This window comes from Bacteroidota bacterium, assembly GCA_037133915.1.
Taxonomy (GTDB): Bacteria; Bacteroidota; Bacteroidia; order Bacteroidales; family CAIWKO01; genus JBAXND01.
The window spans coordinates 1-47,599 of the sequence record JBAXND010000033.1 but is presented as its reverse complement, the minus strand read 5'-3'; the positions used below and the strand labels follow the sequence as shown (position 1 = coordinate 47,599).

Here is a 47,599-nt window from a genome sequence, read left to right as displayed (position 1 = left end):
ACCCCTGTTACCAGGATGAAAACCTGGCGTCCTAACCCCTAGACGAACGGACCAAAATGCTTTTTCCCTTAAAATTGGGAGTGCAAAAATAGGAATAATTTTTTATCCGGCAAATTTTCCTGAAAAAAAATTCGGTACGTTCGTAACGCAGCTGTTGTAATATACGTTAATAAACATTAATTATCGTTACATAGTTTCATCCGGATCGGCCTGAAAGCGAAAGCCCAAACGCTTGCCGGTGCGCAAATTCACATTGGATGTATATTCCTGCATCTCGCTCACCGACACCTCTTTAACGGCATCGTAGGGTGGCAGGAGCAAATCGAAATCAACACAATAAATTACCGATGTCTCCAGTATTTTACGTATAATATTTTTATCAATAATTTGTTCGGTAAAACTATTGTTCAGGAATTCTACCTGACGCTTTCCTTCCACAATAAACCGAAATTCTTTATTTACGAAAATACGTGCCACCAGATAGCCAACATCATTCTGCCGGTTGTATTTAAAGGAGTCGGCCAGAAAATTATACACATATATTATCCCGCAATACGACCTCATAACGTCCTTTTTCACGTAAGAACTTTTCATGATAGTATGGTCAATCGGGAATTCAAAAATATTGGTGTGCATCATGAAAACCAGCATGTCGGCAGCTACCTTCAGGTCGGCCTCAAACTCACCCTTGTCTCTGAAATCAACAGTAATTTTCGGATGGGTTTTGGATATTTCGCGGTTGGTCTCCATGGCAAATTCTTTTGCCACTTCTTTCAGGTCGTTGAAGACTTTGCGGGTATTATCAAAAATCTGCAGCTTCACCGCCGATTTGCTCTTCAGCCTTTCGATAACTTCATTACTTTTTGCCATGGCTTTGGTTGTTTACTGATACAAATGTAAAATTGTTTTCGATTCAGTTTACGGCATGCAATAATTTGACCATTTTGACCTGTGAAAAAATATTCAACGGAATGAATGAGCCTTCTCTACTTATGATTCGCTATAGGCGGGTTCCTCCTTCGCCTCACCTTTTAACTCGACACAGACCTTTCGGCGTTTCGACAGGCTCAACGACCGAATCTCAACAACCGACATTTTCACTTTGTGACTTACCGCCTAATCGAAGCGAATCGCTTTCAAAGGTGTGATGCGGGTGATGATGTATGACGGAATGATGAGAATAATCAGACACACCACAATGGTACCTGAATTTATAAGCACAATATTGACCAGGCTTAGATTTATCGGGACCTGTGAAACATAATAAGAGGCGGCATCGAGTTTCAAAACGCCCGTGTATAGCTGCAAAAAGCACAAACCAAGAGCAATTACGTTGCCCCAGAACAATCCGCGGACTACCAGCCATGCCGCATTGTACAGAAATATTTTCCGTACACTCCAGTTGCGCAGGCCAAGCGCCTTTAAAATCCCGATCATGGTGGTTTTTTCAATAATCAGAATGAGCAGTGCGCTGATCATATTCACGACAGCCACAAACGCCATCATGATAAGTATAATGGCAACATTTACATCCTGAAAACCGAGCCAGTCAAATATCTGCGGATAAAGCTGTTTAATACTTTTTGAATCGAGGTCATAGCCTATGGAAGCATATACATCAGCGGCAATGCGGTCGAGATCATCAAAATCATTGATAAGTACTTCGAACCCTCCGACCTGAGTGCTGTCCCATTGATTGAGCCGCTGAATGTGTTTGATATCGCCAATTACAAAAAGCTTATCAAATTCCTCCAGACCTGTTTCATAAATTCCATGAATCTTGAACTTGCGAACGCTTGGTCCTGACTGCCCTTCATTGATAAAGTACATTATCAGAGAGCTGTCAACGCCCAGCCTCAACTGCCCGGCGAGTATTTTTGAAATCAGCACTTCGTTGGTTTTGCCTGTATCACTGATATTCAAAGCGCTGCCACTTATTATTTTATTTTTGAAAAACGACCAGTCGTAGTCGCTGCCAACGCCTTTGAGCACCACGCCCTGGATCTCGTCGCTGGTTCGAATAATGCCTGCTTTGGTTGCATACACCTGAATATGCCGTATGCCCGGCTGCTTGTCGAGCGCCGGATAAAAGGTCTGGATTTTGCTGACAGGAGTTGATTCCAGTGAATTGTTTGAATCAAAATTACTGATCTGAATGTGGGCACCGAAACCTATCACTTTATCGCGAATTTCCTTCTGAAAACCTGTAACAATGGCAACGGAAATAATCATCACCGCAATGCCCAGAGCAATGCTGATAACGGCTATCCTGACAATAGGCTTTGAGAAATTTGCCTTGTTGCCCGATACTATATGGCTGGCTATGAAAAATTCCAGGTTCAATTGCTCATTTTTTTATTACTTTGCGAAGGTATTAAATATATTTTTCCAATTCCTAATAAAGCTGATGAACTCAAATCCTATAAAGAAATCGCTGGCAGCTCTTGCATCTATAATTCTGATTGCCTTCTGCGCCTCAGGACAGAGTGTATTGCAACTAACGTTCAAGGATATTGGTCCGCAGGATATCATGACCGGAGCACAGCGAACCACGCTTTATTATCCTTGGCTTCAAGACAAGAAAATAGCTGTTGTTGCTAACCAGACCTCAATGATTGGCAATGTTCATCTGGTTGACAGCCTTGTGAACGCCCGGTTTGATGTGGTAAAAGTATTCTGCCCGGAGCATGGTTTCAGGGGAGATGCCGAAGCAGGCGAAAAAGTGCTGAGCTATACGGATACCAAAACAGGTCTGCCCGTTGTTTCCCTTTACGGAAGCAAAAAAAAGCCTTCGGCCGACGACCTCAAAGGCATTGATGTGGTGGTTTTCGATATTCAGGATGTGGGGGTGCGATTCTATACATATATTTCAACGATGTCGTACGTGATGGAAGCCTGCGCCGAAAATAACATTCAGTTCATTGTACTCGACCGGCCCAATCCTAACGGTCATTACGTTGACGGACCGGTGCTTGAAAAAGAATTTTCTTCCTTTATCGGACTGCATTGCGTTCCACTCGTACACGGCATGACCGTTGCCGAATATGCATGCATGGTAAACGGCGAAGGCTGGCTCAAAGGCGGCATCAAATGTGATCTTAAGTACGTGCCCGTTTACAACTATAATCACACGCTTTTTTATCAGCTCCCGATAAAACCATCGCCCAATCTGCCCAATATGGAAGCGGTGTACCTCTACCCTACCCTCGGACTTTTTGAAGGCACTTTTATAAGTGTTGGACGCGGCACCGATAAACCATTTCAGGTAATCGGACATCCGGATTTGCCGAAAACCGATTTTTCGTTTACGCCTAAAAGTATTCCGGGAATGGCGCTGCATCCGCCCTTCGAAGGCAAAGAATGCAACGGTTATGACCTGGGAAATTTTGCTGATGAGTATATTAAAAACACAGGCAAAATTTATTTGTACTGGATTAAAGAACTGTACCGCTCACTGGGAAGCAATGCTGATTTCTTTAATTCGGGATTTGACCGCGTTGCAGGAAACTCTAAGCTGAAATACCAGATTATTATGGATGTGAGCGAAGATGATATCCGCGCAAGCTGGCAACAGGGTATTTCGGATTTCAAAAAAATCAGAAAAAAATATTTACTGTATACGGATTTTGAGTAATGCCTATTCAGAATGACGAAAAACAAAAAATCAAGCAGGACGGCCTTTGTATCAGCGAAACCACCTGCACCGCCTGAAAAAAAACGATGGCGCCCCAACGCTTATCAATTGCAATTATTAATACTGCTTGCGCTGAGCGCACTGCTTTATTTAAATACCATACCGGGCGATTATGCGCTTGACGACGGGCTGTTTATTACTGACAATGCGGTTACCAAAAATGGTATTTCAGGAATAAAAGACATCATTACCAAAGACGCCTTCTACGGAGTGTTTGGCGACAGCGCCAAAGACCTGCTTCCTGGAGGCCGCTACAGACCGCTCTCACAGGTGATGTTCGCACTGGAATACGAAGCCTTCGGATTAAATCCGCATATCGGGCATTTCATCAATATTCTGTTCTACGTGTTACTTATCTTCATCGTTTTTAAAACGCTGAGACTGCTTTTCCGCGATGATGGTGAAAAACCCTGGTACTTAAGTATTCCGTTTCTCGCAACGGTACTGTTCGCGGCACATCCGTTGCATACAGAAGTAGTGGCAAACATCAAAGGCCGCGATGAACTGCTGAGCATGGGCGGCGCTATGACAGCGCTGTTCATGAGTTTGAAATACACTGAATTAAAAAAATGGAAGTACCTGCTGTTTTCATTTATGGCCTTTTTCATTGCCATGATATCAAAGGAAAACAGCGTAACATTTATCGCCGTCATACCTCTCACACTTTTTGTTTTTACGAAGAGCAAACTCAAAGATTATGTGTTTACGACAGCGCCGCTGCTTCTGGGGTTCATATTTTATTTTCTTCTCAGATACAATGCGCTTGGCTTCATTACCAATAATGTGCAGGACACCGAATTGCTGAACAATCCGTTCATCGGCGTTGATTTCGCACATAAACTTGCCACCTTATTTTATACCTGGGGCAAGTACATTATGCTAATCGTATTCCCGCATCCGCTCACACACGATTATTATCCGTTTCAAATTCCCATCATCGGATTCGGAGATATCCGCGCTATTCTGCCCTTAATTACCTACATGGTTCTGGGTGGCTACGCTCTTTTCATGATTTTTAAAAAAGCTGTTCCTGCTTACGGAATTTTGTTTTTTCTGTTCACCTTCTCCATCTCATCAAATCTGGTATTCAACATTGGAACGTTCATGAATGAACGCTTCATGTTCGCGCCATTGCTGGGATTCACGATTATTGCGGCATGGTTTATCAGTATAAAACTTCCGACTTTCATCAAGAAAAAAGACACTTACACCACCCTTGTCAAAGCAATTCTGATTATTATATTGCTTGGCTATTCCGTGAAAACGTTTACACGAAATTTTGCATGGAAGGACACGCTGACGCTTTACACCACCGACGTAAAAACGTCTGTAAACAGCGCCAAATGCAATGTTGCAGCAGGTGAAATGATTATTAAAAGTATTGATGAGAAGGCTCCTGCCGATGTAAAAAAACAGAAGTACAACGAAGCAATGGCCTACCTCGATAAAGGGCTGAAGATGTATCCGCAGTTTAAATCGGGATGGGTGTATATGGGATATGCGCAGCGTGCCATGAACGATTATAAAAGCAGCCGCGAATCGTTTGAAAAAGTACTGAAACTTATGCCTACCGATGCCGATGCCATCAAGGCGCTTGATTTTGATTCACACGAGTGTTTTAAAAATGGTAATACCAAACAGGCAATTTTAAACGTCGAAACACTGATAAAATATGTTCCGGATAATCTCCAGTACTATTATCTGAAAGCCGAGATTTATGAAAACCTGGCAATGCCCGATAGTTGTGTCAGCATATTGAACCATATCCTTGTTATAAATCCCAAGTACGATAAGGCATTGAACAAGTTAGGCGAAATTTATGGCCGCGATTATAATGACCTTGCAAAATCAATGGAATATCTCAATAAAGCCTACGCTGTCAACCCACAAAATCCGGATGTTCTGAAAAATCTGGGGACGGCATCGGGCTTGAAAGGCAAGTATGATGAAGCGTTGAAATACCTGCTGGAAGCGGAAAAAGGATTGTCCGACAGCAAAGAAGTACTGAGTAAGATAGCTATTTCGTACCAAAACCTGGGCGATACGAAAAAAGCATCGGAATACATTCAAAAAGCAAACAACGCCAAGGGAAAGTAAGTGTTTTGTATATTTGTGCCATGATAGGGCAGCAGATACTGAATTACCGGATTGAAAAACTTATCGGCGAAGGCGGAATGGGAAACGTGTATCTCGCCGTTCACACGCATATTGGCCGTAAAGTGGCCATCAAAGCATTGAATCCAACGCTTGCACGAAATCCCGAAATCAGGGAGCGCTTTAAGAACGAGGCTTCCATGCTTTCGCAACTGCATCATCCCGGCATCGTTTCATTGTACGATTATGTTGAACTCGACAGCGGTGTATTTCTCGTAATGGAACTCGCCGAAGGCAAACCCATCGACGAATACATTCAAACCGTTACCGGTCCCATTCCCGAAGAAAAAGCCATTCCGCTGTTCGCGCAGATACTCGATGGTGTGGCGTATGCACATCACCGTAACGTGGTGCACCGCGATATCAAACCATCGAATATCATCATCACACCTGAAGGAAAAGCAAAAATACTTGACTTCGGCATCGCAAAAATCATCAGCGAATCGAGTCATAAACTTACCAAAACAGGCACCAAGCTCGGAACTGTGTTGTACATGAGCCCGGAGCAGGTGAAAGGACAGGAAGTGGACAAGCGCAGCGATATTTATTCACTCGGCATCACGCTATTTCAGATGCTCACAGGCAAATGTCCTTTCGACGAGAATCAGAGCGAATACGAAGTTTATAAAAAAATTGTTGAAGAACCGCTTCCTGAAGCCCGGAATTATTATCCCGGCGTTACCGACCGTATGCAGCAGATACTCGTAAAAGCGACGGCAAAAGATGTGAACGACCGCTTCCAGACCTGCGAAGAATTTCGTGAAGCCGTGATGGGTAAACAAACTCCGGTGAATAAACCTGCGCAGAGCACCGTACAAACCCAAATCAAAACAAAGAACCTAAAACCTGCCAAGACAAAAAGAAAATCGGGCGCCCTGCTGTTCTGGAATATTTTTATGGCGGCACTGTTATCGCTCGCAGTAGTGATTGCAATTATTCAGCTTGCATCGGGCGGTAAAGAGATGTATGTTCTGTCGCACGCGCTGTGGCTGCGATCAACACAAAACAATACGAGCAACGAGAATCTTGTTCAAAAATGCACCTTCGGCGAAAAAGTGGTGATTCTCGAAGACACAAAATATACAGATGACAAAGGTCAGAAATGGGTGAAGATAAAAACCGCAAACGGTAAAGAAGGTTACGTTGCGGTAAATTATTTGGGTACGCTTGAAGAATATGATCAGATATCATCCATCTTCGACGATGATGCACAAAAGCAAACGCCCGTGCTTTATAAAAAAGCAGTGCGCGAATATCTGGACTCCCATCGTTTTTTTGATAAAACAGGCAGTCCCGAATGGAAGGTATATCCGGAATCAAACGGATCGGAATACAACACATACTGCTCAGCCGATTTCAACAGCGACAGCATCAGCGATTATGCCTGCCTGTTGGAAAATACCGGAAGAAACAACTACCGTCTGTTAGCTTACATCAGCACCGACAACAACTACACCATCCTGAAAATGGACGAAGCATTTTCATCACCTGTTTTGATAAAATTCATCAGTAAAGGAACAAAGTTATTTACGGGAAAGTACACGGTTGACTACCGTTACGGCTTGTTCGGAGGTGTTACAGAAGTCAAAAAGAAAGTGTATGATGTTCTCGAAAACGACGGCATTATGCTCTGGTACAAAGATACAGGGTACAAATACCTTTACACCTTCGATATCCGTAACGAAAGTTTCAACAAACCCATCGACTGCACCCAATGATAAGCATCGCCATAGGTCGTAATTCCGATAATGATGTGGTCATCCATGATACGCACGTATCGGGCTATCATGTAAGGATTACGCTCGACGACAGTGGCAGATATTTCCTGCAGGATCTGGGTTCGAGCAACGGAAGCTATGTAAATGGTAAAAGGATTACGCAGGCCTACCTTCAGTCAAATGATATTGTAAAACTTGCAGATACCATCATTCCCTGGCAGGAATATTTTTCGGCAGGTCACAGCAGTGGTGTTTCGGGAAGCATCATCAGGCAGCTTACCATTGGCCGTTCGCAGGAAAATAATATTGTACTGAATTACGAAACTGTTTCGGGCAAACACGCCGTGCTTCATCTCACCGATAGTAACGAAGTATTGATTGAAGACCTCGGCTCTACAAACGGTACTTATGTAAACGATGTTCGGGTGAACACGGCCATGCTTCATCCGGGCGACAGGCTCCGGCTGGCAAACACTAGCCTGAACTGGATGGAATATTTATCGCCCGTACAAACATCAGCGAATAAAAAGCGTAAGGTCAACGGATGGTTTATCGCAACTATTGTTATTGCGGGCGTTGTATTGCTTTCCATTACGGGATGGGGCATTGCAAGTCTTGTAAATTCAACTTCCCAAGAAACGGATCAGGAGCAACTCACGGATACAATGCCGTCGCAACCATCGTCATTTACCGAGATGGTAAAATACATTGAAAAGGCGGTATTCAAGGTAGAAACAATGGATAAGCGCGGAAACGCGATTGCATTTGGAACCGGATTTTTTGTATCGTCGGCAGGCATTGGCGTAACCAACAGTCATGTGCTGAAAGGCGGAACCAAATGGGCAATCAAGACAGTTGATAACCGCGAAATTGCCATTACCGATGTGATGGAAAATAATACGACCTACGATTACGCAATCTTTAAAGCTGGCAACGGAGGCGAACAATTTAATTTCCTGAAAATAGCTCAGGCAAAACCCGACAAGGGAGAACGAATCATCGTACTCGGCAATCCTCAGGGCATTGAAAGTGTATTATCGGAAGGCAACGTATCAGGATTTACAGGCGGAACGGAGAATGATCTGGTGCAGGGCCAGTTTGGACAAGGCAGTTCATGGATTATGATTAATGTGGCCATCTCGCACGGCAACAGCGGCAGTCCGGTAATGAACTACCGCGGCGAAGTAATAGGTATTGCCACCCTCACCTTCGAAGAAGCCGACTGCAAACAATGTAATTTTGCCGTGAACATTGATATGCTCCGGGATAAGCTCAACAAATACGTGGTGGAATAATTGTGATTGAGAAAGGCAGGCAGCCGAAGGCTTTTGTCTTATGTCTTTTGTCTAACCTCTTTTATCTATATCAGAACATCGGGCAGGGAATACGTCTTCTGCCTTTTTTCTTGTCCTAAGATTGCAAATTACTTTTCTTAACAGTAAATAAACTGAATTTCCATCATCAGAAAAATTAACTATTATTTCCAATTTTAGTATTAATATTAAATAAAGTACTTATACTAATTTGCTATTTATTAACTTTTTACATATTTTGGCACTAATTTATTTTTTGTTAATTTTTTCATTTACAACAATACTTGACTTAATTTTGTGTTTGAGTAAAGGTTATATTCCTGTTACCTGAAAAACGGGAACAAATTAATACAAATAATAAAATGAATACAAAATTGAGTTTAAGCAAACTGAGCCAAGATGCCATCTGCAAAGAAGCACAAAGTGAAGTTAAAGGGGCGGCGGCTAACGCCAACTGCTGGAATGCATGGGTAGCCAAAGGAAAAACCGGCGGTTACGCAAACGAGCAATATTTGAATAGCAATAATGGCTATGACGTAAATGCGGCAATGACAAACATAATAAATGGTTGGTATTAGAAGCTTATATTCATAGCGAGAATTAGTTGGCAATTGTGCAGAATTATGTGCAGAGTTGCCAACTAAATGTGTATTCAAAGCTAGAGTTTATGGACAGAAAAAAACGACTAATTAGCATTACTGTTATTCTTTTACTATTTCTCTTTCCTAAATTAAAATATTTCGGATTAGTGCTGCCAAATATTTTGATTTGTGCATTAATAGAAATTGCATTGTTACTAATAGCAATGCCAATAATAAGTAAGGGAAGCTTCACTCTTTTTGGATTTAGAGGATTCAGACTTAAGCTGCTAATTTATCCAACTATTGTACTATTTCTATTTGCTTTTAGCCTAAATTATCTTGACATATATATACTTCAAATTCCCAAGGGTAGTGCGCAAATTAATATCACATCCAAAAGCTTGCGTTATCTGTATGCTATTGTAATAGGACCTATTTTAGAGGAATTGGTGTTCAGAGGAATACTACAAACCTCTATCGACTATCTACAGCAAAAGAATATACTTAAAATTCGGAATTTCAAAATTTCCTTGTCTGTATTTATAACAGCTTTAGCATTTTCACTTATGCATTTTTCAAATTTACTCGTAGGCGCAAGTTTATATTTAACCACCTATATTGTAATTAGTGCGTTTATTGTCGGCTTAGTATTATCGTACTACAGAGAAAGAACACAAAGTCTATTTCCACCAATAATTCTGCATATTTTATATAATCTTTTAGTAATAATTTTTACAATTGTTTTAATTAAAATCCGCTATGGCATTTTCATTTTATGAAGGAATGGAATTGGATAACGCTATTTGTAAAATATTTTCGCATTATTAAGTTTTGTACTATCCTAAGCTAATATTGTGTGCAACCAACAATAATCAAATCGTCTTTCAGTAACAATTACTACTTATTTTCTCCTGCCAAAAAAGAATTTCTATTTCTACATCCAATTCTGAAATTACTTATTTCCGAATATCAAAGGGGCACTGATATTAATATGCTAATAGTGGCAAATAGTGCAATTATATCAGCAAATACAGAGAATTTCACTAATGAAGAAATTCAACGTTATTTTGAAAAATTCAATCTGCTAAAACAGCAAGGATATCTAGACCCGACCACAAGTACAAGCCACCTAAGCGGTAGATTAAACGGCGAACTTGTAAAGGAAACTCTAGCTAATACGCTTAGTATAATCTTAGAAGTAACAGAAAAATGCAATCTAAATTGCAGTTATTGCAGTTATGGCAAACATTATAATCATTTTACACCTAGAGAGAATCAACAACTTGACATAAAAAAAACGACAACATTTCTAGACTACATTTTTCAATTAAAAAAAACTTCGCTAAACCGTAGTCTTGCACAGCCCTTGCAAATAGGATTTTATGGCGGCGAGCCTTTATTAAACATTCCATTGATCAAAGGCGTGACACAATACTTAAGAAAAAGAAAAGACATCCCACGCACAATACTTACAATGACGACTAATGCCACATTGCTTGATAAATACATGGGCTTTATTGTGGAAAATAATATTCATTTCAATATTAGTTTGGACGGCAGTCTCGATAATAACAGTTACAGGGTATTCTTTAATGGGAAGCCATCTTACAATAAGGTGTTTCAGAACATTAAGCTATTTCAAAAAACGCACCCTAAATATTTTGAGAAACATGTTGGTTTTTTATCCGTACTTCATGACAGAAACTCCATTAAGGAAATAAACACTTTTTTAAAATCCGAATTCAATAAAATCGCAAATATTAGTGAAGTGAGTCCGGTTGGCGTGGCCTCTGAAATGCGAGGAGAATTCAGTAAAATGTTCCGGAACCTTTACGAAGACCTATTCCAACAAGAAAATTACGCTATTGATGATAAGAACAAACAGCTGCTATTCGCAGACAGAACAATTGTAACAAAAATGTTGCATCAGCATTGTTGCCATGTGTATCAAAATTACAGAGAACTACTATTCGGAAATACACAGATTCCTTTACAAATTCCAACAGGGACTTGCTTACCTTTCTATTATAAAGTTTTTCTCACCTCTTCTGGTAACATTTTACCCTGCGAAAAAATTGGCCATCAGTTCGCTCTTGGTAATATTGACGGTAATAATATAGTGAATATTGATTGTGAGAATATTGCCGTGAAATATAATAAACTCTATGACAAACTTGAAGAACAGTGCGGCATTTGTCACAACGCAACTCTCTGCAGTCAATGCATTTTTAATATCAAAGACATTGACGAACATACTCCAACTTGTAATGGCTGCCTCTCAGAGCAGGAGTTTTCAAAGTATTTGGCCACACAAGTCGGCTATCTCGAAAAATATCAATCACAATATTCATTTATCATGAAGAATATTATTGGAAAATGAACGATAAGTTTTGGTTATATATTGAACCGTATGTTGAAATAATCGTGCATAAAAATAGCACTCTGCTTTATAACACATTAAACGGAAAACATCTGGAGTATCAGGACTCTCCAGAGATTATTTCACTGGTGAAAAATATTTTGACACCAAAGAACAACAGAATAATCTCGATCACTAACACTGACTATACTGGTAAAATTATTTGTGATTTCGTAAAAGACCTGCAGCAAATCCACGCCGGAGATATTATAAACAAAAATTTGACATTAAAAAAACCTTTTCAATTTACTCCAATAATCAATCTGCAAAGTGATGTAAAACGCTTTAAAAAAGAAAGAGAATGGATTGGTAATGACATTTTAAATAACCTTTTTGAGCTGACTATATTTGTAAACAGTAAACTTGCCGATTCGCCTTATCAAAATGAAAAGGCCTTTAAACAAATAATGTTTCCATACAGTGGTATTGAATATCAAGAACTCAGTTTCAATTCAATTCTTGCAATCAGCAAAAGCCTATCCACCAGCTCACCATGTACGATAAAAATATCAGGAGGCAACCTTTGTGCACACACCGAAATCAACAATATTATACTTCTGTTCAATTCAGTAAAAAGAAAAGTAAAATACATTTTTAATAGTTCAGAATTCATCGAAAATCTTGAGATACTAAATAAAATCAATCCTACTAATTCATCAATTACCGTCAACACTTTCATTCGTGGCACAGAAGAAGAATTCCTTGAAAAAATATTTACAATCCGGGATTATCCAATACCAGTAACATTCTCATCAATTATAGAAGATGATTCCGACATGGAAAAAATCGCATCTTCAATTCCAGACGATTATCCGAATCCTCATTTTCTAGCACCATATTATAACGGGACAAACATTGCATTTTTCAAATCCAATGTTTTCACCAAAATCGAAGAAATTTTTATTGAAAAGCAATCTCAGTTTAAAATTCAGCAAAAGAAAAAAATAAATACCAACTTATTTGGAAAATTGCACATTCTTCCAAATAAGGATGTCTATTCTGGGGTAAATGAAAAGTCGATCGGTAATATTGGCACTAGTTCATTAAAAGAGCTAATATATTTTGAAATGGCTAGGGGTAAGAGCTGGTTAAAAACTAGAACTAGCGTTATACCATGCAAATATTGTAATTACCAATTTTTGTGTCCTTCCATTTCAAATTATGAATACGCCTTAGGCCAATTTGATTTATGCAATATTCAAGAACATAACATGCGTGAGAAAACACATACTCACAATAATTGACACACAAAATCCTCATTGAAACCTCAGAACATCGGGCAGGGAATACGTCTTCTGCCTTTTTTCTTGTCGCGCTTTTTGCCTTTAAGCTGCGACTGGTCGAGCTGGTAGGAGATATTTATTTCATGTGAGCCAAGCGTGGCGGGCGATAAACGTGACAAGGTAGCATCATAGCTATAAGAACCGTAGAAGCGGCTCTTGCGCCCCAGTTTCATTCCAAGAACAACGGCCATAGCATCGCTGTTGTTGAATGAACGATACCACACACCTACAAAAAGAACACGCCACAACGCATTCACACCACACTGAAATGTTTGCATGCTTGCCTGTTTCTCATAAATAAACGCGGGAGCAACAATAAAATCTTCATCTTTCTTTATAGGGAAATTGAAGTTGATATGTGCCACATATTTTTTAGGAAGGTGCATTTCCTTTCCCAGAAATGAATAATCAGGCTCGGTGATATGATGAATGGCAAAACCCGCACGCACATTCCAGTTATTCCTGTAGGTTTTTCCAAAAGGCGCATTCTGATAATCGAACACCATTCCGAAACCGAAATCGGGAAGTATTTTGCCGGCATCGCTGCCGCTGTTGAAGCTGCTGGGCCTAACCACACCGTTCACCGCATCCAACTGATCACTGTAAACAAACTTATCCCAGTTCACGGATTTATAGGTCATGGAGAGCAGAAATCCTGCCTGAAAATTAAAATAGTGGGGCTTGTTTCCATATCCTGCGGCCCAGAGATTCATGGGGCGAATAGAAATAGGAATGCCCACAGACAAGGTTTTCAGCGAGCCTTCGCCTTCAATATCCTGAATAACATTAAGACCAACACCGCCTAATCCCCGAATGCCGGAGATATCAAGGTCGGCACTGAATTTACTGGTACTGAATTTCCCCGGCAGATTCGGCCATTGCTCACGGTGAGTGAGGCTCAGCTCCAGCCCGTTTGATAATCCTGCAAAAGCGGGATTAAAATAAAGCTTATTGAAATAGAACTGCGTAAAACTGGGATCCTGTGCAAACCCGGACAAACCGGACAGCACACAGAACAAAATCATTATGATCCCTGTTTTTCTCATGCTATCTGATGATTGTTATTGTTCCGTATTTTTTCGGTTTCTCGTCGCCGATAGCCATTCCTCTCCAAACTGAACCATCAACAAATGTTCCGGAGGCAGTCCAGACATAAGCATCCATGGGCAACACCTTACCCTGCGAAGTACCATCCCACGCGTCAATCGGGCGTCCTTCCGAATCAAGTGCACTTGTTTCCCAAACTATATTTCCCCAGGTGTCATAAACCTGCAACAGGAATGTCTTCAAACCTATGCCCACGGGTTTGAATACGCGCACAAGCTCGTTGTCATTATCCGGACTGAAAGCATTGGGAATAAACAAACCGTGAAATTCTTCGGGCGTAACCTGCTGTATGATCGTATCCGGACAATTAAACTCATTATTCGCGATAAGCATGACTTCAAATGAACCGTTCGTAGTATATCTGTGAATCGTATCCACACCTGTGTAATTACTGCCATCACCAAAATCCCAGAAGTAAATCGTGGCAATAGATGAGGTGTTGATGAACTCGATCGTTCCGTCGTTCATCACGCCGGTATTTAAATTTTGGTACGTAAATCCTGCAGTAGCATGAGGATATACCGAAATAGTATCCTGCAAGTATATACTGGAAGTACATCCTCCGTTTCCGAAGACTGTTAATGTAACAGAATACGAGCCGGGATTCTGGTAGGTATGCGTCGGATCAGGAAGATTGGATGTGCCGTTATCACCGAATAGCCAGCTGTACGCAATGCTGTCGATGGTTGTGTTGAAATTAACAGTAAGCGGTTCGCATCCTGATGTGGGTGTAATAGAAAGACTGTTTTCAAGTGAAGGATACACGCGGAATTTATGTGCCGAGGTATCAGAACATTGGTATTGATTGGCGACAACCAGACTGACATTATAAGTACCTTCCGCAGGGAAGATAATTTGTGCATCAGGCGCATTGGAAACGCCGGTGTTATCTGAGAACCACTGGAATCCCTGAGCACAATAGGCCTGCTGATAGAACTGTGCAATAGCAGGAACTTCAAAGCTGCAATACACTGAATCCTGGGCGTAGAAAGCGCTCACCGGCCTCGGATGAACCGTCACCGGCACAGAAATAGTATCGGCACAACCACTGTTATTCGCAATAAGCCTGACGTCATAGACCGTATCAACACAATGACTGCTGTTGCTGAATACTTGTGATGGATTGGTAAGTACAGAAGAACCGCCGTTATCAAAATACCATGTGTATGTGTTATAGGTCAGACTGTCTGTATTATTTGTAAACTGCACATCAAAGGGCGAGCAGCCTGCAGGCGGTCCTGCGGTGAAAGAGGCATTGGGCCTGAAACGTACATGAATGATATCTGATGAACTGCCTGCACAAGTGTATTGATTATCCACCGCTAAAGTAACGGGGAAATTGCCCGACGAAGTATAAACATGATACGGATTCGTAAGAGTGCTTTGACCACCATCACCAAAATCCCATTGGAAATTTGTAATACCGCTTCCCTGACTTGTAAAGAAAACCGTATCCCCTGAACAAAGGTTGTTGTTGGAAGTAAAGGTGACACTGGCAGTCGGGAATACCGTAATGGTATCACTATAAGCGGTGTCAAGACTACACCCATTCGTAATGGTAAGCATTACTACAAATTGTCCCGAAGTCAGGTAAGTATGCGTTGGGCTGGTTTGATTGCTCACGTTTCCGTCGCCAAAGGTCCAGAATGATTGTGTGTTTTGCGTGGAGAAATTACTGAAATCAACTGTCAGAGGTTTGCAGCCTGAAAGTGTATCGGTATTGAAAAAGGCGAACACTGTATTCGGATGCACAAGAACGGTACGCTGCATTGTATCAAGCCCACAGCCATTTTCAGCTATCAGTGTTATCGTAAACGAAGTATCAGCATTTCCCAGATTCATGAAGGTATGGGTAATCATCTGGCTGAATGTAGTCGAGGTGATGATGGGTGAGCCATCGCCAAAATCCCAATACATTACTAACGGCATGCCTGCAATGGTATCATAGAAATTAATCAGAATCGGTGAACATCCCGAATTTACCGACATTCCAAAATTGACTACCGGCTGCGGATAAACTGTAATTGAATCATAATGATAGACAGTACCGCACATGTTGGTAGCAGCAAGTGTAACAATATACGTCGTATCAGCAAGACCTTGGGGGAAGGTAATATTAAACGGTCCGGGCAATGTTGAAGAAGGCACAACACCAAAGTTCCAGAGATAGCTTACACTATCGCCATACGAAAGGTTGATAATATCCACCGGAAGCGGGGCACAGCCATTGTCGGGACTCACAGAGAAATCAGGAGTGGGCACCTGAATAATATGAATGGAATCGGTAATCGTGTCACGACACCCGTTGATTGAAATACTTATTAGCTGTACCAGATAATGACCCTGATTCGCGTAAGCGTGTGAACCGTTCGTTTGATTTGATGTATATCCGTCACCAAAGTCCCATAGATAATTCTGACCACCCGTAGTTGTATTGAGGAATTGAACCGCCACGCCAATGCATCCATGCGATGGATGCGTGAACCCTGCTACCGGCAGCGGATAAACCGTAATACTATGCGTTATCGTATCCTGACATCCTATGCTGGAACCAACAATAAAGGTGACAGTAAAGTTTCCTGAGGTGTTATAGAAGTGCGACGGATTCTGAATTAAGGATGTATCTCCATCTCCAAAATCCCAGTTCCAGCTATTGATAAAGCCTAAAGTGTTAACCGAGGTATTTGTGAAGTTTGTAGCCTGTCCAAGACAAACACTGGTAAATGCAAATCCGGGTATCGGTTGTGGATGGATTGTAACGGTATGACTTACAGTATCGGCACAGCCTGTACCGTTCATGTTGATAATCAAGGTTACCGTATAAACGCTGTCAATCATACCTGTATTGGTAAATGCTGCAACCGGGTTCTGAAGCGTGCTTGTATGTCCATTCCCAAAATTCCAGTGATACGTAAGCGTTGTTGGAGTAGATTGATTTGTAAAAGTTATCGCCATTGGGCTGCAGGCAATATTGGTGCTCATTGTAAAGGCAGCCACAGGCAATGGATTCACAATAATCAGGTAATTGGTTTCTATGCCTGAACATGCAATCCCCGCAGTTATAGTGGGGATAATATGGTAAATAACCGTGTCAGGAGAAGTACCTGGATTGACAAGTAATTGCGCCGGTATTGTTCCGGTACCGGATCCGGTAAATCCGGTGATACCTCCACTGTGAATTACACTCCAAGCAAATTGCGTGTTGGCAACGTTCGATGTTAGTGTTACCAGAGAGCTCCATTGCCCCGAACAAATTTGCTGAATCATAGGTGAATTAGTGACGGCCGGAACAGGATTTACTGTAATCACCGATTGACCAAGGTTACCGGTACATCCATTAGCAGTCGGAATTGCCGAATAGGTAACGGTTCCCTGCGTTACCGTACTATTTGTCAGAATCATTCCCGGGATATTTCCACTTCCAGACGCAAGATGGCCGCTTATACCGGCTGTTGCATTACCCGTCCAGGTATAGGTTGTTCCCGAAACATTAGAACTGAGGTTTATCAAAATTGAAGTGTCACCGGCACAAACAGTCTGTGAAGGCGGTGCCATATTAATCTGCGGATTTGGCTTTACAAGCACATTGGCAATTATTGTAGCACCGGGACAGGCGGCCGCACTTGGAGTAATAGAATAGTGCGCTGTATCTATTACATTCAATGTCGTGGTTATCGTCTGCTGAATCAACGCTCCTATTCCCGGAACGGCACCGTTTATACCAACAGGAGCACTCACAGTCCAGCTATACGTTGTTCCGGCAACGGTTGACGTTAATCCGATAGAAGTTGTAGCGCCGCTGCAGATAGAACTTATGGCAGGTGATGCCGTTGCTTGTGGCAGCGGATTCACAGTTATTGGGATGGTTACTGTAGCACCGGGGCAGTTATTTGACTGAGGTGTGACCGTGTAATTTACAATTTTGGGCGTTACTGTTGAATTTGTTAATGCCTGAATAATCTGTGACCCGCTTCCGGCAGACGCACCACTGATACCAGCAGGTGCCGACACAACCCAACTGAACGACGCGTTTGGCGGGTTCGAGGTAAGATTGATAAGTGTAGATGCACCACTGCAGATTGTTTGATTAGTAGGCGTTGCGATAGGAATTGCCGAAGAATAAACAACCACCTTAACCGTGATGGGCGTTCCCGGACAGTTTCCTAACTGTGGCGTAATCGTGTACGTAAGTGAATCGGTATGATTAGTTGAATTTACAAGCGTTTGGTTGATTGCATTTCCTGAACCTGCCGATGCGCCCGAAATACCCGGTGGCGCGGAAACCGTCCAGCTAAAAGAAGTCCCGGGATAAGTAGATGATATGCTTACCGAAGCCAACGTATTGCTGCATATATACTGAGTCAGCGGACTGGCTGAGACATCGGGTACCGGCGCAATATTTACCGTGAATGATGTGAAATTGCCGGTACAACCGTTCAGGACAGGTGTAACCGTTATTGTTCCCGAAATGTTTGATTGGGTTCCGTTGGGCGGAGCTGTCCATGATGGGATATTCCCCGTACCGTTTGCGCCTATACCAATAGTTGTATTCGAATTCGTCCAGTTAAAGGTTGAACCTGCAGGAGTGCTTGAAAAGTTCCCTATATTAATTTGCTGTCCCGGGCAAACGGTTATGTTACTGTGTGGCGTTGCTGTAGGAGTTGGATAAATAGTTACCGTGAATGTCGTCACCGGACCGCCGCAGCTATTCAAAGATGGTGTAACAGTAATTGTACCGGTAATATTAACCCCTGTATTATTGGCCGGAGCATTCCATCCATTAATATTGCCCGCTCCGATTGAACCTAACCCGATGGCTGTGTTTGAATTTGTCCATGTGAATGTACTGCCTGCAGGCGTACTTGCAAAAGCAGGAATGCTGATGGCCTGCTGTGGACAAACCGCAATGTTACTAATCGCATTGACGGTTGGCGTGGGATAAATATTAACGATAAATGTGATGGGTGTTCCTGAACAGCCATTTCTCATGGGCGTTACAGTTATGGTCCCCGAAATTGTTGCATTGGTGCTATTGGCAGGCGCTGTCCATCCCGGGATATTTCCACTGCCCGATGCCCCCAGTCCAATAGCGGTGTTACTGTTACTCCAGTTAAAAGTAGTACCTGCCAGATTACCTGAAAAACTAAATGCATTGATAGCCGTTCCCGGACAAACCGAAACACCCGTAACGGGGTTAACAGTGGGTGTCGGGTATATAGTAACGGTGAATGTTATCGGACTGCCAGCACACCCTTGCGGTGATGTGGGAGTTACGGTAATCGTTCCTGAAATATTATTGGTTGTATTATTGGCAGGTGCCGTCCACGAAGGAATATTTCCTGAACCTGAAACCCCCAGACCGATAGCCGCATTACTGTTTGTCCATGCATAGCTGGTCCCGACAAGATTGCTTGTAAAGGATGGAACACTTATAGTTGCAGCAGGACAAACGTTAATGGACGAAACAGGTGACATTGTTACATTTGGGTACACAGCCACTTTGGCAACAATCGGGACGCTGCTGCAACCACTCAGTGAAGATGTAATTGTATAACGAACCGTGTCAGTTGTAAAACCAGAGTTTGCCAATGTCTGATTGATTACTGCACCCGAACCACCCGATGCGCCTGTTATCGGAAGCGGAGAAGCTGCCGTCCATGAATAAGATACGCCGGTATAAGCCGAACCGAGATTGATAACTGCGGCAGTATTGCTGCAAATAGTCTGCACCATAGGTGTTGCGGTAACATCAGGCTGAGGGCTGATATTCACGGTAAAGTTCATAGCATTTCCCGAGCAACCGTTCAGCGACGGAACAACACTGATTGTTCCGCTGATATTTGTGAAGGTATTGTTTGAAGGTGCAGTCCATGCCGGAATTGTGCCTGTTCCGTTTGCACCCAGACCAATCGCGGTATTTGAGTTTGTCCAGGCAAACGTAGCGCCTGCAGGTGTACTGCTAAAGTTGCCGATATTAATTTGCACTCCGGGACAAACCGTAATGTTACTGTGTTGCGTGGCAACCGGAGTCGGGTAGATTGTAACCGTGAAACTCATTACAGGTCCGCTGCATCCGCTGAGTGACGCGGTAACAGAAACAGTACCGACAATATTAACACCGGTATTATTTGCCGGTGCATTCCATCCGGCAATGTTGCCTGAACCGCTTGCTGCAAGACCGATAGCTACGTTTGAATTAGTCCATGTAAAGCTCGCACCGGAGGGCGCACTTACAAAATTGTTAATGCTGATTGCAGTGCCGGGACACACTGCAATGTTGCTTTCCTGCGACACTACCGGAGTAGGATAAATATTTACTGTAAAACTAATCGGAAGACCGGGACAGCCGTTCTTAACAGGAGTTACCGTTATAGTGCCACTTATGTTTACGCCTGTACCATTAACCGGTGCTGTCCAGGCAGTAATATTTCCACTTCCGGAAGCAGCAAGGCCTATTGCCGTGTTGCTGTTAACCCAGTTAAATGTAGTTCCTCCAAGGTTGCTGATAAAACTACCAATGTTAATAGACTGTGCAGGACACACATAAATATCAGAAACAGCCGTTATAACCGGCGTAGGATATATGGCAACAGTAAAGGTAACCGGTGTGCCGGTGCATCCATTTGCAGAAGTGGGCGTTACAGTTATCGTCCCGGTAATATTCGATGTAGTTCCATTAGCCGGTGCTGTCCATGCAGGAATGCTGCCTGCGCCTGATGCCCCAAGACCGATGGAGGTATTCGTATTTGTCCATGCATAGGTTGTTCCGGCAAGGTTGCTGGCAAAGGCAGGTATGGTAATTGTTGTGCCCGGACAAACTGACTGAGAAGTAACAGCGGTCATTATTACTTTCGGATACACCGCAATTTTTACAACAATGGAAGCACCTGAACAGGCGCCAACAGCGGGAGTAATTGTATAGCGAACCGTATCGGTGGTAAGATTTGTATTGACCAACGTCTGCCCTATCGAGCTTCCGGAACCTGCAGATGCACCGGTAACGCCGCCGGGTGCAATTACGGTCCACGAGAATGTGGCACCCGGATAAGTAGAGCTGATGCTGACAGCCGTTGACGTATTGCTACAGATAGATTGCACCATTGGGGATGCAGAAATATCCGGAATTGGGTTGATTGTAACCGTAAAATTCATCGGACTTCCCGGACAACCGTTTGATGATGGTGTAACCGTAATCGTTCCAACAATAGGATTCAATGTTCCGTTCGGAGGTGCTGTCCATGGAGCAATATTCCCCGAACCGCTTGCCGCAATTCCTATGGCAGTATTGCTGTTCGTCCAGGTAAAAGTAGCGCCTGCCGGCATGCTGACAAAGTTGCCGGGTGTAATTGTTTGTCCGGGGCACACCGTGATATTACTGATTTGCTGAACGGCCGTTGCCGGGAAAATAGTAACTGTAAACGTCATTGTTGGTCCGGTACACCCATTAACCGACGGTGTAACCGTAATAGTTCCGACGATGTTCGCACCGGTCCCGTTTATTGGTGCAGTCCACCCCGGAATGTTACCGCTTCCGCTCGCAGCAAGTCCAATAGATGTGTTTGAATTGGTCCATGTAACAGTAGCACCTGCCGGAACCGTTACAAAATTTCCTATCGTGATAGGTTGAAGCGGACAAACAGCAATATTACTAACCTGATTCACTGAAGGAGTCGGGTAAATAGTCACCGTAAATGTCATCGGCGTGCCCGGACAACCGTTCTTAACAGGCGTTACAGTAATAGTGCCCGTAATACTTGCGCCCGTGTTATTGGCCGGTGCCGTCCATGTAGGAATATTTCCGCTGCCTGATGCACCAAGACCAATGGAGGTATTGCTATTCGCCCAGTTATAAGTGATTCCGGAAAGGTTCCCGGTAAAGTTGGGAATAATGATGGATTGCCCGGGGCAAACGGCAATATTCGTAAGTTGAGTAACCGTTGGAGTAGGATAAATAGTAACGGTGAAACTGATAGCTGGACCAAGACATCCGTTCGGTGATGTTGGTCTCACTGTAATTGTGCCTACAATATTTGAAGTAGTATTATTCGGCGGGGCATTCCATGGAGTGATGTCGCCGTTGCCCGATGCCGGAATACCAATCAGTGTATTGTTGTTCGTCCAGGTAAAAGTTGTGCCTGTTACATTGCTTATCCAATTTCCGAAATTAATAGGTTGCCCCGGGCATACCGCCACATTAGGTACAAAAGACAAAACCGGAGTTGGATAAATCGTAACTGTAAATGTCATCGGCGGACCGCTGCATGAGTCAAAAGTGGGTATAACGGTAATGGTGCCGGTAATGCTTACGCCTGTATTGTTTGCCGGAGCAGTCCATGCCGGAATACTTCCTGTTCCGCTGGCACCTAATCCAATGGCTGTGTTTGAATTTGTCCATGCAAATGCTGTTCCTATGATGCTGCCGCTAAAATTCCCGATAGTAATAGTGGACGCAGGACATACCGCAATATTGGGTTTCTGTGTTATCGCCGGCAGCGGTTTTACAATGATATTTTTTGTGAGTGTGGTATCACCGCAGCTATTACTGGCTTTCACCGTCACGGTATAACTTCCCGGAGTGCTGTAGCTGATGGTTCCGGGATTTGCCAGCGTGGATGAATTCGGAACACCGCCCGGAAAACTCCACAGATAGGTAACCGATCCATAGCAAGGTGTAAAAATTGCCGTAGGATTGATGCTTCCGCCCTGACAAATTTTCGCGGGGATAACAGGAGGCGAAACAGTGGGCTTTGATTTTACACGAATAACTTTTGAATAAACAGCCGGCGGGTTACAACCATTGTTAACGGTAAGTCTGATGGTATATTTCCCCGGACGGTTAAACATAATCTGAGGACTGAATGATGTTATTGAAGTTCCATTCATGAAGGTGTAACCACCGCAGCCAAGCGTGCTGCAGCTATCGTTAATGCAGGTTATGCTCCATGTAAATGTAGCCTGATTACAGATGTTCGCGAGGTTAGTAAGGTTTGTAATTACCACCGAGTGAGGTCTGCAAAAAACCGAATCGCTCAATGTGAATAATGCCACAGGCAGTGGGTTAATGCACACCGTATCCATGAATGAACTTTGACCGCAGGGTATATTTTCAGCGATAAGCGTAACAACGTAATGACCCGGAGCCGTGTAAATATGTGTTTGAGGAGTCGGCACAGCAACAACAACAGGAGGTGTGCCGTCGCCAAAATTCCATGTGTATATACCGGTTGTATCACACAGATAATTATGACCTCCCATAGAGGTATTTGTGAAACTCATCGGTTGATTCACGCAGCCCATGGGCGGTGCAGAAAATCCTGCAACAATTTTTGAAAATGTACGGATATTATCCGTCGTGTTTTTTGTTGAGTCGCATGCATTTTTTGCTGTAATAGAAGCAACGAAGCAATTCTGGCAGCCCGTTATGCCTATATGATTGCATGATGAAATCATATAGGTATGACAAATGGTGTCGGGCGGCGGATGCGTGAGTGTAACTTTCGGAGAGCCGTCACCGAAGTCAACAACATAAAGCGTAGTGTTGTGATTAAGCTGATAATTACCAATAGTGAAACATACATCGGTGGGAGTGCATCCCATGGTGCTACCCATACCACCGAATGAAATAGCAGGGTTTGAAATATTTGTAATAAGGTAAGACTGTGATGCCACGCAGCCATTGGCACCCGTAACTTCAAATACAAGAAAAAATACGCCCAGCGTATTGTAGGTGTGCGATGCGGAAACAAAACCGGAACTCACAAAATTGGGTGAGCCGTCGCCCCAGATAATCTTATATGAAGTGTTATTTGTTGTTGAATTATTGTAAACGGTTATCGGGTACTGCTGATTATAAAACGTAGCATTGGCGCAGTTTCCAAAATTCGTCAGCGGGTCAATCAACGAGGCATCAGGCAGTTTTTTAACATGAACAATGTGAGTGATGGTATCGGTGCAATTATTCAATGATGTTACTATCAGTGTGGCATTGTAAAGCGAAGTATCGTTGCCGGTAACAAGTGCATAGTTATGCGTGGGATACTGCAAGGTCGAAGTCGTTCCGTCACCAAGATCCCATGAATAGTTGCCGGCTGTGCTGTTGTTGATAAAGGTAACCGAAGTCCCGGCACAGCCGTAATCGGGGCTAAATATAAAAGCGGCCGTAGGTCCCGGAAGTACCGTAACAGTAATAGTGGCGCTGTCGCGATGATTCAGAGCATCAATAACCCGGACTTTATAAAGTGTCGTATTTGCAGGAGTGGCAATCTTTATGGAATCAAGCGGACCCGAAAGTCCGGTCATCGGTGTCCAGGTATAGGACACCGCACCAACGGCTCCCGTAACATGAGCAAGCAGCTGAACCGAAGAACCGGCACAAACAGTTGCACTCGAGGGTTGAAGGGTAACATCAATGACCTGCGCCTGCGATGGGAAATACCACAGCAAAAGAAGAAAAAGAAGTAAATTTCTCAATCTCATAAATGTGGGTATTTCACAATAAACATTTTTTAAAGGGCTGCTTTATCTTCATCCAAAACTTTTTTACCAACAAAAAACTCACTTCTACAAATATAATATGCTTCGTTCCAAAAATAACGTATTAACAAAACATTGGGAGTTTAACGAAATTTCATAAAAAATAGTTGCATTACATCTCCAAATATTAAAATTATGTCGAACATTTCTAATAACTTATCATAATATTTTGAATTTCAGTATAAATCAAATTCGTAATAATTATGCGCCTTTTTTAGCTAAGTCTCTTCAACTTTATAGAGACATATATATAGACGAAAAAAAAGTTCATTATGTTGCCTCATATAAATAAATGTGTAATAATACTTACATTTCACGAATATAAATTGCATTCGCGGCAGAAAATATTAACAACATACTCAACAATCTGTTTGAAATTTCAAGAAAAGCGATTTTTCTTTATTTTGCTGTTTGCAACCATTAAAAAGAAAAATCGTAAATTGCCGCCGAAATTTGTTCTGTAAAAACAATTAATAAAATGAAAAAGACAATCCTGCTATTAAGTATATCAATAGTACTGATTGCATTTGTTACCAGCCGGGGCGAGAGAGATGCGGCATTCAGTGCTGACAAATACGGCCCTTCGGGAAATGAGAATAACAGTAAAGGTTTTAAAAAGATTAAAATCGGCTCTCAGACATGGATTCTGTCCAATCTGAATGTTTTCACCTTTAAAAATGGTGATTCCATACCTGAAGCACAAACCGCAGAAGCATGGGAAAAAGCAGGTAAAGAAGGTAAACCTGCATGGTGTTATTATGATAATGACCCCGCCAACGGTGAAAAAACAGGTAAGCTCTATAATTGGTTTGCAGTTACCGACCCTCGTGGTCTTGCCCCCAAAGGCTGGCATGTTCCCAGCGATAAAGACTGGACCGTTCTGGAAGAAAACCTCGGCGAGTTTGGCGGCACTAAAATGAAAAGTACCACAGGCTGGAAAAACAACGGTAACGGAACAAATGCAAGTGGCTTTAACGGAATGCCGGGCGGTGCCCGCAATAACCGCGGTTCATTCTACAGTCTGGGCAGTTTTGGATATTGGTGGACAGCAACCGAGCTCTATTCCAGCATTGCATGGACACGCTATCTTTCCACAAACTATGGCAATGTTTACAGAAATTTTGACCAGAAAGGATTTGGATTTTCCGTACGTCTCATCAAAAATTAAACAGGTTTTCTCATACTCCATAATTTCGAAAAAATGAAGAAATACGCATTGTTTTTTCTGCTTTTTGTATTGCTACAAAGTCAGGCTTTTTCGCAATTTTCAATTGGACACAGATCACTGACATGGCAGGATCCGGCACGCTCCAACCGCGATGTTCCGGCAGAAGTATATTACCCGGCAACAACTGCCGGTGAAAATACGAGTGTTATGTCGGGAACCTTTCCCGTTATTGTTTTCGGACATGGTTTTATGATGAGTTATAGCGCCTATGCTTTCTGGAAAGATAATCTGGTGCCCATCGGATACATCATGGTTTTCCCGACAAACGAAGGAGGTATGTCGCCCGACCATGGCGCCTACGGAGCTGATCTGGCATTTATTCTGAACAGCATGAAGTCTGAAGGCAATAACAACGCCTCCCCTTTCTACCAAAAAATTGCAGCAACATCAGCCATAGCCGGGCATTCAATGGGCGGTGGTGCTTCATTTCTGGCATGTTCCAATAACAGCGTTCCTACCTGCATGTTCAACTTTGCAGCAGCAGAAACTACGCCTTCAGCAATAACAGCGGCGGCTGCTATTTCAATTCCGTCGCTCGTGATTTCCGGTGCCGACGATTGTGTGGCAGTGCCTGCAGACAATCAATTGCCGATGTTCAACGCACTGGCATCGACCTGTAAAAGTTACATCAGCATTAATAACGGCGCACACTGCTATTTCGCTGATTATAATTTCACCTGCACGGTGGGCGAATCAACCTGCAACCCCGTCCCATCCATTAACCGGGCAGATCAGCTCGATGCTACACTTGATGTCACCGTCCTTTTCCTTGACTATTTTTTGAAAAATCAGACAAGTTCCTGGAGCGCCTTCACCGATTCAGTATCAACATCGCAACGCCTTACAGGAACGATTGATTGTTCTTCAGCTATTGTTGACCGGGGCATTTCAGATGGTATGAGTATCTATCCAAATCCGGCAACAGACCGCATAAATATTACAACAAATCTTCAGGCCGTCACTGCCATTAAGATAATGAACACCACGGGTGCAATTTTTTATGAATCGGATGCCGGCTCAAATTTGTCAAATTCAAATATCGGTATTGACTGCTCACAATGGCCACGTGGCATTTACCTTCTTAAATGCACCCATGCAGGCATTTCGGGATTCCAAAAAATTGTAGTGGAATAATTCCCCGAAATATTTGAGTCCCCGAATCAGGTAATACTCTTTCCTGACAGGGCGTTGCTTACAGCACTTCACGCAGTATTTTAATGCATTTTGCCTAAAATATTCATGATTGTATTACCTTTGTACCGATATGCATTCATTTGCATATCGAATGTTTTTTCGTAAGAAATTGATTGCAGCGAATAGATTTTCGGCAGAATTCCGGAATTGTGAACTGAGTACAATATTGAAATTTAAACCTGATTATGAATATTAATAATAAATCGTAACTCAAAACTGACTATAACATGAATAACGCGATTTTTAATTTTGAAGATCCAAAAAACGAAGCTGTTAACAGTTACAGTCCTCAGAGCTGTGAGCGCCCGGCTCTTATCAGAGAACTGGAATCTCAGGCAAAAGAGCAGATTGAAATACCGTTGATTATCGGAGGTAAGGAAATCCGTACCGGAAAAATGGGCAAGGTAGTCATGCCTCATGACCACGGGCATATTTTAGCCTCCTATCATATGGCCACTGAAAAAGAAGTCAGAATGGCTATTGACGCGGCCATGAAGGCAATGAAAGAATGGTCGAACCTGTCATGGGTTGTTCGTGCGTCCATTATGGTGAAGGCGGCAGAACTAATGTCAACACGCTACAGGTATCAGCTGAATGCCGCCACCATGCTCGGGCAGAGTAAGAATGCGTATCAGGCAGAAATTGATGCTGCCTGCGAAACCATCGATTTTTTGCGGTATAACGCATTTTTTGCATCAAAGATTTATTCCGACCAGCCCAAATCAGGGTTCAATCAGATGAACAGGATGGAATACCGTTCTCTCGAAGGTTTTGTGTTCACCGTAAGTCCTTTCAACTTCACCGCTATTGCCTCGAATCTGAATATGGCACCTGTACTAATGGGAAATACAACCGTTTGGAAGCCTGCAACCACCTCCATTCTCTCCAATTATCATTTGATGAAAATCTTTGAAGAGGCCGGTCTGCCCGATGGAGTGGTCAATTTTATTCCCGGCAGTGGCTCGCTCATTGGCGGAATCGCTCTTCAGGATAAAAATCTGGGCGGGATTCATTTTACGGGTTCAAATGCAACGTTCAATTCACTATGGCGCGGCGTAAGTGAAAATCTTCCCAATTATAAATCCTACCCCAGAATCGTTGGCGAAACCGGAGGAAAAGACTTTATTTTCGTGCATCCATCGGCCAAACCACTGGAAGTGGCAGTTGGCATAATAAGAGGTGCTTTCGAATATCAGGGTCAAAAATGTTCGGCTGCCTCGCGGGGCTATGTGCCAAAATCACTCTGGTATGAAATAAAAAAACTGCTGATTGAGATGACATCCGAAATTAAAGTCGGCGATGTGCGTGATTTTTCGAATTTCATGAACGCGGTGATAGATGAAGGCGCCTTCGACACCATTATGGATTATATCAATGAGGCGAAAAAATCGACTGTAGCTACTGTTATTGCAGGCGGACAGGGTGACAAAACAAAAGGCTTTTTTATAGAGCCAACCATCATTGAAACAACAGATCCTTTTTACAGAACCATGCAGGAAGAAATATTCGGACCTGTAATGACCATTTATGTTTATGACGATATTGACCTTGATAATGCGCTTGAACTCTGTGATGCAACATCGCCTTATGGTCTCACAGGAGCTATATTCTCAACCGACCGCGTAGCGGCATCGCATGCGTGCGACAAACTCCGGTATGCTGCCGGAAATTTCTATATCAATGACAAACCGACAGGCGCCATGGTAGGATTCCAGCCATTTGGCGGCGCCAGAGGCTCGGGAACCAATGACAAAGCCGGAGGTGAACTAAACCTGTTGCGCTGGACCAGTCCTCGCACTATTAAAGAAACCTTTGCACCGGCAACAGATTTCAAATACCCGTTCATGCTTGACAAATAATACTAAAAATACTACCAATAATGGATAAAGGAAAAATAAAACAGGTTCTTGATAAATTTAATATCAAAGCAGTGAATGACGGTGTTTGCACAGGAACCGTATGGTACAAAACAACCGGCGATGTTACGGCCTCCGTTTCACCCATTGATGGAAATGAAATTGCCCGTGTAAAAAATGCCACACTGAAAGATTACGAAAATGTAATGAAGACCGCTGAAGACGCCTTCAAAATCTGGAGAGAAATCCCGGCTCCGAAGCGCGGTGAGGTGGTAAGGCAGATTGGCCTGGCATTGCGTGAAGCAAAAGAAGATCTGGGATTTTTAGTTTCACTTGAAATGGGCAAGATATATCAGGAAGGTCTGGGCGAAGTTCAGGAAATGATTGATATATGCGACTTTGCAGTAGGTCAGTCACGATTGCTGAATGGCTTCACCATGCACTCTGAACGCCGCGATCACCGCATGTACGACCAATACCACCCACTCGGCGTTATCGGATTAATCACATCGTTTAATTTCCCCGTAGCGGTATGGGCATGGAATTCAATGCTGGCAGCCGTTTGCGGCGATGTTGTGATATGGAAACCCAGTTCAAAAACACCTTTGTGTGCTATTGCCACTCAACATATTATTGCCGGAGTGCTGAAAGAGAACAAACTTCCGGAAGGAATCTTTAATATGGTCATTGCTAAATCATCGGTGCTGGGAGATAATTTTGTGGCTGATAAACGAATCCCGCTCTTCTCAATTACAGGCTCAACAAGAGTCGGCAAAAGAGCCGGTGCAATCATTGGTGAACGATTGGGTAAATCTATTCTTGAACTGGGTGGTAACAATGCCGTTATTGTTTCTGACAGCGCCGATCTGAATATGGCGATTGCGTCAACCATGTTCGGAGCTGTTGGTACCTGCGGACAAAGGTGTACTTCAACTCGAAGAATTATCGTACATAAAAAAGTTTACAACGAGGTAAAATACAACCTTATCAATGCCTACGAGCAGGTAAAAGAAAAAATCGGAAATCCGCTGGATGAGAATACGCTGGTAGGCCCGCTGATTGATAAAGCGGCTGTTGACGCATTCCTGAATGCCATTGAACGCGTCAAAAAAGAAGGCGGAAAAGTACTCTTCGGCGGTTATGTGGCCGAAGGAGAACAATACGCTTCGGGCAATTATGTAGTGCCTGCCATTGTTGAAGCAGAGAATCATTATTCAATTGTTCAGGAAGAAACCTTTGCGCCTATTTTATATCTGATAAAATATAAAACCATTGATGACGCAATCGCTTTAAACAACGACGTTCCACAGGGATTATCTTCATCAATATTCACGCTAAATATGCGGGAAGCAGAGAAATTCCTTTCCGATTCGGGCTCCGATTGCGGATTAGCCAATGTAAACAGTGGTACATCCGGTGCAGAAATCGGTGGAGCATTCGGAGGCGAAAAAGAAACCGGCAGCGGACGTGAATCAGGCTCCGATTCGTGGAAACAATACATGCGCAGGCAGACGAACACTATTAATTATAGTAACGAACTGCCTTTAGCGCAAGGTATTAAATTTGAATTTTAGCGATTTATCAACTCATCCAGTTGACCTTCGCTTCGGGGTTCCATTTGGTGGTGATTTTTTTGGATTTTGTCCAGAAGCCAATGGAACTTGCGCCTGTAATGTCGCCAACTCCGAATTTGGAATCTTTCCATCCGCCAAAACCGAATGGTTCGCGTGGTACGGGAACGCCCACATTCACGCCAATCATTCCGGCCTGTATTTTCTGTGCGAATACCTGAGCTGATTTACCACTTTGGGTAAATATGGATCCGCCATTACCATAGGGTGATGAGTTTGCAACTTCCAGAGCTTCTTCCAAGGTATTAACTCTAACGATGGTCAGCACAGGACCGAAGTTCTCTTCAACGGCGATTTCCATACCGGGTTTTGCATGGTCAATGATGGTAGGACCAACATAATTACCCTTTTCTTTGCCTGCAACAACCACATTGCGTCCGTCGAGTATCACTTTAGCACCGTCTTTTTCGGCACGGTTAATAAAGCCAACAATTGAATTCATGGAATCACGGGTAACGATGGCACCCATTTCAAACCCGCAACGTACTTTAGATGCCAGTTCAACCACCCTGTTTATAGTTGCATCACAATCGCCGACGGCTACAATAACACAAGCCGACATACAGCGTTGTCCGGCAGTTCCGGTAAAGGACGCTACAATATTTGATGCAGCCATTTCAACGTGTGCATCGGGTAATAAAATCAGATGATTATTCGCGCTTCCTAAGGTCAGCGCTCTTTTGAAATTAGAAGAAGCTTTTGCATACAGCAGTTTTGCAACCGGGGTTGAACCGATAAAAGTCAGCGCCTGAATGCCGGGATGCTCACAGATGGCTTCCACAATCTCTTTACCACCATTTACAATATTCATAACACCTTCGGGAAGACCGGCATCAGCAAGAAGTTCAGCAATGCGCAATGACGTAAGCGGAGCATAACGCGAAGGCTTAATAATCATTGTATTTCCCAGCGCAATGGCATTTGGAAACGACCAGTGAGGTACCATATGCGGGAAATTGAATGCAGTGATACTTGCAACAACTCCGAGGGGAACATATTCAGTGCGGCATTCAACACCAGTAGTAACGGTAAGACTTGGAGCACATGCCACCTGAGGCATTGAACACGCAAACTCGAGCAGTTCTATACTTTTATTTACTTCCTGTTTACCTTCATCAAAAGTTTTGCCTATCTCCTGACTGATAATAGAAGCATGATCGTCAAGATATTTCTCAAGCAAGGTCCGGTATCTATACAAAATCTGTACACGGTCTTTAATTGTTTTCTCAGACCAATCGGTAAACGCAAGCTCAGACGATTTAACAGCGGCATCAAGATCGCTTTTATCTGAAAGCGTTACTTTGGTCAGTAAACTTCCGTCGATAGGCGAAATCACATCATCAAATCTGCCTGCTGCTGCAGGAACCAATTTTCCACCTATATAATTCAATGCTTCCGGGTATTTCATTTTTCTATTTTTTAAGTCAGATTATTTTATGAGAATTATCGATTGCAAAAGTAATGGTTTTATCTGGTTGACAAATTCTTCAATATGTTTTTTTTGAAATTTTTAAAATTGAATATTCCGGGAAGATGTTTGAGAAAAATGACGCATGAAACAGTGACGTGCTGATGGCAGGTTTAAATTCAGTAACTGAAAAGGAGAAGGTAAATTGAATGTTGCTTTATTAAACATGGCAGAAGTTGCAAAAGATTCGCAGCCACAGCAATAGTTGCTGCGCAAATAATCGCTGATAAAACACCTGAAATAATGAAATCCTTAAGCGGTTTATAACATAACAGACAATTTATATTTGGCGGAATGTACTCCATATTTTATAGATTCCGCCAAATATAAATTATAAGACCTCATCATTAAATAAAACATCCATGGTAAGATTATTATCGATTAAACCCGTACTATGGCTATTTTGCTTAATCCCGAATGAACTTACGAATGTCAACAAAACATTTTTCCTGGTTTTTGAATGAACGCGAAACGCATTCATTCGATTTCGCAGTTTAGCCGCATATGATTTGTCGATAGTAAAAATTCCAGAATAGAATTTCATTTCACAAATATTGATTACAGCATCCTGTCTGTCAATTAATAGATCAATCTGAAGTCCTTCCTTGTCTTTATCACCTTTAAACAAATAACCGGATTCCTCAGTATAAACACCGCTTATACCAAGAGCTTGTTTAATATTAACCGTGTGTTTCAAACAAATACTCTCAAAAGCAAATCCACTCCAACTTTTCCATGACGGAGATCTGCTCAACTTTAGCCAGACATTTGCAGCAGCCTTGTGTTGTTTCTCAATAAACCTCAAATAAAAAAGCGAATATTCATCCGTTAAGCGGTAAAAAGAGTTCTTTTTAATTTTCCCAAATGGTGAGAACGCCGTGATAAACCCGGACGAAATCAACTCGGTAAGCACCCGAGAAAGTCCGCCGCCATCAGGTAAACGGCCAATTGCAACAATCTCCTTACGTGTCAGCCCTTTCCATTTTGAGGCCAGCGCTTTGATAACCTTGATATGAATTTCTGCATGCTCAAATAAAGCAGGATAAAGTTTGCCAAACTCACTGCGCAAAAGTCCATCTTTTCGAAAACATATATAATCAATATTTTGCGCAGCACTCAATCCAGGCTTAATTTCTTTCAGGTAATGAGGTATGCCCCCCATTGCCATATACAACTGAATAATTTGATAATGATCTAAGCGTACACCTCTGCTATGCAGGTAGCTTTTGGTTTCACTAAGTGTGAAAGGCGCCAAATTAATCAACTTTGTAATCCTGTTATGTAAGCCACCTTTATGATGAACTATTTTATCAATCATCCAAGAAGCCGCGGAGCCGCAAATAGTAATGATAATATTTTTTTTACATGCCCATGTATTCCAGAAATGATCAAGTGCCGGCAAAAAACCCGACTTTCGAGAAGCCAACCACGGTAGCTCATCAAAAAACAGCACTAACTTCTTTTTGCTTTTTACATTCTCCAATACTGATGACAGCTGTCTGAAAGCCACACTCCAATTCTCCGGAACGGGATATTGCTTGCCCGGTTTAGTCAACCGCGATAATTGGTATGCAAAATCCTGTAGCTGTACTGTTAATGGTGCGTTTTGAATTCCCGTAATTTCAAAATTCAGAAAATCATGGTATACCGTTCTAACCAAAAATGTTTTTCCGACCCTTCGCCGTCCAATTACAGCCAGCATTTCAGCCCCTTTTGAATTCAGAAGGCCCGTCATGACTTCAGATTCTGAATGACGTCCAATCAAATTATTCTTCATAAAAACAATTTTATATTTGGCGGAATCTATGCAAATATAATAAGTTTTCGCCAAATATAAATTTCACAGCGCAAAATAATTCCACAATTAACACACGGATCAGTTGTGCAGCCACACAAAAATATAAACCGTGTTAACATCAAAAAATAATTAAGCGTATCTTTATTCCCTGAAATAATGCTGACCGTTTTATGCAACATTTACCCGCACTGATTATTGATTTGGCGCTTATACTGGGTGCGGCAGCTGTTGTTACCCTTCTGTTTAAACGGCTTAAACAACCTGTTGTTTTGGGCTATATAATTGCAGGGTTGCTCGTTGGTCCAAACCTAAAATTCTTCCCCAATGTTATAGAAACTGAAAGCATCCGCACATGGGCAGATATAGGCGTGTTGTTTCTGTTATTCGGACTCGGGCTTGAATTCAGTTTCAAAAAATTATTGAAAGTGGGCGGTGTAGCCGTAATTACAGCAGTTACTGAAGTTACACTTACCATGCTGTTAGGGTATGGCGTTGGAAAACTGCTCGGATGGAACGGAACCGACAGCCTCTTTTTAGGCGGCATTCTGGCAATTGCTTCTACAACCATTATTATTCGTGCATTTGATGAACTGGGTGTGAAGAATCAAAAATTCGCAGGCATTGTAACCGGAGTGCTGGTCATTGAAGATCTTGCCGCAGTGTTGCTTCTGATATTGCTTTCGACAGTTGCGGTGAGCAAAACTTTTGCCGGTGGCGAAATGCTGATGTCTGTTCTTAAACTCGCGTTTTTCTTAGTACTCTGGTTTGTATCAGGCATATTTTTTCTACCAACATTTTTTCAAAAAATACGCAGGCTGATTAATGAAGAAACCCTGCTCATTATTTCTCTGGCACTTTGCTTTTTAATGGCGGTACTGGCAAACTATGTAGGATTTTCGCCTGCGCTGGGGGCATTTATCATGGGTTCTATACTTGCTGAAACAACAAAGGCGGAAAAGATAGAACACATCACTAAATCTGTAAAGAATTTGTTTGGTGCCATATTTTTCGTTTCCGTCGGAATGTTGATTGACCCGAAAATGATTATGGCTCATGCGATTCCGATTATGGCCGCAAGCCTGGTATTATTATTCGGAAAACCATTTTTTGTTGCAATTGGAGCTATCACTTCGGGACAGCCTCTTAAAATAGCCGTTCAATCGGGGATGAGCCTTTCACAAATCGGTGAGTTCTCATTTATTATTGCCACACTTGGGCTTACGCTGAAAGTAACAAGCGATTTCCTCTACCCTGTTGCAGTGGCAGTTTCAGTAATAACAACATTTTTCACACCCTATATGATACGCTTTTCGGAACCTGTATATAAACTTACGGAATACCTGCTACCGAAAAAATGGACGAATGCCATTGCAAATTACAGCATAGGAACTCAAAATGTTTCGGAGATCAGCGACTGGAAAAAAGTGCTGCGTTCGAATGTTATTAATATCATTATTTTTTCTGTTATAATCATTACAATAATAATGCTCAGCACCCAATATCTGGCGCCATTATTATTCGGATACAAATTAAGCAGGGTAATTACGTCGGCCATTTCGCTCATCATTTTGTCGCCGTTTTTATGGGCACTTGCATTTCGCAGAACCCAACGTCAGGCATATGCGAATGTATGGATGGAAAGCACACAGCGTGGTCCGCTGATGGCTCTGCTTACAGGAAGGATTTTATTAGCGGTTTTTTATATCGGTTTTTTATTCGACCGTTTATTTTCGCCCTGGATTGCGCTTGCCGGCGCCGTTGTTTCAATTATAATACTGGCTGTTTTTATTAAAAAAATAAAAGCATTTTATCGTAAAATTGAAATGCGGTTTTTAATCAACTTCAACGAGCGTGAATCCAAAACATCAAATCAAAATGCGATTCTTACACCCTGGGATACGCATATCACCACCTTTGAACTCAACGCTCAGTCACCGCTGGTTGGCAGCACCCTGTCCGAGTCAAAAATACGAGAACGTTTTGGCGTAAACATAGTAGTAATTGAGCGCGATGATTTTGTAATAAATGTTCCGGGCCGCGATACACATCTTTATCCCCACGACACTCTTTCAGTAATAGGAACCGACGAGCAGATCAGTAATTTTGAGACCTTTCTCGAATCAAATACACAACAACCAAAGTCCGACAATCAGAAAACGCAGGTGTCGCTTCATCATTTTACGCTGAGCAAAAAATCGCCACTACTCGGACAAACAATCAGCAGCTCAAGAATACGGGAGCGTACACAGGGGCTAATTATTGGAATTGAAAGAAACGGGAAGCGCATTCTGAATCCCGAATCAGACCTTGTGTTTAACGCTTATGATAAAATCTGGATTGCGGGAAATGAAAAACGGATTCAGCTTTCGGTCAAGGAGTTCAGCGGATGTGAAGTGATTTGATGTATTGTCTATTGTGATGACAGCAAATTTCATGCATAAAGGACCGTCAATGCTAACAGATACTTTTTATACATTATCTGATTCTGTACCCAACAGACCATTCTACAAAATCGGAAACATGAAAATGATAATCACGCAGTGTTATCCCGACAAAAATATGATTGGTAAGATGGTATTTCAGTCCAATTCGTTGATGGAAAACAGGAGATTGATTCATCATTTTTTTTCTGTAAAGATAAAATGCCGGCTGCAGAATAATTGACACCCGACCGGCCACCAATTCATAGGATGGGTAAATACTGAGCTGAAGGTTATCGCCCAGAGGACCCTTAACTTTTTTTATCTCATTATTATCAACTGCCACCTGAGCATTCACAGAACCATCGTATGAAAAGGTCATACCCAGACCGAATTTTGATTTGTAACTAATCTGGCGGTTATATAATGCCGATAATCCGAAAACAGGAAAGAAAACGCCTTCATACTTTTCAAGAATTCCAGTGCTTACAGAATCATAAACTACATTCTTGGCTCCTCCGAAAACAGATAACAGCCATTCGTTATTTGCATGGTAGTGAGGTACTGCCTGCTTTATAAACGCCGGAGCTTCAAAAAAGTTATATTTAATACCAACTCTGGGGGCTATCGTATTTATGCCGAAATTTGGTTTCTTCAGCGCACCGTTTGAAAAATGGGTAACGCTGAAACCAATTGAAACAGCCAATTTTTTCAGCAGGCGCTGCTCAAAATTCAGCCCGGCATCAATTAAAAAAGATTGTCCAGCTCCAATGGCAGTATTATATTGATTCGTCAGCGGGTTAAAACACTTCCAATTAAATGTAGCTCCAAATCCGATTTCAAAATTAAACGCTGAAGTTCTCCACCTTTTAAAAGGTGAATTTAAAAAGCCATAAACAGCAATAGGGTAACCGACGTCTCGCGGATGATAAAAATCGGCCAAATAGGCTCCAAATCCCCAGTTCGGATATTGATACAATTGCTCCCACAACTTTTTTCCGACAGTTTGTTTACTGAATTTTACTGAGACGGTCTGAAAAGCTTTGATTTTTTGGGATTCAATATTCTTACCTTTTAAAAAGGCGTTTGTGCCAAACACATAACCATGCTGATATGTCAGCTGAACTGAAAAATGCTGCCGGTCCTGTGTCCGGCTGACCGGGACGGAATCATTTTGAGAAAAACAAAAAAGAGAATCGAAAAGAAATAATAGTGTGAGAATTTTTTTCACAATATTTTTTTAATTTTTACAGACTATTTACTTCCGGAAAAGCCTCATAAAAAGCCCTGTCAATTTGGACTTTCTAAATTAAAGTGTTACCCGCAACGAAGTTACCAATAATTCGGAAGGTATTGAAAAGAATTCGGAAATATCGCTACAGCACGATACTGAGAACATTTGAAAAATTCAGTTACTGATTTGAATCTGTATGTTTCGCGATGTGATGATTAACTATTGAGTGACATTATTGCTATCAAAATATTGATCTAAAAAAAACATCCCGGCATTTATCTGCCGGGATGTTCAAATCGTGTTTTTGCTCAAACACTATTCCTTAAAATTTTGTCAGTTTGCGAGTCAATTTTTGTCCATTGATAATCAACATGCAATAATACATACCGGCAGGAAGCTCACTCACATCAATACTCAACCGCTGGTTACCGCTGCCCATTTCGGAATCATTCGCCAGGATTACCTGACGGCCAAGCTGATCGAATAAAATTGCTGTAACTTTTGAATTTTCGTTTAGGCTGATATCGAGGTTCGCAGTGTTCACCGCAGGATTAGGTGCAAACTGTGACACTGAAAAACCCTGTTCTTCCAATTCTTTGATACCTACTATTAGGGAGTATTCGGCATCAAACATTGTTACGCCATTTGCAGTGGGATTTGCTGTCCAGGTAAAAGCACACTGAAGAGCAACAGGATTAATTTCAACGCGTGGAAATGGTTTTGTAAGGTCAGATGTATTATCGTTATAATGCGACATCAGGACTCCCCAGGTGCTCGGGTTCGGAAGGTTAAAATTCTTAACCATAAAAGGCAGATACCCGGTTGTTGAATTATAATAGGTAAGCAGGAAGTTGTTGTATCCCGGATCAAAGCTAATATTCCCCATCACTTCATTATCTGATCCGTTCAATGGGAGAATTGAACCCCAGTGATTATCATTCGGCGATGATTTTGTAGCACATCCCAGAACATCGCAGTCTGTAGGTGTGTATTGCCTTTCAAACACAACAACCGAAGTTAAACCGGTTGAATCATTTAAATTTGAAGACTGTTGGCAGGCAATGCTTGGTCGGCGGCACTTGCCAATTACAGAGGGATAGTTTCCTACTGTATCGAGCCTGACAAGCCCCACAAATGTACTCGGATTATCAAATGGCGCGTATGCCGTAAATATTGCGCCAACAGAGTCTGAAAGAGAAGTAAATTGTTCAAATGCCACATAAAATCTTCCCAAAAACCAAGACGAATTTGCGCCGTAGCTCATGTCAACTTTCCCTAACCAGTAGGATGTCGAGTAAACAACGTTGGGCGAATTGAAAGTCGCCCCGGCGTCGCCTGAACCGACAAACATCACAGAATCCTGACTACCGCCTCGCTTCGTGTAGACAAGTCCAACACCGAATGGCTGTGACAAACTATTTACATAACTTGAAGGTAAAAGGTAATCGGATGCGAGAGCCAGATCATAAATTATACTGGGAGAGGAATAGCCGTAAGGTTCGTCAATTTGGATACCTGTAGTAGCATTATATCTATCAACCCAAACCACATAATTTGTTCCAGTGTATAAGATGCCGCCTACAAATAATCTCAGATTATTCGTGTCTGTGCCGCAAACTATTGCATCAACTGCCTTATACAATGAGTTAGCATAAATATTATTACTGATTAAACTCCAATTAGCGCCATTGTCCTTTGATCTCATTATTGTAACTCCGCAACTAGTACCATTTTGGCTTGAAAAAACTGAATATAGCCAACCATTGAAGGCAACTGCCAGCTTAGCATTTTGCTGATTAAACGTTGGATCATTGTGAACAATCACATCGCCGCCCCACTTTAGCGGGACAACGGGAGGCGAGGTTTCTCTTTGTACCTGCCCGAAGAGCATATTTATATTGCAAAAAGCAAGTACAAACAATGCCATGCTGAAAAGGTAAATTCTTTTCTTCATATTGAATTATCTTTAGGGTTAAGAAAGCAAATATAATCAATGACATAGCATTTGTCAATATATTAAGAAACTTTTTTTTTGAATTATTAACAATAATATTGCATATTGAAATCTTATTACTGAGCTAAACTGAGTTATTCCGAATTCAAAATCTGCGAATGTAAGTTTCATATTAATAGTATGACCAGGGCGGGCGAAATGATGCTGCCGGTTCGGTTGAAACAGAAAGAAAATTCCGTAATGAATGCTATTAAAAAATTCTTCAGACTTATTTTTCTTCCCAGTAAAACAGCACCATTAATGACGGTAAGACAACCGTTAGCAGCGGAATAGCAGCGAGAAAACCGCCGATAACAGCCGTTGCAAGTGGTTGATGTAACTGGGAACCTGTTCCGATGCCCAGAGCCAGCGGCATTAAGGCAATAATAGCTCCGAAGGCGGTCATCAGATTCGGGCGTAGACGCAGAGAAACAGCCGTATTAATAGCTGTTTTTATATCCATTTCCTGCCGGCATATCGTAAATTGCCTGAACGTAAAAATAGCATTTTCGCCAACAATGCCCACAATCATAATCAGTCCGGTATAACTGCCGACGTTGAGCGGTGTGCCTGTCAGGAAAAGTGCCAGCACACTGCCTCCGGCGCCAATTACAGAAATAAACAAGATGAGCAGCGATGCTTTTAGGTCCTTGAAAAGAATCAGAATAAGCAAAAAAACCAATGAACTTGCAAGAAAAAGGATTAGCAGCAATTCCTTGAATGATTGCTGTTGTTCAGCATAGGCACCACCATAATCAATGTGATAACCTTTTGGTGTATTAACCTCATGCCTTACCCCGGTTTGAATATCTTTCATTACACCACCCAGGTCACGATTTTCAAGACGCCCGGTAACAGCTACCATTGTCTGAAGATTTTCGCGCTCTATCTCAGCATCACCTTCGTCTATATGAATATCAGCCACAGACGACATTGGTAAAAGTTTTCCTGTTGGAAGAAATATTTTTTGTTCTGACAGCTTGCTGATGGGCATTTTAAATGTTCCGGGGTACAGGAGCCGGATGGCAGTAAGCTGTTCTTTTTCCGGAATGCTGCCACATTCCAAACCTTCGAGCTGTAGTTTCACCTGATTCTGAAAATCGGCAGGCGAAATCTGGTATAGCGCCAGTTTTGACTGATCGGGTTGTACATTAACAGCCGGGCCAACAACAGTTATCCCGTCGAATACATCGGCTGTGCCGGTTGTTGCTTCAACAACCGCTGCTACATGGCCGGCAATTTCTTTTAATTTTTCATGATCATCACCGAATATTTTAATTTCGACAGGTTGTACTGAAGCCATCAGATCGCCAAGCATATCGCCTATCACCTGACCAAAATCCACTCGTAAAGCAGGCTGAGTTTCTTCTATGCGTTGGCGAAGTTCGCTTGTAACTTCATCTGTAGTACGGTTTCGCTTGGTTTTCAATTGAATCAGATAATCACCGGTATTGGGTTCCGTAATAAAAAAGCCCATCTGTGTCCCCGTGCGACGGGAATAACTTTCCACCTCCGGAATGGTGGCAATAATCTTTTCAACATCCTTCAGCATACGGTCGGTTTCTTCCAGCGATGTTCCCGGTGGTGAAACATAATCCAGCACGATGGAGCCTTCATCCATTTCGGGAAGAAAACCTTTTTCAAGCTTCGAAAATATCAGCACAGAGGATGTCATTAACAGCACAATAAAAATGAAACTCCACACCGGATTGCGCGAAAAATAGGATATCCATTTTTTCGGTTGTATTACTACGGGTAACGATTCGGTTATTTTTACCTTATCACGATAAAGGAAAAGATAAAAATACCTCAGACCAATCCAAGTAACAAAAAAGGAACAAACCAAGGTGATAATCATTGTAGTTGTAAGCACCTTGAAATAAGCGCCTGCCACGCCACTCATCAAAAAGAAAGGAATAAAAATTACGATGGTACTGATAGACGAACCAAGCATTGACGGGAATAATTGTTTGACAGATGCTGACACCAGCCAACTGCTTTTTTCTGCAGGATGCAGTTCACGCGTACGATGAAATTGTTCAACAAGCACAATAGCATCATCAATGATTAGTCCGATAGAGGCGGCAATAGCGCCCAGTGTCATGATGTTTATTGTGTAGCCACAGGCGTACAGAACTATTAACGTCAATCCAAGTGTTACCGGAATCGTAAACAAAATGGTCAGACCCGCCTTCACCGAACGCAGGTATAGAAATACGACAAATAATGCAAGTAAAAGTCCTATCCACAGGCTATCCGTAACACTCCGCATGGCCCCTTTTACAAAATCAGCCTGTATATAATATGGTTGTATTACGACACCCTTCGGCAGGATGGTCTTCAGCTCAGTCACTTTATTTTCCAGATCTTCTGATACTTTAAGCAGGTTGGCGTTGGGTTGTTTTACAATTCCTATCAGCAGAGATTCCTTCCCGTCAGCATTGATTTTTACATATTCAGGTCTGACTCCAACACTCACACTTGCAATATCTTTTACTTTGATAATACTATTACCATCGCTTCGCAGTACGCAATTTTCAATATCTTCTTTATTATCAAAAACGGCATCGGTAAGTGCGAGGTACATTCGGTGATAATCACTCACAAAGCCATTAGAAGATATAAAATTCGCACGTCCTATTGCATCCTGCACCATTTGCGGAGTGATAGAAAAGGAGCTCATTTTATTCTGATCGAGCGTTACATAATATTCTTTGTTCTTTCCGCCGAGAATGCGAACTGCCGAAACACCATTCACCTGTGAAAGATACGGCTTGATGATATTGTTTGCAATAAGATTAAGCGCTATCGAGTCTTTTGAATTACTTTCCAACTTGAATCCCATGATGAGCAGAATAGAGGGATTCATCTGCTCAACGGTAAGTTGTGTGCCATCAGGCAGGTCATTTTTAATCTCTGCAATTCTGGACTCCATCAGCTGTTGGCAGAGATTGATGTCGGAGTTCCAGTTGAAGAAGGCGGATATTTCGCAACTACCGCGGCTAGTAATGCTTCGCACGGTTTTTAGGTTCGGAACTTGTTTTATTGCATTCTCAAGTGGTTTGGTAACGGTAATCATCATTTTGTCGGCCGGTTGTAATCCGCAATCGGCAATGATTTTAATTTTCGGAAAGGTAATTTCAGGAAAAAGAGACGTTTGTATTTGCTGATAAACAAAGATGCCTCCAGCTATGATAAGCAGCATGATGACCATCACGGGGACCTTATAATCCGAAAATCCTTTCCCGTCTTTCATTTTATGATGTGTATTTTTGCGGTATCCGGCAATCCATAGCTTCCGGTCACAACGATCCGATCATCGGGAGTGAAAAGAGGAGCAATTATTTCAACACTTTTGTCTGTTTCAATGCCTTTCGATACAGGAATTTTTACAGCAAGGCTGTCGGAGATAAGTTTCATCACCCACCAATTAGTTTGTGCTTCATCACATAATACAGCTTCTTTAGGCACCGTGACTGCGTTGGGTTTCTGGTTCTTTGTGAAATGAACGACCGCAACAAGGTTTTCCGGCAGGTTTAACGTACCGTCAGGATTAAGGATGAATTTTTCTGTCTGCGCAAGCGGTTCAATTGTTGAAAGCTTTGCCCCAACGGTGGCTGTAATCACTTTACCGTCAGGCAATGTAATACTACAATGTTTTCCCGAAGTAACGCAGGCATGCTGATTATAAGGAACCTCAAGGATAAAGACCAGGCTGCTCAACGAAGATATTGTAGACAGCTCCTGCCCTTCCTGCACATAATCGCCCTGCTGAATATTTGAACCGGTAATCTGTCCGTAAGCAGGCGCACAGACTTTAATAATTCCGTTAAAATTGCCGGTACTGTCGCGCTGTTTTCCTTCAAGTGCCAAACCTTCTTTGGTCTGAACATAGAACATGATATCGCCTTTTTTCACGGTACTGCCGAGGTTCACCAGCACTTGCTTTATATATCCGTTTATAGGTGACCTTACACTGCTTTTGTCAAGGAAAGAAGATGTTGCATTGAAGTCAACGGTTTCTTCAAGGGTTTGCTTATTGACATTGGCGACAGTTACAGGAGTGATGGATACTGTTGTACTATCAGCGGCATTGTCAACAGGTGAATTGCATGACGCAATCATCCCAAAGAGAGCGAGAACCAAAAAATACGCCCGAAGCTTATTCATCATACATTTCTCTTTTACAAATAAAAAATCAATTGCCCAGCCAATAACTCAGTTCATTCAATAACAGCAATCGCTGAGTCAATAAAGACGACCTGTTTCGTCTTACTTCAATAAAATTGCGAACAACCGAAATAAAATCAATCATCGAAATGCTGCCTTTATTCATCAGTAACCGATCGGCTGCTATCAGCTCATTGTAAGACCCAATCTGAATTTCCGTCATTGCCATAAGCGAATCACACTGATTTATTTGTTCGCGAATCTGAACCACCTGCATTTGGTATTGTTTGCTGAAAAAATCTTTGTAAGACTTACGGCTGTCTTCAATAAGACCCAACTTCGACAATTCAATATTTTTTTGTTTTCCTGAATTCAGTGGCATCGAAAAATTCAATCCTGCACTCAACCCAAAATTATTATGTATAAATGAAGGATCCGTATTATTGAGTCCGGCATCGGCACACCAGCTGAGTTTTGGGATGTATTTCAGCCGCGTCATCTCGATTTCATTCATGGTTTTCAGGCTGTCAATCCGAAACTGTTCAAAAAACGGCAATTGCTGAGGATTTTCCGGAATAGGATTTATGGTCGGCTCTGCCAACGAATACAGCGTTGTATCTGAAATCCCGCAAATACGATTCAGCTCAAAAAGGCTCTGTCGGTATTCCAGTTTCCGCTGCCTTATATTTATCTGCTGGGTTTGTATCTCTATTTGCATTGACAGATAATCGGTCGTATTATACAAGCCTTGTCCTGCAAGCTGTTTCACAATATTTTGCTGTTCCTTCAGCATTGCAAGAATTTCATCATTATATACAACTTCCACACCTGCCGCCCAGGCCGCAATAAATTGCGTGGTAATTTCTCTTTTCAGTTCCCGGCGTGTGAGTTGGGAATTATTCCGGACTGAACTGCCCTGTAAATGTATGTTTTCGTATTGGTTCTTATTTGTCCTTTTTACAAGAAGTTCCTGCGAAAATCCCACGACTGCAGAAAATGTGTTACCGTTAGTTATTGCTTCATCATAGCCATAGCCATTGATTACCGGCGCTGCAAGCAAAATTCCGTTGGCGCTTATTTGTGGCTTACGCGAAATCCTGACGAGCAGGCTGTCATACAAAAGTGATTTTTGCTGGTTTTGTAAATCTTTTAGCGACGGATTATTTGCGATTCCAACCTGCAGATAGAAATCAAGCGATTGTTTCTTTTCCTGAGCATTTGTCAGGTAAACATTGCTTGCCAAAAGAATTAATATGAGCAAAAGTTTTTTCGCCATAAGGGACGTAAAGATACAAAATTTGAAACCTGCCTTTCAAACATTCTGCGCCTTAGGGCGAACTATTCAGAAGTAGTATAAAAATTTCGACGGTTGGGAGGTACTATTCTTCCTTTTTATAATCAAAAATGTGGGTGAATTCAGGTCGGTGCAACAATGCATTGCTGCTATTTTTGTGGCAACTATTGGAATACAAACAATTGTTGTTTTTTGAAACCTGTGCCGTTTTTTAGCCGATATTCCCCAACAGCCCAGGTATGCAGGTCCATCTATAGCAGAAAAATGTGGTTAATCGTGTGTCACCATCAGTTCCGTTCTGAAGATAAAATGGGTACTTATTTGGATACCCAAAAACAAAAAAGCCCCATCAACCGGGGCTTTCTAGCTTATTCTGTACCCGGAACAGGACTTGAACCTGCACATCCGTAGGATACTAGTCCCTGAAACTAGCGCGTCTACCAATTCCGCCATCCGGGCGTATTAATTAATAATTTGTAATTACTAATTAATAATTTAATCATTTTATCGGTGCCCAGGACAAGACTTGAACTTGCACACCCGATCGGGCACTACCCCCTCAAAGTAGCGTGTCTACCAATTCCACCACCTGGGCTTTAAGCGGCTGCAAAGATAATATTTTTATGTTTGGAAGTACTAATTTTACAAAATCTTTTTATCTGAGGCCTTACTTTCTTCCGGTTAATCGTATTAATGTGTGTATTCGGCCCGATTTTAGCCTGCAAAATATAACAGACTTTTTTGACGTTACTCTAATAAACTCAGCCCATGAAATCCCGAAACCTGCTCCTGTTACTGGCCCTCTGGCCATTTCTTCTTACGGCACAGCGCTCCTACGATCCGGTAAAATACAAGCCGGCCTCCGTCTGCATGAGTTCCGACGAAAAAGAACTCTACGACCTGGTCATGAAATATCGCAAGGAAAAAGGGCTCCCGTCTATACCCGTTTCGCGCTCACTGACCTACGTGGCCCAACTGCATGTCTGGGATCTTGCCACAAATTCGCCGGAGACGGCTACCTGCAACATGCACAGCTGGTCGGCAAAAGGACCGTGGAAACAGGTTTGTTATACCGATGACCATAAAAAAGCGGAACTTATGTGGAGCAAGCCAAAAGAATTGACAAAATATACAGGAAACGGTTATGAAATTGCGTGCATGTCTTCAAACATGAGCCCTTCCGAAGCGCTTAACTGCTGGCATGGCAGCCCTGCCCATAATAATGTCATCCTGAATATCGGTATCTGGTCGCAAAAATGGAATGCTGTAGGTATCGGTATGATGGACAACTACGCCGTGATATGGTTCGGAAATGACCCTGATTCGGAAAATGCCCCCCTTGTGTGTCCATAGTGGTAGAAAACAACACCAACAAACAAATGGGCTTATTTTGTAGGCTTCCAGATTTCCCTTCCTGCCAGGTCGACATAGCCCATAGCGCCATTCTGCCGAACCCTTATAATTCCGTAAGGTGCCATTTCAACACTTTGAAATTCGGGCTGAATGCAGATATTTCCGCGCGAATCGGCCAATCCTTCATGTTTAAGTACGCCCACAACGGCTCTGCCTTCAACAAAATCATGTATGGAATCATAGGAAGGCGGCACAATCCATGCGCCATTATCATCAATAATACCCCACTCGCTACCCTCTTTCACAACGGCAGTTGAACCCGAAAAAGAGCAGGCACCGCTGAACCTCCGTCCAAATAATAACTTCCCGTCGCGGCCAATGAATCCCGAATCATGATAATCATCAACAATAACCGATTTGCCTTCAGAAAAATCCTTCAGCATCCTGAACCGGTTTTTTTCTGAAATTATTACGCCATCAGTATCAATCATAATATTTAGCCCACGCTCCACACCGGCAAAACAAATGCCTTCACTGAAAGAGCTTACAGCACCATACTTAAATTCAATTACCCTATGATTATTACGGTCGATGGCACCCCAGTGACCGCGTTCATTCACAACAGCCCGGTTGCACGAAAAATTACGGACATCATAATACCTGAACGGTATTTCCACGTTCCCCATTGTACTTATAAATCCCCATGAATTGTGCGAACGTGCTGCCATTAATCCGTCACATGGCTTCCGCAAAGCTTCATATTTCAGAGGTGTAAGCTTTTCGCCCGACAATGACATAAGGCCGTACCTATTTTTACGGGCAACCACGACAATGCCCTCAGCAGGATCGAGAACAGTTACACGGTCGAACTTCGGAGGGATTACCCATAGGCCGGAATTGTTTATCACACCGGTACCGTATCGGTCGGAAGCAATGGCATAACCATCGATAAAATCGCGCCCTGTGATGAAAGTGATACCGAATGCATTCTGCCCTTTTGTATCAATATATAGCGCCTTTCCGGCTTTTCTGACGGCAGCCAGACCACCGGAAAAATTGCCGGCCTTGTTATACTGACATGCAATTGCAGTGTCGCCGTCGGTAGTGGAGAATACGCGCAAACTGGTCCCCTAGTTCCGCGTTAAGCTGACCCCCTTT

The 47,599-nt window shown here is 42.4% G+C and carries 26 protein-coding genes and 2 tRNA genes; 14 read left to right on the top strand and 14 right to left on the bottom strand.

What is annotated here, in order from left to right:
• Positions 1-186 precede the first annotated feature (186 nt).
• Both WCM76_11510 and WCM76_11505 read right to left on the bottom strand, forming a co-directional pair.
• Positions 187-870: a hypothetical protein gene (locus tag WCM76_11510; protein ID MEI6766261.1), complete on the bottom strand. Its 684-nt coding sequence runs from the start codon at positions 868-870 to the stop codon at positions 187-189.
• A 246-nt stretch (positions 871-1,116) separates the two neighbouring features.
• Positions 1,117-2,343: an FtsX-like permease family protein gene (locus tag WCM76_11505; GenBank protein MEI6766260.1), complete on the bottom strand. Its 1,227-nt coding sequence runs from the start codon at positions 2,341-2,343 to the stop codon at positions 1,117-1,119.
• 64 nt (positions 2,344-2,407) lie between these two features.
• Here WCM76_11505 and WCM76_11500 point away from each other — a divergent pair, with 64 nt between their 5' ends.
• The 8 genes from WCM76_11500 to WCM76_11465 all read left to right on the top strand — a co-directional run bounded on the left by WCM76_11500 (position 2,408) and on the right by WCM76_11465 (position 13,123).
• The gene (locus WCM76_11500; GenBank protein MEI6766259.1) at positions 2,408-3,634 is read left to right on the top strand and encodes a DUF1343 domain-containing protein; all 1,227 of its coding nucleotides are present in this window, start codon (positions 2,408-2,410) and stop codon (positions 3,632-3,634) included.
• Between the two features lie 12 nt (positions 3,635-3,646).
• On the top strand, positions 3,647-5,791 hold the full coding sequence (locus WCM76_11495; GenBank protein ID MEI6766258.1) for a glycosyltransferase family 39 protein: 2,145 nt from the start codon (positions 3,647-3,649) through the stop codon (positions 5,789-5,791).
• Between the two features lie 20 nt (positions 5,792-5,811).
• Positions 5,812-7,566, top strand: a complete 1,755-nt coding sequence (locus tag WCM76_11490; GenBank protein ID MEI6766257.1) for a serine/threonine protein kinase — start codon at positions 5,812-5,814, stop codon at positions 7,564-7,566.
• The gene (locus tag WCM76_11485) at positions 7,563-8,861 is read left to right on the top strand and encodes an FHA domain-containing protein (protein ID MEI6766256.1); all 1,299 of its coding nucleotides are present in this window, start codon (positions 7,563-7,565) and stop codon (positions 8,859-8,861) included. The genes WCM76_11490 and WCM76_11485 overlap by 4 nt, the downstream gene beginning before the upstream one ends.
• A 380-nt stretch (positions 8,862-9,241) precedes the next feature.
• The gene (locus WCM76_11480) at positions 9,242-9,457 is read left to right on the top strand and encodes a hypothetical protein (GenBank protein MEI6766255.1); all 216 of its coding nucleotides are present in this window, start codon (positions 9,242-9,244) and stop codon (positions 9,455-9,457) included.
• Between the two features lie 89 nt (positions 9,458-9,546).
• Positions 9,547-10,239 carry a CPBP family intramembrane glutamic endopeptidase gene (locus WCM76_11475; protein MEI6766254.1) on the top strand — a complete coding sequence of 231 codons (693 nt, stop codon included), beginning with the start codon at positions 9,547-9,549 and terminating at the stop codon, positions 10,237-10,239.
• A gap of 221 nt (positions 10,240-10,460) precedes the next feature.
• Positions 10,461-11,840: a radical SAM peptide maturase gene (locus WCM76_11470; protein MEI6766253.1), complete on the top strand. Its 1,380-nt coding sequence runs from the start codon at positions 10,461-10,463 to the stop codon at positions 11,838-11,840.
• Positions 11,837-13,123 (top strand): TIGR04150 pseudo-rSAM protein, encoded by a 1,287-nt coding sequence (locus WCM76_11465; protein MEI6766252.1) that lies wholly within the window; start codon positions 11,837-11,839, stop codon positions 13,121-13,123. Before WCM76_11470 ends, WCM76_11465 begins: the two co-directional genes overlap by 4 nt.
• A 23-nt stretch (positions 13,124-13,146) precedes the next feature.
• On the opposite strand, the gene WCM76_11460 is transcribed toward WCM76_11465, so the two are convergent.
• Complete coding sequence (locus WCM76_11460; GenBank protein MEI6766251.1) at positions 13,147-14,208, bottom strand: PorP/SprF family type IX secretion system membrane protein; 1,062 nt, start codon at positions 14,206-14,208, stop codon at positions 13,147-13,149.
• Between the two features lies 1 nt (position 14,209).
• Positions 14,210-24,745, bottom strand: coding sequence for a PKD domain-containing protein (locus WCM76_11455; protein ID MEI6766250.1), 10,536 nt, complete (start codon positions 24,743-24,745; stop codon positions 14,210-14,212).
• Between the two features lie 535 nt (positions 24,746-25,280).
• On the opposite strand from WCM76_11455, the gene WCM76_11450 reads away from it, so the two are divergent.
• The 4 genes from WCM76_11450 to WCM76_11435 all read left to right on the top strand — a co-directional run bounded on the left by WCM76_11450 (position 25,281) and on the right by WCM76_11435 (position 30,654).
• Complete coding sequence (locus WCM76_11450; GenBank protein MEI6766249.1) at positions 25,281-25,970, top strand: fibrobacter succinogenes major paralogous domain-containing protein; 690 nt, start codon at positions 25,281-25,283, stop codon at positions 25,968-25,970.
• Between the two features lie 33 nt (positions 25,971-26,003).
• Positions 26,004-27,164: a T9SS type A sorting domain-containing protein gene (locus tag WCM76_11445; protein ID MEI6766248.1), complete on the top strand. Its 1,161-nt coding sequence runs from the start codon at positions 26,004-26,006 to the stop codon at positions 27,162-27,164.
• A gap of 287 nt (positions 27,165-27,451) precedes the next feature.
• The gene (gene pruA / locus WCM76_11440; GenBank protein MEI6766247.1) at positions 27,452-29,083 is read left to right on the top strand and encodes an L-glutamate gamma-semialdehyde dehydrogenase; all 1,632 of its coding nucleotides are present in this window, start codon (positions 27,452-27,454) and stop codon (positions 29,081-29,083) included.
• 20 nt (positions 29,084-29,103) lie between these two features.
• Positions 29,104-30,654, top strand: a complete 1,551-nt coding sequence (locus WCM76_11435) for an aldehyde dehydrogenase family protein (GenBank protein ID MEI6766246.1) — start codon at positions 29,104-29,106, stop codon at positions 30,652-30,654.
• Between the two features lie 7 nt (positions 30,655-30,661).
• On the opposite strand, the gene mmsA is transcribed toward WCM76_11435, so the two are convergent.
• Positions 30,662-32,119, bottom strand: a complete 1,458-nt coding sequence (mmsA, locus tag WCM76_11430; GenBank protein ID MEI6766245.1) for a CoA-acylating methylmalonate-semialdehyde dehydrogenase — start codon at positions 32,117-32,119, stop codon at positions 30,662-30,664.
• A gap of 391 nt (positions 32,120-32,510) precedes the next feature.
• A complete protein-coding gene (locus tag WCM76_11425; GenBank protein MEI6766244.1) occupies positions 32,511-33,956 on the bottom strand; it encodes an ATP-binding protein in 1,446 nt (481 codons plus the stop codon).
• A 191-nt stretch (positions 33,957-34,147) separates the two neighbouring features.
• Between WCM76_11425 and WCM76_11420 the strand changes: the two genes are divergently transcribed.
• A complete protein-coding gene (locus tag WCM76_11420; GenBank protein ID MEI6766243.1) occupies positions 34,148-36,379 on the top strand; it encodes a cation:proton antiporter in 2,232 nt (743 codons plus the stop codon).
• A gap of 73 nt (positions 36,380-36,452) precedes the next feature.
• Here the strand turns inward: WCM76_11420 and WCM76_11415 are convergent, their stop codons facing one another.
• The 7 genes from WCM76_11415 to WCM76_11385 all read right to left on the bottom strand — a co-directional run bounded on the left by WCM76_11415 (position 36,453) and on the right by WCM76_11385 (position 45,683).
• On the bottom strand, positions 36,453-37,628 hold the full coding sequence (locus WCM76_11415; protein MEI6766242.1) for an acyloxyacyl hydrolase: 1,176 nt from the start codon (positions 37,626-37,628) through the stop codon (positions 36,453-36,455).
• Positions 37,629-37,953: 325 nt separating this feature from the next.
• Positions 37,954-39,585: a T9SS type A sorting domain-containing protein gene (locus tag WCM76_11410; GenBank protein MEI6766241.1), complete on the bottom strand. Its 1,632-nt coding sequence runs from the start codon at positions 39,583-39,585 to the stop codon at positions 37,954-37,956.
• A gap of 268 nt (positions 39,586-39,853) precedes the next feature.
• Complete coding sequence (locus WCM76_11405) at positions 39,854-42,880, bottom strand: efflux RND transporter permease subunit (protein ID MEI6766240.1); 3,027 nt, start codon at positions 42,878-42,880, stop codon at positions 39,854-39,856.
• Entirely contained in the window at positions 42,877-43,797 is a 921-nt protein-coding gene (locus WCM76_11400) for an efflux RND transporter periplasmic adaptor subunit (protein MEI6766239.1), read from the bottom strand. The genes WCM76_11405 and WCM76_11400 overlap by 4 nt, the downstream gene beginning before the upstream one ends.
• A 25-nt stretch (positions 43,798-43,822) precedes the next feature.
• A complete protein-coding gene (locus WCM76_11395; protein ID MEI6766238.1) occupies positions 43,823-45,070 on the bottom strand; it encodes a TolC family protein in 1,248 nt (415 codons plus the stop codon).
• Between the two features lie 394 nt (positions 45,071-45,464).
• Positions 45,465-45,547 (bottom strand) — tRNA-Leu (locus WCM76_11390).
• 52 nt (positions 45,548-45,599) lie between these two features.
• A tRNA-Leu gene (locus WCM76_11385) sits at positions 45,600-45,683 on the bottom strand.
• A gap of 173 nt (positions 45,684-45,856) precedes the next feature.
• Between WCM76_11385 and WCM76_11380 the strand changes: the two genes are divergently transcribed.
• Positions 45,857-46,441, top strand: coding sequence for a CAP domain-containing protein (locus tag WCM76_11380; GenBank protein MEI6766237.1), 585 nt, complete (start codon positions 45,857-45,859; stop codon positions 46,439-46,441).
• Between the two features lie 32 nt (positions 46,442-46,473).
• On the opposite strand, the gene WCM76_11375 is transcribed toward WCM76_11380, so the two are convergent.
• A complete protein-coding gene (locus tag WCM76_11375; protein ID MEI6766236.1) occupies positions 46,474-47,562 on the bottom strand; it encodes a WG repeat-containing protein in 1,089 nt (362 codons plus the stop codon).
• Positions 47,563-47,599 lie beyond the last annotated feature (37 nt).

Bases quoted from the DNA above. Each gene is read 5' to 3' on its own strand.
- WCM76_11450 (MEI6766249.1), top strand. From the start codon at position 25,281: ATGAAAAAGACAATCCTGCTATTAAGTATATCAATAGTACTGATTGCA.
- WCM76_11490 (MEI6766257.1), top strand. From the start codon at position 5,812: ATGATAGGGCAGCAGATACTGAATTACCGGATTGAAAAACTTATCGGC.
- WCM76_11410 (MEI6766241.1), bottom strand. From the start codon at position 39,585: ATGAAGAAAAGAATTTACCTTTTCAGCATGGCATTGTTTGTACTTGCT.
- WCM76_11425 (MEI6766244.1), bottom strand. From the start codon at position 33,956: ATGAAGAATAATTTGATTGGACGTCATTCAGAATCTGAAGTCATGACG.
- WCM76_11435 (MEI6766246.1), top strand. From the start codon at position 29,104: ATGGATAAAGGAAAAATAAAACAGGTTCTTGATAAATTTAATATCAAA.
- WCM76_11445 (MEI6766248.1), top strand. From the start codon at position 26,004: ATGAAGAAATACGCATTGTTTTTTCTGCTTTTTGTATTGCTACAAAGT.
- pruA (MEI6766247.1), top strand. From the start codon at position 27,452: ATGAATAACGCGATTTTTAATTTTGAAGATCCAAAAAACGAAGCTGTT.
- WCM76_11455 (MEI6766250.1), bottom strand. From the start codon at position 24,745: ATGAGATTGAGAAATTTACTTCTTTTTCTTCTTTTGCTGTGGTATTTC.
- mmsA (MEI6766245.1), bottom strand. From the start codon at position 32,119: ATGAAATACCCGGAAGCATTGAATTATATAGGTGGAAAATTGGTTCCT.
- WCM76_11460 (MEI6766251.1), bottom strand. From the start codon at position 14,208: ATGAGAAAAACAGGGATCATAATGATTTTGTTCTGTGTGCTGTCCGGT.
- WCM76_11475 (MEI6766254.1), top strand. From the start codon at position 9,547: ATGGACAGAAAAAAACGACTAATTAGCATTACTGTTATTCTTTTACTA.
- WCM76_11405 (MEI6766240.1), bottom strand. From the start codon at position 42,880: ATGAAAGACGGGAAAGGATTTTCGGATTATAAGGTCCCCGTGATGGTC.
- WCM76_11500 (MEI6766259.1), top strand. From the start codon at position 2,408: ATGAACTCAAATCCTATAAAGAAATCGCTGGCAGCTCTTGCATCTATA.
- WCM76_11400 (MEI6766239.1), bottom strand. From the start codon at position 43,797: ATGATGAATAAGCTTCGGGCGTATTTTTTGGTTCTCGCTCTCTTTGGG.
- WCM76_11395 (MEI6766238.1), bottom strand. From the start codon at position 45,070: ATGGCGAAAAAACTTTTGCTCATATTAATTCTTTTGGCAAGCAATGTT.
- WCM76_11465 (MEI6766252.1), top strand. From the start codon at position 11,837: ATGAACGATAAGTTTTGGTTATATATTGAACCGTATGTTGAAATAATC.
- WCM76_11485 (MEI6766256.1), top strand. From the start codon at position 7,563: ATGATAAGCATCGCCATAGGTCGTAATTCCGATAATGATGTGGTCATC.
- WCM76_11510 (MEI6766261.1), bottom strand. From the start codon at position 870: ATGGCAAAAAGTAATGAAGTTATCGAAAGGCTGAAGAGCAAATCGGCG.
- WCM76_11480 (MEI6766255.1), top strand. From the start codon at position 9,242: ATGAATACAAAATTGAGTTTAAGCAAACTGAGCCAAGATGCCATCTGC.
- WCM76_11380 (MEI6766237.1), top strand. From the start codon at position 45,857: ATGAAATCCCGAAACCTGCTCCTGTTACTGGCCCTCTGGCCATTTCTT.
- WCM76_11495 (MEI6766258.1), top strand. From the start codon at position 3,647: ATGACGAAAAACAAAAAATCAAGCAGGACGGCCTTTGTATCAGCGAAA.
- WCM76_11420 (MEI6766243.1), top strand. From the start codon at position 34,148: ATGCAACATTTACCCGCACTGATTATTGATTTGGCGCTTATACTGGGT.